This is a genomic window from Enterobacter cloacae complex sp. 394F7, assembly GCF_057320385.1.
Window position 1 is genome coordinate 113,180 of sequence record NZ_JBXWCS010000008.1, and the last position, 55,058, is coordinate 168,237.

Consider the following 55,058-nt stretch of genomic DNA (forward strand, 5'->3'; position numbering starts at 1 on the left):
ATCTGGCCAAACAGATGAAGGTCAAGCTGCAACTGGTTCCGGTGACCAGCGCCAACCGCGTGCCGTATCTGCAAACCGACAAAGTTGACCTTGTCATTTCAAGCCTCGGTAAGAATGCGGAACGTGAAAAGGTGATCGATTTCAGCCGCGCCTATGCGCCGTTCTTCCTCGGGGTGTTTGGCCCGAAAGGCGCAGAGCTGAAAGATGCCGCCGCCCTGAGCGGTAAAACCATCGGCGTGACGCGTGGCGCGGTCGAGGACATGGTGCTGACCAGCCTGGCGCCGAAAGACGCAGACGTAAAACGCTATGAGGACAACAACACCACGCTGTCGGCGTATCTGTCCGGACAGGTACAGTATGTGGCCACCGGCAACCTCGTGGTGGCGGCCATCTCGCGCCAGAACGCGGAGAAAGCTCCGGTGCCGAGCTTTATGCTGAAAGATTCACCGTGCTTTATCGGGCTGAAGAAAAATGAACCAGCGCTGAAGGCGAAAGTGGATGCGCTGATTGAACAGGGTATCAAAGACGGCACCCTGAACGGCTTCTCTGAGCAGTGGCTCAAGGCGCCGCTGCCGGCAAGCCTTGGCGTGTAAGGCAATGACAGAGCAACTCCATTTCTCTGAGCTCTGGCCGCACTGGCCGGCGCTGCTGGCCGGGCTGTGGGTCACCATCCAGTTGACGGTGATGGCGACCCTGGGCGGTCTGACGATTGGTATTTTCGGGGCGGCCATTCGCAGCGGGCGGGCGACGTGGTTTAGCCGGATCTGGGGCGGTTACGTGGAGATTATCCGTAACACGCCGTTTGTGGTGCAGCTGTTTTTTATCGTCTTTGGCCTGCCCAATATGGGGCTGAAGATGACGGCGGGTGAGGCGGCACTGCTGGCGATGGTGATCAATCTGGGCGCGTACAGCACGGAGATTGTCCGGGCGGGCATTCAGGTGACACCAAAAGGGCAGTGGGAGGCCGGACGCGTGCTGGGGCTGACCCGCACCCAGACCTTCATTCGCGTGGTGTTACCGCCTGCGCTACAGCGTATTTATCCGGCGCTGGTGAGCCAGTGCATTATCGTGATGCTCGGCTCGTCGGTGGTGTCGCAGGTCTCGTATGAAGAGCTGACCTTTGCCGCCAACCTGATCCAGTCCAGAACGTTTCTGAGCTTTGAGGTTTATCTGGTGACAACCGGGATTTACTTAGCGCTGTCGATTACCCTGCGTCAGCTGATGATGGCGGCAGGACGCAAATGGCTGGGGGGGCAGGCATGATGACCACCTTTACCGACTGGGACATTATTCGCAACCTGCTGCTGGCCGGGCGCTGGACGATACTGCTGTCGCTGGTGGCGTTTGTCGGCGGCGCGGTGGTGACCCTGCCGCTGCTGCTGCTGCGCCTCACCGGCGGACGACTGATCATGCGCCTGATCCGCGGCTATATCGAACTGTTTCAGGGTACACCGCTGCTGATGCAGCTATTTCTGGCGTTCTTCGGCGTGGCGCTGTTCGGCATCGATGTCTCGCCATGGACCGCCGCATCGCTGGCCCTCACGTTCTACACCAGCGCGTTTTTGCTTGATATCTGGTTTGGCAGCATTCGCGCGCTGCCAAAAGGGCAGTGGGAAGCGTCGCGCTGTCTGGGGCTGACCTTTGGCCAGACGCTTTATCGGGTGGTCGCGCCGCAGGCGTTGCGGATTGCGATTGCGCCGACGGTCGGTTTTGCCGTCCAGGTGATTAAGGGCACGGCGCTGGCGTCAATCATCGGCTTTATCGAGCTGACCAAAGCCGGGACGATGCTCACCAATGTCACTTATCAACCGTTTAAGGTCTTTGCGCTGGTGGCGCTGGGCTACTTTATTCTGTGTTATCCGCTGTCGCGTTACAGCCGTTATCTGGAGACTAAATTCAATGCCTCTCATCACCATTAATCAGGTGCAGAAGTACTACGGCGATAACCATGTCCTGAAGGGGGTCGATCTCGATATCGACATGGGCCAGGTGATTTCGATTATCGGGCGCAGCGGATCCGGCAAAAGCACCCTGCTGCGCTGCATCAACGGTCTGGAAGGGTATCAGGACGGCAGCATCAAGCTTGGCGGCATGACCATTACCGACCGGGATTCCCAGGCGCGTGAAATCAGCCGCTCGGTCGGGATGGTGTTCCAGAACTTTAACCTGTTCCCGCACATGACGGCGCTGGAAAACGTGATGCTCGCCCCGCGTCGGGTGCTGAAGAAAAGCGCCGCCGAATGCCGGGCGCTGGCGCAGCAGATGCTGGAGAAAGTCGGCCTCGGCGATCGTCTGGATTACTACCCGTCGAGTCTCTCCGGCGGCCAGCAGCAGCGCGTGGCGATTGCCCGTGCGCTGGCGATGTCGCCAAAAGTCTTACTTTGTGACGAGATCACCTCCGCGCTCGACCCGGAACTGGTGGGCGAAGTGCTTAAGGTGCTGGAGCAGCTGGCAGCAGAAGGGATGACCCTGATTCTCGTGACCCATGAAATGAATTTTGCCCGCGAAGTGGGCGACCGCGTGGTGTTTATGCACCAGGGGAAAGTCTGGGAGCAGGGCGACAGCAAAACGCTTTTCGCCAACCCGCAGACCACTGAACTGAAGCAGTTCATCTCCTCCGTGCGCGGCCTCAACTGATAAGGACTTAACAATGGATATCGCTCAATTTCCGCAACTTAATCCGCCGCAGCGTCTGCTGATGGGGCCGGGGCCGATCAATGCCGATCCGCGCGTGCTGCGCGCCATGTCGAGCCAGCTGATTGGTCAGTACGACCCGGCGATGACCCACTACATGAACGAAGTAATGGCGCTCTATCGCGGGGTGTTCCGCACCGAAAACCGCTGGACGATGCTGGTGGACGGCACCTCCCGCGCGGGCATTGAGGCGATTCTGGTGTCGGCCATTCGCCCGGGCGATAAAGTGCTGGTGCCGGTGTTTGGCCGCTTCGGCCATCTGCTGTGCGAAATCGCCCGCCGCTGCCGGGCGGAAGTGCATACCATCGAGGTGCCGTGGGGCGAGGTGTTTACCCCGGATCAGGTGGAGGATGCCATCAAACGTATTCGTCCCCGTCTGCTGCTGACCGTGCAGGGGGATACCTCCACCACCATGCTGCAGCCGCTGGCCGAGCTCGGCGCGATTTGCCGCCGTTATGACGTGCTGTTTTACACCGACGCCACCGCGTCGCTCGGGGGGAACGCGCTGGAAACCGATGCCTGGGGGCTGGATGCCGTCTCCGCTGGCATGCAGAAATGCCTTGGCGGCCCGTCCGGCACGTCACCGATCACCCTGAGCCCACGCATGGAAGAGGCGATCCGCCGCCGCAAATGCGTCGAGGAGGGGATCCGCACCGACGCCCATCGCGACGGCGACGAGGAGATGATCTACTCCAACTATTTCGATCTCGGCATGGTGATGGATTACTGGGGGCCGGAGCGGCTGAACCATCACACTGAAGCCACCACCGCGCTGTTTGGCGCCCGCGAATGCGCGCGGCTGATCCTGCAGGAGGGGCTGGACAACGGCATCGCCCGGCACAAGCTGCACGGCGATGCGCTGCTGAAAGGCATTCAGGCGATGGGGCTGGAGACCTTTGGCGATCTGAAGCACAAGATGAACAACGTGCTGGGCGTGGTGATCCCGCAGGGCGTTAACGGCGATCAGGTGCGTAAGTTGATGCTGGAAGATTTCGGTATCGAAATTGGCACCTCGTTTGGCCCGCTGCACGGCAAGGTATGGCGCATTGGCACCATGGGTTATAACGCCCGTAAAGACTGCGTAATGACCACCCTGAGCGCGCTGGAGTCGGTGCTGAACTACCTGAAATTTACTACCCCCCAGGGGGCGGCGATGCAGGCCGCGTGGGATCATTATCGCCGCGAGACGTCACAATGAGCCCGGCGGCAGAGCGGGTGATGGCCCGTGCCGATGCGCTGGCCGCCATCAGCGAAACCCCGGACGGCCTGACGCGGGTTTATCTCTCCACGCAGCATCTGCAGGCCAACCAGCTGGTCGGGCAGTGGATGAGCCAGGCGGGCATGACCGTCTGGCAGGACAGCGTCGGGAATATTTGCGGGCGCTATGAGGCGCAGCAGGAGGGCGCGCCGGCGGTACTGCTTGGCTCGCATCTGGATACCGTGCGCAATGCCGGGCGCTACGACGGCATGCTCGGCGTGCTCACCGCCATTGAGGTGGTGGACAGCCTGCAACAGCAGGGCGTGCGCCTGGCGCAGGCCATCGAGATTGTTGGCTTCTGCGACGAAGAGGGGACCCGCTTCGGCATTACGCTGTTAGGCAGTCGCGGCCTGACGGGCACCTGGCCGGAGAACTGGCTTGATACCTGTGATGCCAGTGGCATAAGCGTGGCGCAGGCGATGGTGCAGGCGGGGCTGGATCCCGGACGGGTAGCGCTTGCCGCGCGGCATCAGGACGATTTCAGCGCCTGTCTGGAGCTGCATATTGAACAGGGGCCGTGCCTGGAGCAGGAGGGGCTGGCGCTGGGGGTAGTAGAAGCCATTAACGGTGCGCGGCGTCTGAACTGTCTCTTTACCGGCGAAGCCGGGCATGCCGGAACCGTGCCGATGGCTCACCGTAAAGATGCCCTGGCCGCGGCTGCCGAATGGATGGTGCAGGTTGAAAACACCACCCGACAGCGCGGCGGCAATCTGGTTGCCACGGTGGGGGCGTTACGCTGCCTGCCCGGCGCGGTCAATGTGATTCCCGGCGAGGTGGCGCTATCGCTGGATATTCGCGGCCCGCAGGATGCCCCGCTGGACGCACTGCTCACTGAACTGCTCATTCAGGCGGAACAGATCGCAGCCCGGCGTGGGCTCTGTTTCAGCGCCGAGGAGTTTTACCGGATAGCCGCCACGCCCTGCGATGCCAGACTGCAATCGCTGTTAGGGGAGGCCGTGACATCGGTTCAGGGCCGTACGCTATCGCTGCCGAGCGGTGCCGGGCACGACACCATTGCGCTGGCAGAACGCTGGCCGGTGGGGATGTTGTTTGTGCGCTGCAAGGGGGGCATCAGCCACCATCCGGCGGAGTCGGTGATGGCTGAGGATGTTGCGCTGGCGATTGAGGCGTTTGGGCGGGCGGTGAGAGCGCTGGCTGACGGTGGCGCGCGTTAAGCCACCGAACGCACCGCATCTTCGATATCAGCGCTCACCCGTACATCCTGGTCGTCAAAAACCATGCAGTGATGGTCGTCAAACGCCACGTCTATCTTCTGCCAGGGCGCGAACTTCACGTCGCCCGGCAGCAAGATCTTCACGTTGTCGTGGCCATAGCATTGCCCAAACAGATAAGTATTGTTTCCCAGTCGCTCCACCACTTCACAGTTAAATTCCAGCCGCGTGCCGCGGTGAAGGTCGGTGGTTAAATGTTCCGGGCGGATGCCCAGCGTGACCTGACTTCCCGGCTGCAGCGGTGTGGTGGTCATCGTGAGCGTGAGCGACTTCTGTTGCGATAGCCTGACGGTAAGCTTACCGGGCTGCCAGGCTTCAACGGTCGCCGGGAGAAAGTTCATCTTCGGAGAACCGATAAACCCGGCGACAAACTTATTTGCCGGTTTGTAATAGAGATCCATCGGGGCGCCCATCTGCTCAACCTTGCCATAGTTCATGACCACGATCTTGTCGGCCAGGGTCATCGCTTCGATCTGGTCGTGCGTGACATACACCATGGTGGTTTTCAGCTCCTGATGCAGGCGGGCAAGGTGCAGACGCATCTCGACGCGCAGTTCGGCGTCCAGGTTAGAGAGCGGTTCATCAAACATAAAGACGCGCGGGTTACGCACGATGGCGCGGCCTATTGCCACGCGCTGGCGCTGCCCACCCGAGAGCTGTTTAGGTTTGCGGTCCAGCAGGTGGGAGAGCTGCAGCGTTTTTGCCACCATCTCCACCTGGTGACGGATCTGTTCTTTTGGGACCTTATTCACCTTCAGCCCGTAGCCCATGTTTTCGGCGACCGTCATGTGCGGATAGAGCGCGTAGGACTGAAACACCATGGCCACGCCGCGGTGGGAAGGCGCGACGTCGTTCATCACCTCATTACCGATTAAGACTTCACCTTCGCTAATCTCCTCCAGACCGGCAATCATGCGCAGCATGGTCGATTTACCGCAGCCGGAAGGGCCAACAAAGACGGCGAATTCCCCGTCTTCAATTTCAAGATTCACGTTGTGCAAGGTGACGGTGTCGCCAAAGCGCTTGGTGACATTCCTTAACTGTATGTTTGACATCAGTGTTCCCCGAGTAAACCGCTGTCTATGTTTTACGTATAACAATTAAATTCAACATAGCTGGACGGTGCAATTTGTCTGCATCGACTATAACTTCCAGTATTCAAGCGCCCTATACAGATTTTCCATTAATGTTATGACGATCACACAACTTACAGTTTTTTGTAGAGTTATCATGATGTGAAGGGTAGCGTATACCAAACCAAAGATATTTAATGTCATACGTGCAGCATCTGATTTTGCTGAATTTTAGATGAGGCAGATAAGGCGTTAAATGTCATAACAACCATAAAATTGTTATACCTTCACATGAGGTTTGTAATGAAAAAGAACCTACTTGCCGCTCTGATCCTCTCTACGCTCTCGGTGCAGGTACATGCCACCACGCAGCTTAACGTCTGGGAAGACATCAAGAAGTCATCCGGTATAAAGGATGCGGTGGCTGACTTTGAAAAACAGTACGACGTTAAGGTCAACGTCCAGGAGACACCTTACGCCCAGCAGCTGGAAAAACTGCGTCTGGATGGCCCGGCGGGCATTGGCCCGGACGTGCTGGTGATCCCTAACGATCAGCTGGGCGGTGCCGTGGTGCAAGGGCTGCTGACCCCCCTGAATCTGGAGGCTAAGCAGACCGAACAGTACACCCCGGCCTCAATCAATGCCTTCAAAATGGATAATGCCCTCTACGGCGTACCGAAAGCGGTCGAGACGCTGGTGCTGATCTACAACAAAGACCTCATCGACAAGCCCCTCAACTCGCTGCAGGACTGGTATGACTTTTCGAAACAGCAGCGCGCGAAAAACCAGTACGGCCTGCTCGCCAAGTTCGATCAGATTTACTACAGCTGGGGGGCAATTTCCCCAATGGGCGGCTACATCTTCGGTCATAACGACAAGGGCGGCTATAACGCCAGCGACGTTGGACTGAACAAGCCGGGCGCGGTAGAGGCCGTGACGTACCTTAAAAAATTCTACGCCGACGGGATCTTCCCGGCCGGGATAGTCGGTGACAACGGTCTGAACGCCATTGACTCCCTGTTCACCGAGAAGAAAGCGGCAGCCGTGATCAATGGGCCGTGGGCATTCCAGCCGTATGAAGCGGCAGGGATCAACTACGGCGTTGCGCCGCTGCCAACGCTGCCCGACGGCAAGCCTATGAGTTCTTTCCTTGGCGTGAAAGGCTACGTTGTCTCCACGTGGAGCAAAGACAAAGCCCTGGCGCAGAAATTTATCGAATTCATCAACCAGCCGCAGTATGTGAAAACGCGCTACATCGCCACGCGTGAAATCCCGCCGCTTACCGCGATGATCGACGATCCGATTATCAAAAACGACGAAAAAGCGAGTGCCGTCGCGGTACAGTCGGCGCGCGCAACTGCCATGCCGGGCATCCCTGAAATGGGTGAAGTCTGGGGGCCAGCCAACGCCGCGCTGGAGTTGAGCCTGACCGGCAAACAGGATCCTAAAGCCGCGCTGGATAGCGCAGAAAAACAGGTCCAGATGCAGATCGAAGCCATGCAGGCCAGCAACCAGTAATTTTCTGCCGTCGCAAAACGGGAGGACTCTCTCCCGTTTTTTTGAAAGGAGTTGTCTGTGAGTATCATCCCGGAAAATTTTGCCAGACCGCACGGGGCCGGGCGCCATGCCTGGACCGGCCTGCTGCTGGCGTTCATCCCCGGCTTCGGCCAGTTCTACCATCGTCAGTGGCTGAAAGGGATCATCTTCCTGGTACTGCTGGTCAGTTTTCTCGGCGTATTTGCCGATTTTCTGCGCGAAGGGCTGTGGGGGCTGGTGACGCTGGGCGAGGAGGTGCCGCGGGACAACTCCATCTTCCTGCTGGCTGAGGGGATCATCAGCGTGCTGATCGCCGCGTTTGGCGTGATGGTCTGGTACCTGTCGATGCGTGATGCGTGGGTGAATGGCAGAAAACGCGATACGGGACTTGCGCTTAACAGCGTGCGCAAGCAGTACCAGATGCTGCTGAGCGACGGCTTCCCGTATCTTATGATCACGCCCGGCTTTATCCTGCTGGTGTTTGTAGTGGTTTTCCCAATCCTGTTCGGCTTTGCTATCGCCTTTACCAACTACAACCTCTATCACACGCCGCCGGCTAAGCTGGTGGACTGGGTTGGGTTTAAGAACTTCATCAATATCTTCACGCTCTCCATCTGGCGTTCGACCTTCTTCGACGTGCTGCAGTGGACGGTGGTCTGGACCCTGCTCGCTACCACGCTGCAATGTTCGGTAGGCGTGCTGCTGGCCATTCTGGTGAACCAGAAAGATCTGCGCTTTAAACCGCTGATCCGCACCATCTTCATTCTGCCCTGGGCGGTGCCGGGCTTTGTCACCATCCTGGTGTTTGCCGGAATGTTTAACGACTCCTTTGGGGTGATCAACAACGCCATTCTGGCCTTCTTCGGCATCGCGCCAAAAGCGTGGATGACCGATCCGTTCTGGACCAAAACGGCGCTGATTATGATGCAGACCTGGCTCGGCTTCCCGTTTGTTTTCGCCATGACCACCGGCGTGCTGCAGGCCATTCCGGACGATCTGTACGAAGCGGCGACCATGGACGGCGCCAGCAGCGTGACTAAGTTGCGTACCATCACGCTGCCGCTGGTGCTTTACTCGATTGCGCCGATTCTGATCACTCAATACACCTTCAACTTCAATAATTTCAACATCATCTACCTGTTTAATAACGGCGGACCGGCGGTGGTAGGGTCGAATGCGGGTGGGACGGATATCCTGGTATCGTGGATCTACAAACTGACGATGTCCTCTTCGCAATATGCGATTGCGGCGACCATCACTATCCTGCTGTCGATCTTTGTCGTCGGGCTGGCGCTGTGGCAGTTCCGCGCCACGAAATCGTTCAAAAATGACGACATGGCGTAAGGAACGGAACAATGGCTCAATCACAAAGTATTAAACGTGAGAAGTGGGTTCGCCTCTCGCTCTCCTGGCTGGTTATCGTGCTGGTCTCGATAATCATCATTTACCCGCTGGTGTGGACGGTCGGTGCGTCGTTTAACGCGGGTAATAGCCTGCTGAGCTCGTCGATTATTCCAGAGAACTTCTCGGTACAGCACTATGCCGACCTGTTCAACGGCCAGGTGAACTACATGACCTGGTACTGGAACTCAATGAAAATCAGCTTCCTGACCATGGTACTGACCTTAATCAGCGTCAGCTTTACCGCCTACGCGTTTTCGCGCTTTCGCTTTAAGGGGCGTCAGAACGGTCTGATGCTGTTCCTGCTGCTGCAGATGATCCCCCAGTTCTCGGCGCTGATTGCTATCTTCGTGCTGTCGCAGTTGCTGGGCCTTATCAATAGCCATCTGGCGCTGGTGCTGATCTACGTGGGCGGCATGATCCCGATGAACACTTACCTGATGAAAGGCTACCTCGATGCCATCCCGAAAGATCTGGATGAATCCGCGCGCATGGACGGGGCCAGTAATTTCCGGATTTTCATCGAAATTATCATGCCGCTTTCGAAGCCGATTGTGGCGGTGGTGGCGCTGTTCTCCTTCACCGGGCCGCTGGGGGATTTCATCCTCTCCAGCACCATTTTGCGCACCCCGGACAAATACACCTTACCCATCGGGCTTTATAACCTGGTGGCGCAAAAAATGGGTGCCAGCTACACCACCTACGCGGCAGGCGCGGTCCTGATTGCGGTGCCGGTGGCGATCCTCTACCTGGCGTTACAAAAATACTTCGTCTCCGGCCTGACCTCCGGGAGTACCAAAGGATAACCATGAAAAGACTCAAACCCGCTTTGCTCGCCGTTTGCCTCTCATGTGGCCTTGCCGCGAGTGCTTTTGCTGCCGACGCGGTGAAAACGCGTCCGTTTAACGCCATGCCTGCAGATTTTATTAAGGGGGCGGATATTTCGACCCTACTGGAAGCCGAACAACAGGGCGCGAAATTCTATAACCAGAACGGCCAGCAGCAGGATGCGATTGCGATCCTGAAGGCCAACGGCGTGAACTATGTACGCCTGCGCCTGTGGGTTGATCCACAGGATGCGAGCGGCAAGATCTATGGCGGTGGCAGTAACAACCTGGAAAACACGATTGCGCTGGCGAAGCGCGTGAAGGCGCTGGGCCTGAAGCTGCTGCTCGATTTCCACTACAGCGATTTCTGGACCGATCCGGGCAAACAGTTCAAGCCGAAAGCCTGGGAGAAGATGGACTACCCGCAGCTTAAAACGGCGATCCATGACTACACCCGCGACACCATCGCCCGCTTTAAGCAAGAGGGCGTACTGCCGGACATGGTGCAAATCGGTAACGAAATCAACGGCGGCATGCTGTGGCCGGAAGGCAAAAGCTGGGGGCAGGGCGGCGGCGAGTTTGACCGTCTGGCCGGACTGCTCAACGCCGCGATTGGCGGGCTAAAAGAGAATCTGACCGGCGGCGAGCAGGTGAAAATCATGCTGCACCTGGCCGAAGGGACTAAAAATGACACCTTCCGCTGGTGGTTTGACGAAATCGCGAAGCGCGGCGTGCCATTCGATATCATCGGCCTGTCAATGTACACCTACTGGAACGGCCCGATTAGCGCGCTGAAGGCCAATATGGATGACATCAGCAGGCGCTATAACAAAGACGTGATTGTGGTGGAAGCGGCATACGGCTATACGCTGGACAACTGCGATAACGCTGAGAACAGCTTCCAGGCGAAAGAAGAAAAAGACGGCGGCTATCCGGGTACCGTTCAGGGCCAGTACGATTATATTCACGATTTAATGCAGTCCGTTATTGATGTTCCGGACCACCGTGGCAAAGGCATTTTTTATTGGGAGCCGACCTGGATTGCCGTACCGGGCACCACGTGGGCGACCAAAGCCGGCATGAAATATATCCATGACGAATGGAAAGAGGGGAATGCCCGCGAGAATCAGGCGTTATTTGATTGCCAGGGAAAAGTGCTGCCATCAATAACGGTATTTAAATAATTTTTATCTTCATTCAGGACGTTTTTAATATGAATAAATTTGCGCCTTTAAGCCCAAAGGTCGCGGCGTTATTGCATGGCGCCGACTATAACCCGGAGCAATGGGAGAATTATCCCGGTATTATTGAAAAAGATATTGCCATGATGCAGCAGGCAAAATGTAATGTGATGTCGGTGGGCATATTTAGCTGGGCAAAGCTGGAGCCGCGTGAAGGGGAATATGATTTTGCGTGGCTGGATAATATTATTGAAAAACTGTATGCGGCAGGTATTCATATTTTCCTTGCTACGCCAAGCGGCGCGCGTCCGGCGTGGATGTCGCAAAAATACCCTGAGGTGCTGCGCGTCGGGCGCAACCGCGTGCCCGCGCTGCACGGAGGCCGGCATAACCACTGCATGTCATCGCCAGTGTACCGTGAGAAGACATTCACCATTAACCGCCTGCTGGCGGAGCGTTATTCACACCATCCGGCGGTACTGGGCTGGCATATCTCTAATGAATACGGCGGCGAATGTCACTGTCACCTGTGTCAGGCACGTTTTCGCGACTGGCTGAAGGCGCGCTATAAAACCCTGGACGCGCTGAACCACGCGTGGTGGAGCACCTTCTGGAGCCACACCTACACCGACTGGTCGCAGATAGAGTCCCCCGCGCCGCAGGGAGAAGTGTCGATTCACGGCCTCAACCTCGACTGGCGTCGCTTCAATACCGCACAGGTGACTGATTTCTGCCGCCATGAAGTGGCCCCGCTAAAAGTAGCGAATGCGGAACTGCCGGTAACCACCAACTTTATGGAGTATTTCTACGACTACGACTACTGGCAGCTTGCGAAGGCGATCGACTTTATCTCCTGGGACAGCTATCCGATGTGGCACAAGGAGAAAGACGAAACGGCGCTCGCCTGCTACACCGCCATGTATCACGACATGATGCGTAGCCTGAAGGGCGGTAAGCCCTTCGTGCTGATGGAGTCGACGCCGAGCACCACCAACTGGCAGCCAACCAGCAAGCTGAAAAAGCCGGGGATGCATATTCTCTCGTCAATGCAGGCGGTGGCGCACGGAGCGGATTCGGTGCAGTACTTCCAGTGGCGTAAAAGCCGCGGGTCGGTGGAGAAATTCCACGGCGCGGTTATCGACCACGTGGGTCATCTGGATACCCGCGTCGGGCGTGAAGTGACGCGCCTGGGCGAGATGCTGGCACGCCTGCCGGAGGTCGCAGGTTGCCGTACCGAGGCCCGGGTGGCGATTGTCTTCGACCAGCAAAACCGCTGGGCGCTGGATGATGCCGAAGGTCCGCGCAATATGGGAATGGAGTACGAAAAAACCGTCAACGAGCACTATCGTCCGTTCTGGGAAAAAGGCATTGCGGTGGATGTCATTGACGCTGACGGCGATCTGAGCGACTACGCGCTGGTGGTTGCCCCCATGCTTTATATGGTACGCGAAGGGTTTGCCGAGCGGGCAGAAGCCTTTGTGGCTAATGGCGGGCATCTGGTGACGACCTACTGGACCGGCGTGGTGGATGAGACCGATCTCTGTCATCTGGGCGGTTTCCCTGGCCCGCTGCGCAAGCTTCTGGGCATCTGGGCGGAAGAGATCGAGTGTCTGGGCGAGGGGGAGCGCAACCTGATTCAGGGGCTGGCAGGCAACGCGGCGGGTTTGCAGGGGCCGTATCAGGTGCGACATTTATGCGAGCTGATCCACGCTGAGTCCGCACAGGTGCTGGCGACCTACCGCGATGATTTCTACGCAGGTCGCCCTGCGGTAACGGTCAACCGCGTCGGTAAAGGCAAGGCGTGGCATGTCGCTTCACGTAACGATCTGCCGTTCCAGCGCGATTTCTTCGCCGGAATTATCAACGAGCTGGCACTACCGCGCGCCATCGAGGGTGAGCTCCCGCCGGGCGTGGTTGCCACGGCACGCACGGATGGCGAAACCACCTGGGTGTTTGTGCAGAACTACACGGCACAGCAGCAGTACATCACGCTGCCACAGGGGTATACCGACTGCATGACAGACGCCGCTGCTGCGGGCGATACCGCTCTGCTGCCCTGGGACTGTCGTGTGCTCAGGCGTAAAGCGTAGTTGATTTTCTCCCTCTCCCTGTGGGAGAGGGCTGGGGTGAGGGCATCAGACCGCACCGTCCGGGCAAAAAGGCACAGAACGCCTGCTCCACGAGCAGGCATTTTTTTATCTGCATATAATGAGGCGTATTATGGACAGTCAAATTACCCAGCGTTTAATTCCCGCGTTTGGCGGCGACGATAATATCGAACACGTCGAAGCCTGTATTACCCGCCTGCGCGTGACGGTAAAAGATTTAAATAAAGTTGACTCTGAGGCGTTACAGAATGAAGGGGCGCTGGGGGTAATTATTATTGGCCAGCAGGTGCATGCCATATTTGGCAGGCAGTCTGATGCCTTACGTCAGTTATTAGATGAACATTTTAATCAATAAATAAAAAAAGGGATAGCCAAAATAATGGCTATCCCGAAACAGGCGAATAAACTGCCAGTTGTTGGAGATACAATAACGATTAACGCATTTTAGAAATAAATATTACCACCAGGCTTCAACCTGCACGCCGAAGTTCCAGGTATTACTGGCGGTGCCGTCTTCGAAGGATTTCCCATGTTCGGAATCATTCAGATAAGAGGCAAACACGCGTAGCTCGGGACGTGACATAAAATCAGGTCCGTCCGCCAGACCTAAGGCGATCGTGTACTTCTCACCGCTCTGCTTGTAGTTTGAACCGTCGGTATAGGTATCTTTCTGGTAGAACCCGCCCACTTCACCAATCAGACGCACATATTCGGTGAACTGATACTGCGCGCGGCCCACCAACGAAATCAGGCGCGATTTATCGGTATACTGCGTGGTGTCATCCGCCGAGCCCCAGGTCAGGACGTGGTTAAAGGAGAGCTTATCGGTAATGGGAATTAAGCCGGTATTAATCACGCGGTAGCCGCTGGCATCGTTCACATAGTTCCACATGTCGTACCAGCCGCCCCCCTGGGAAACCATGTTCTGCGCCAGACCTTTGTTGGCATACTGCAGCACCAGCTTGTTATAGCCGCCCAGCATGTCCTGGCTGATCTCTCCGGTTACCATCACGCCGTTGTCGGCCTCGTACAGCCCGCCATACTCTTTCTGTTTGTTGGTCGGGTTTGGCATGGCATAGTCAATACCCACTTCCGTCCACGCGCCTGCCCACGGTTTCCAGCCCGCATAGCGGAGATCGATATAATTAATGTTCACGTCGTTATCACCGTCAACGCGGTAGTCCACGTCGTTGGCATCGCCGCGGATCCAGGCCACAGAGACCGCGCCAGGGCCGAGCGTATAGTTTTCAATACCTGCACCGGATCCCGAGATGTTCCAGTATTTGGTGTCAATGATGTGCAGATCATGACGCTGGTAATAGCGCTTCCCACCCCAGATAACCGCATTCGGATCGCCCGGGATCAACCCCTTGATCTGCAGGTTAAGCTGACGCAGGCCAAACTGAGCGTCGTCGCCAAAGGTGGTTTCGTTATCGTTAGAGCCGTCAGACACCATGCTCACCATGCTGTCGAGATAAAAGCTCACGTCGTTCTTTTTGTAGACCTCAGAGCCCAGTTCCAGCTCGCCGTAGGTATCGGCTTCGTTACCCAGACGGCCTATTTTATTCTTCTGCCACTCCTCCATCCCACCATCCCGTGAGACGCCCACGCCGGAGCGAAGATAGCCATGAAAATCAATCGGTACTGAAGACGCAGCAAACAGCGATGGAGACGCTAACGCGGCAGCCAGCGCAACGGATACAGAGCGGATCGTCGTGTTCATTGTTACCCTCTTATTGTTTTGTAATACGTTCACAAATCCGCTGTCATAAAATGCCTAAACCTTCTGGCTGGCAATTGAACGATCCTAAATGTGTGATTAACTGCAAATAAAATAGACAATTTTGTTACGAGTGATGAGCTGTGCCACAAATTATGGCATTGTGAACGTAATACTTTTTGATGGTGTTATGTCTGCGAGGTGAGGGCAGTGAGCGTTTTTTTACAGCGCCCCTGTTACAATCATCGCATAACAACATAAGGAACCGGACCATGAAGTCGAAAAGCGCAACGTTAGAGGACGTCGCACGCCATGCAGGCGTCTCCTATCAGACCGTGTCCAGGGTACTGAATAAATCTGCCAATGTATCCGAGGCCACGCGCCACAAGGTTGAGAAATCCATAGAGTTATTGCGGTATGTGCCGAATCGCCTGGCCCAGCAACTGGTAGGCAAGCAGAGCCAGACCGTCGGGCTGGTGACCATTTCACTGGCTTTGCACGCGCCTTCTCAGGTGGCGGCAGCGGTAAAACGCTATGCGAACGTGGAGGGATACCAGGTACTGATCTCGATGATAGATGAGAACGTCAACCAAAGTATTCAGGACTCTATCAACGAACTGAAGTCCCAGCTGGTGAGCAAGGTGATCATTAACGTGCCTCTGGAGGCCGAAGAGGCGCAGAAAATCGCCACCGACAACGACGATATCGTCTGTCTTTTCCTGGATGTCGACCCGTACAGTTCTGTGTTTAACGTTTCGTTTAACCCGGCGGATGGGACCCGCGCCAGCGTTAAATACCTTTACGAGCTGGGCCATCGCGACATCGCCCTGCTGGCGGGGCCGGAGTCCTCTGTGTCGGCACAGTTGAGGCTAAAAAGCTGGATCGAAACCCTGAAGGGTTACGGGCTGGAGCCCGCTTCGGTGATCCGCGGCAACTGGGATGCGCAGAGCGGGTATGCCGGTGCGCTGCAGATGTTGCGCGAAACGCCGCAGTTTTCCGCCGTACTGGTGGCCAACGACCAGATGGCGCTGGGCGTACTGAGCGCCTTCCACCAGCAGCAGATTTCCATTCCTGGCGAGAAGTCGGTGATTGGCTACGATGATACCTACGAAAGCTCGTTCTTCTACCCGGCGCTGACGACGGTCTCACTGGATTTAGATCTGCAGGGCAAAGAGGCGGTGCGCCGCATTCTGGACAGCGGCGAAGAGAGTGCCCTGCGCATGTCCTCGATTTTACCTGCCCGTCTGGTGGTGCGACAGTCCACCGGGCCGAAAGGGGAGAAGGGAAAAAACCTCCAGGCGCTGGCCCAGCAGCTGCGCGAGATTGCGCATCAACTGGGTGATGTGTAGCGGAGTGAGCACCTCAATCACAGGAAAGAGGTGCTCGTAAGATTACTCCAGCCCCAGCGTATACTGGGCGATTTTGAAGTAGATAATCAGCCCGGTACCGTCGATAAGCGTCGCGATAAACGGCGCGGAGACGACGGCCGGGTCAATGCCGCAGCGCTTGAGTACCATGGGAATAACGGACGAGACTATGGCGCTCCACAGCGTAATGCACACCAGCGTCAGGCTGACGATAAGGGTAATTTCCAGCCCAATCCCCATCATCCATGCGCGGATGCACCCGGCAATACCGAGCGTGACGGCAATCATCAGTGAGGTGGTCATCTCTTTGCAAAGTACGCGACCGACATCGCGCAGATGCACTTCACCCAGCGCCATGGCGCGCACCAGCGTGGAGGTGATCTGCGTTCCGCTGTTCCCGCCGGTGCCAATCAGCAGCGGGATAAAAAATGCCAGCGCAATGGCGGACTCCAGCGCCTCTTCAAAGTGCTGGATCACCGAGCTGGTGTAGGCTTCCGCGACAAACAGCAGCAGCAGCCAGACGGAGCGTTTTTTCCACAGGCTGAAGGCGCTGGTCTCCAGATAGGGCTTTTCCAGCGGCAGCGTGGCCCCCTGGCGCTGGGCATCTTCGGTGACATCGTCTTCCAGCAGGTGAGCCATTTCGCGCTCGGTGAGGCAGCCAACCAGCTTGCCGTGGGTGACCACGGGCACCACATCCGCACCGCTGTGAGCCAGCAGTCCGGCGACATCGGCCCGCTCATCTTCCGGTTTGACCTGCAGAAATTGCGACAGCATCAGCGATTTTACCGGCTGCACGGTATCGGTGGTTTGCAGCAATTTGCGTACCGCAATCATGCCTGCCAGGCGACCCTGATCTTCAATGAAAATATGCGACGGAATATCATCGTCTTTTAATTTTTCGAAAAACTGCTCGCGCGCCAGCGCCACGCATAATGAAATATCGAGGACAATAAAATCGGTATTCATATATTGCGCGATGGCGCTGTCATTGAATACCGGGTTCTGGTTGTGAATAGCGTAAGACATAGTGAATTCCCTTTGAATAAAAAATCTCTCAGGGGCGAGCAAGACAGGGCATGTCGAAGAGGAGATCCCCACGTCCTGGGTTCAGCACTGTACACCGTATCCCGTAAGGGAAGTTATACTGACAAAGCCTTGATTCGACAGTGCCTGTTTTACCCTGTGCGGGTTCTCTCGAACCTGCCAGAGCGATAACGTGTATTTGTACAGGAGCCTCGCCATAACGAGATCGTTGTAAACCAGCGGGATAATACGCTTATTTTATTTTCCCGCTCTGGAATTTAAAAAATGTTTAGGGAATGTTTATGTATTCATTATTCATGACGCGTTGAGCCTTTATTTAAACTTGTTCGACTTTAATGGCAGGGTAAATATTCACGAGGAGAGCAAGGTGGCGTGGTTTGACAATCTGCTCAATCATTTTGCGCATTATCCGACGCATCTCTTTGCGCTGCTCTTCGTGCTGGCTTTGAGTAAATCCACGGTGCTGATCTCCTCCGTGCTGCCGCCCGCCTCGGTGATGTTGCTGACCGGGATCACCGTCAGCCAGGCGAGCCTGCATCCGGCGTTGACGTGGCTGGCGGTGGTAATGGGGGCCACGCTCGGTTCGCTGCTGAACTATCATATCGGTCAGTTGATGGGGCATACGCGGCTGGTGACGCGCATTACCACAAAACATGCCGATACATTTTTGCGGGTGCAGCATCAGCTACAGAAAAACGGCGTGCTGGTGCTCTTCACCGCCCGTTTTCTGGCGGTACTGCGCTATATCGTGCCGCTGGCGGCGGGCATGCTCAGGCTCAACCGGGTGAAGGTTTACGCGGTCAGCCTGTTTTCTGCCGCCGTCTGGGCGGCGCTGTATGTCGGCATTGTCACCGGCATCAGCGCCTTTTGAGTTACAAGCTTCCCATTCCGCCGTCCACCAGCAGTTCCGTTCCTACCGTGTAGCTGGATTCGTCGGAGGCCAGATAGAGCGCGGCTTTTGCCAGCTCCGTCGTCGAGCCCATTCTACCCAGCGGCACAAGCTTGATGATCTCCGCCATCATCGCGTTAAGCGTTTCTTCGCTTAAGCCCGTTTTCGTAAAGGCCGGGGTTTCTACCGGGCCGGGGCTCAGACCGTTAACGCGAATGCCGCGCGGCAACAGCTCTGCCGACAGTGTGCGTGCCAGCGACAGCAGGGCGGCCTTGCTCGCGGCATACACGCTGCTGGTGGGCAGGCCGATGCGCGCGCTTACGGAGCCGCACAGGATCACCGAGGACGGATTATTCAGCAGCGGCAGCAGCGCCTGAATTAAAAAGAACGGTCCCTTCAGGTTGATGCCCATCAGACGATCCCAGGCCTCTTCCTGCCACGCTTCCAGCGGTGCGTGCGTCACGTCGCCGGCGTTGAGAAACACCGCGTCCAGGCGTGGCCAGCGGGCGGCAAGCGTCTCCGCCAGCGCTTTTTGCGAAGCAATATCTCCCGCATCGGTCGGGATCACCCAGGCCTTATCGCCCAGAATGCGCTCTGCTTCGGCGAGCGTTTCCGGGTTACGACCGGTGACGGCGACATGCGCCCCTTCGGCGAGAAACACCTGCGCAGTGGCAAGGCCAATGCCGCTGGTTCCGCCGGTAATCAGCGTATATTTACCTGCTAAACGACCCATGTTCTTCTCCTGAAATGTCTCTGGAGAAAGCACTATAGAAACGTTAGTATCGAAAGGAAACCAGGTACCAATTGGATACTAATGCGGCAAGAGGTGTGCTATGGCGGAATTGCTCGATATACGTTGTGAAAAAAATTCTGAGGTTTATGTCTGCCCGATGACGCAGTTTGTGAACCTGATTTCCGGGAAGTGGGCGATCCCTGTTCTTTATCGCCTGATTATCCTCAATGCGCCGGTACGCTTTGGCGATCTGCTGCGCGCTACCGCCCCCATCACGCAAAAAGAACTCACGAAGCAGCTCAGGCTGTTCGAACAGCGCGGGCTGGTGTCGCGCACGGTTTACCCGGAGATCCCACCGCGCGTGGAGTACCAGATCACGGGGCTGGGGTTGACCCTGCAAGGGGCGCTCTCGCCGCTGGCCGCCTGGATGAGTGAGTACGGCGACCAGCTTGAGCGTTAGCCTACTGTTTTACATAGCGCGGCGCCGGGATGCCGGTGCGGGCGCTGTTAAACAGTTCCAGACGTGCCGTTTCGTAGCGATCCCACAGGCTGGCATCATGCATTGGCGGAATGGTAATCAGCTCGCCCTGATCCAGACCCGCCAGCGAAGCATCCACCATATCGTCAGTGGTCATCACCGAGCCTTCCGGCAGATCGTTCACCGTCACACCGGAATGCTGCCAGATTTCTGTTGCCGTCGCGGCGGGTAACACGGCCTGAATACGCAGGTTGCTGTCGGCAAACTCCTCCTGTAACCCACGGGTAAAGCTGAGCACCCAGGCTTTGGTGGCGCTGTACAGCGCGCTGCCTGCACGCACGTGCAGGGACAACACCGAGGCGATATTGATAAGCGTACCGTGGTTATTCTGCGCCAGGCGCGGCAGGATCGCATAGGTCAGGCGCATCAGCGCCGTGGTATTGAGGGTGTTAATGGCCTGATGCTGGGCCACATCGCCCGCGAGGAACGGCGCCATCTGCGCGGTGCCGGCGTTGTTAACCAGCGCATCAATGGCGGTATTGCTACGCAGTTCGTCTTCTACCGCGCGGATCCCGGTTTCATCGGTGAGATCGGCCACCAGAATATCGACGGTCACGCCATAGCGCGCGCGCAGGTCGGCGGCGAGGGTTTGCAGCCGATCCTCGCGGCGGGCGACCAGGACCAGGTTAGCGCCGCGCGCGGCAAGGCGATCGGCATAGACGGCACCAATCCCGGAAGAGGCACCCGTAATCAGGGCGGTAGTGATTTGCGTAGTCATCGTGTGTTACCTCAAAGCAAAGTGGGTTATTTGGTTTCAATATGAAACTGAATTCACTGTCTGCTATTTGGTTTTATAATGCAACTGTATTGGTGGTCATTTTGTGCTTTTGCCGTCGGGAACGATCAGGAGGGGAGTTTGGCCACGATCTCTTCAGGCGTAAGTTCGCGGCCATCATCGGCGATAAGCAGCAGTTTACGCAGCGGTTTGCGCTGTTCGCTATCAACGAGAACGGTGCCGCATTCGTTTTCTGCGAACAAAAATTCATTGCCCCACTGGGACAGGGCAACCAGCACTGTCTGGAGTGCGCGTCCCTTGTCGGTGAGAACGTATTCCTGCCAGGCGCTGCCGTCGGAGGCGGGCTGGAGCCGGAGGATGCCTTCATCGACCAGCAGTTTTAGCCGCGCGGTCAGCATGTTTTTCGCGATACCGAGGCTTTTCTGGAACTCGCCGAAGCGATTAATCCCGCGCAATGCGTCGCGAACAATCAGCAGCGACCACCAGTCGCCGATGATATCCAGCGAACGGGCGACAGGGCAGGTACTCTCTTCAAGACGGGTGCGTTTCACAGGCAAATCTCCGGGCGTATGTAGTTTTATTATAAAACTAATCTGCTCACCGGGTAAGCGTGTTATTCATCAGTTTGAGAAATGCTTCCCGGAAAATTGTCACGGATCTGTCACACTGAACGCGACATTTTAAAACGAGTGAGGAATTAGGGATGAGAAAAGCACTACTTGCGGTGGCCGTGGCCGGTCTCTTTTCAGCAGCCTCCGGGGTGCAGGCGCAAGAGACGCCGGAAGGGTATCAGCTGGAGCAAGTTTTAATTATGAGCCGTCACAACCTGCGCGCACCGCTCGCCAATAACGGCAGCGTGCTGGAGCAGTCCACGCCAAAGCAATGGCCTGAATGGGAAGTGCCGGGCGGTCAGCTCACCACCAAAGGTGGCGTGCTGGAGGTTTACATGGGGCACTACATGCGCGAGTGGCTGGCCCAGCAGGGGATGGTGAAGACGGGAGAATGTCCACCGGCGGAGAGCGTTTATGCTTACGCCAACAGCCTGCAGCGCACCGTAGCCACCGCGCAGTTCTTCATTACCGGGGCTTTCCCGGGCTGCGACGTGCCTGTGCACCATCAGGACAAAATGGGCACCATGGACCCAACCTTTAATCCGGTAATTACCGATAACTCGCCGGAATTCCGCGAAAAAGCGCTTAAGGCGATGGAGTCCGAGCGGCAGAAAATGCAGCTTGGCGAAAGCTATAAGCTGCTGGAGCAGATGACGAACTACGCCGATTCACCGTCATGCAAAGAGAAAAAAGTCTGTTCACTGGCAGACGCGAAAGATACCTTCAGCGCCGACTACGAAAAAGAACCGGGCGTTTCCGGGCCGCTGAAAGTGGGCAACTCGCTGGTGGATGCGTTCACGCTGCAGTATTACGAAGGCTTCCCGGCCGACCAGGTGGCCTGGGGAGAGATTAAAACCGACCAGCAGTGGCGCGTATTGTCGAAGCTGAAAAACGGATATCAGGACTCGCTGTTTACCTCAACCGAGGTGGCGCAAAACGTCGCCAAACCGCTGGTGAAGTATATCGATAACGCCCTGGTGACCGATCAGGCAAAAGCGCCGAAAATCACCCTGCTGGTGGGGCATGACTCCAACATTGCCTCTCTGCTGACGGCGCTGGACTTCAAGCCGTACCAGCTGCATGACCAGCAGGAGCGCACCCCAATCGGCGGCAAAATTGTCTTCCAGCGCTGGCACGACAAAAACGCCAACCGCGAGCTGATGAAAATTGAGTATGTGTATCAGAGCTCAGAGCAGCTGCGTAACGCCAGCGTGCTGTCGCTGCAGTCTCCGGCGCAGCGCGTGACGCTGGAACTGAAGGGGTGTCCGGTGGATGCGAACGGTTTTTGCCCGATCGATAAATTTAATACGGTGATGAACGACGCGGCGAAATAAGATAGTCCCCCCGCGCAGGCGGGGGGAAACGCTCAGACGTTTTTACGTTCGATGGTTTGCTCACCCCAGAAGAGCGAGTCTTTGTCCGTTTTTTCGAAGGCGCGTACCAGCACTTCATCATTGCCTTCTTCCCAAATCTGCTCTGCCAGTTTTTCATCGTATTTCGCGACTTCAAAAATGGCTTCGGCGATCTCCGGAGAGGTATTGCGTAAACTTGCCCATTCGCCCACGTGGTGAGCTTTGGATTCTTGAGTTGGCATGCTTGTCCTCCTGTTGAGTTAGCCGTTCAGTTTTTTGGCCAGACCCGCGACATATTCACCCTGATAGCGGGCGATAGCGAGCTCTTCGTTGCTCGGCTGTCGGGATCCATCGCCACCGGCAATGGTGGTTGCACCGTAAGGTGTGCCGCCACGTACCTGAGAGACATCAAACAGTTCCTGCGCGCCATAGCCAATCGGTACAATCACCATCCCATGATGAGCAAGGGTAGTCCAGGTTGAGGTAATCGTCTGTTCCTGGCCTCCGCCGGTCCCGGTGGAGCTGAACACACTGGCGAGTTTGCCGTACAGCGCGCCAGAGGCCCACAGCCCGCCCGTCTGATCGAGGAAGGTGCGCATCTGGCCCGACATATTGCCAAAACGGGTGGGGGTGCCGAAGATAATGGCGTCGTAATCCGCCAGCTCCTGAGGCGTGGCGACCGGCGCATTCTGGGTTTTTCCTCCGGCTTTGGCGAACGCTTCTGCCTGCATGGTTTCCGGTACGCGTTTTACCACAACCTCCACGCCGTCCACTTTGTTTGCACCTTCTGCTACCGCGTGAGCCATGGTTTCAATGTGTCCATACATGGAATAATAGAGCACCAGAACTTTAGCCATTTTGCATCACTCCTCGTTTGTTTTTTCTGACAGCGAATCGCTGCGTTCATTTAAAGATATGACATCACAGCCAGACTGCAAAAATGAACGGCATTTCTTTGATTTATAACAATATGCTGACCATCGCGGCTTGTAGCAAAATGAAACATTTTTACCGCCGACGATTTTTGAAATGATAAGAAAGGCTTATGAATGACCGCCGCGTTTTCTCACCCAAAAGACTGAGATCTTGTTGCAGAATATTAACTACAGCTTGCCGGATACCCTCAGTCCACTAAGCTTAGTTTCACGCGGCACAGATAAAGGCGCTGTCCTTTAGCCGCGAGGTGAAAGAATCCTCTTTTACTGAATGCAATATGATGTCTAATGTTTCACATACTGGAGGTTAGAGATGGCAAACCATCGTGGTGGTTCAGGTAATTTCGCCGAAGATCGTGAAAGAGCATCAGAAGCAGGCCGTAAAGGTGGCCAGCATAGCGGGGGTAATTTTAAAAATGACCCTCAGCGCGCATCTGAGGCTGGCAAAAAAGGGGGTAAAAACAGCCATGGCGGCAATAAGTAAGTCGCCGGGTTGAAAGACCTCTGCCGCCGGGTTCTCCCGGCGGTTTTTTTATTTCTGTAACATTGAACTGCAATCAAAGGCATCGCACACTAGTCCCTTCATTCTACGTTCTGGTGCCTCATGTCTGTTTCTCGTTTTACCTTCTCCGTCAAACCTCAGGAAGCGATCCTCATTCTGATCACCATGTTCTGGGGCGGAACCTTTCTCGCCGTCCAGTATGCGGTCACCCTGAGCGATCCGTTCTTCTTTGTCGGCCTGCGTTTTGCGACAGCAGCGATTGCCGTGGGGTTGATCTCGTTGAAAACCCTGCGCGGGCTGACCCTGCAGGAGCTCAAGGCCGGGGTGGCGATTGGCGTGGCGATCGCCATGGGCTATAGCCTGCAGACGTGGGGGTTACAGTCAATCTCCAGCAGTAAATCGGCCTTTATCACCGCCATGTATGTGCCGCTGGTGCCGTTATTGCAATGGCTGTGTCTGGGACGCCTGCCGGGTGTGATGTCCTGCATTGGTATTGTGCTGGCTTTTATCGGCCTGATTTTGCTGGCCGGGCCGGAAAATAACCTGCTGGCACTGGGGCCGGGCGAGATCATTACCCTGGTGGGAGCCATTGCGATTGCCGCGGAAATTATCCTCATTAGCGCCTGGGCCGGGAAGGTCGACGTTAAGCGCGTCACGGTGGTACAGCTTGCCACAGCGTCGCTGGTGGCGTTCGCGACGATGGTTCCGGCAGGGGAGTCGGTTCCGCCGATGTCTGCCGGGCTGGTGGTGGTGGCACTGGGACTGGGTATTTTCAGCGCCATTATTCAGGTGACCATGAACTGGGCACAGCGCAGCGTGTCGCCGACGCGGGCGACGGTGATCTACACCGGGGAGCCGGTCTGGGCGGGGATTTTTGGACGCATTGCCGGAGAGCGCTTACCGCTGCTGGCGCTGGTCGGCGCGGCGTTTATCGTTGTTGGGGTGCTGGTGAGTGAGCTAAAGCTCAAAAAACGACGTAAGGCGATTGCCGGGTAAGCGCAGCGTCACCCGGCAAGTAAGGGGCCTTTATATCAGGTGGAGGGGGTGATGGCTTCCCCTTGCGCTTCATCCCCTTTCCGGCGGCTCAGCAGGGCATTAAGCAGGATCGCCCCAAAGGTCGCCGTACCAATCCCGCCAACCGTAAATCCGCCCAGCGTCAGGGCAAAATCACCTGCACCAAGCACCAGCGTGACCGCCACCATAATCAGGTTACTGTTCTGGCTGAGATCGACGCGATGCTGTACCCAGATGCGCGCTCCCGCCACGGCAATCAAGCCGAACACCACAATTGATGCGCCGCCGATGACCGGCGAGGGAATGGTGTGGATCAGCGCACCAAATTTTGGTGAGAAGCCGAGCAGCATCGCCATGACCGCCGCCGCCACGAACACCAGCGTGGAGTAGACTTTCGTTACCGCCATCACGCCAATGTTCTCGGCGTAGGTGGTGACACCGCTGCCGCCCACCGAACCGGAGAGCATCGTCGCCAGGCCATCCCCGACAAACGCGCGCCCCATATACGGATCCATACTGCGCCCGGTCATGCCCGCCACGGCCTTCAGGTGCCCTAAGTTCTCCGCCACCAGGATCACCGCGACAGGGGCGATAAGCATCATCGCCTGCGTGTTAAAGGTTGGCGACGTGATCTGCGGCAGGCCGAACCAGGCAGCCTGATGGAGCAGGGTAAAGTCGACAGGCTTGCCGAAACCAAAGACATTGGCCAGCAGGGCGTAGATCAGACAGGCCACAATCAGCCCGACCAGAATCAGCAGACGCTGAACCATGCCGCGGGTGAATACCGCCACCAGACCGATACACAGCACGGTGATCACCGCCATCCAGCTCTCAAACGGCGAGCCGGAGACACTCTTCACGGCAATTGGCGCCAGGTTCAGGCCAATCGCCATCACCACCGCACCGGTAACCACTGGCGGCATCATTCGCTCGATCCACCGGGTTCCGATCTTCATCACCACGACGCCAATCAGGGTATAGACAAGACCACAGGCGATAATGCCGCCGAGGGCGACGCTCAGGTTGGGGTTGATCCCCTGACCGTTAAACCCGGTGGTGGCGATGACCACGCCGACAAAGGCGGCGCTGGAGCCCAGATAGCTGGGCACGCGCCCGCCGGTGACAAAAAAGAACAGCAGGGTGCCAATACCCGACATCAGAATGGAGAGATTGGGGTCAAGGCCCATCAGCATCGGCATCAGCACCGTTGCACCAAACATGGCGACCGCGTGCTGGACGCCCATCACCAGGGTTTGCCCGAGCGGGAGCCGTTCATCCGGCGCGACCACGCCAGGTTCTGTAGAGGTCGATTTCAACTGCCAGTGGGGAAATCCGAACATTGCCATGAGCTGCTTCCTTAAGAAGGGTTAACAGGCGGGTCGCATAAGCGCGTGGTAGCCGCGGTCAAACCACACCAGCCCCTGCGGGGCGGGGTGGCGGATAATGGACACGATGTCGCAAAACAGAATGTCGTGGGTGCCGACGCTGACCACCTGGCTGATACGGCAATCAAACGAGGCCAGCGCCTCCTCCAGACGCGGGCAGCCCGTCTCGCCCGTCTGCCAGCGGGCAGCGGCGAAGCGATCTTCCATCGGCGTTTTGCCGCCAAACAGGTTGGAGAGTGGCTCCTGTCCGGCGCTCAGGGTGTTGACGCACAGGGTGCGGTTTTCGCTAAACGTCGGCCAGACGGACGCGCCGCGGTTGAGACACACCAATAGCGTCGGGGGCGAGTCGGTGACGCTGCACACGGCGCTGGCGGTGAAGCCCGCTCTGCCAGCAGGGCCGTCGGTGGTGATGATATTGACCGCCGCGCCCACACAGGCCATGGCATCGCGAAAGGTTTGTTTATCGGGTGTCGTCATGATGGCTCCTTACGCCAGCCCGCAGGCATCTTCAAAGGCCAGGCGCGGCAGACGGCCGTAGAGTTTGCCCACATCGCCATAGCCGATATTGATCAGCAGATTGCTTTTCAGCAGCGTGCCGGTGAAAAAGGCTTCGTCGACTTTTTGCCGGTCAAAACCGGACATCGGGCCGGTGTCCAGCCCCAGGGCGCGACAGGCAAAGATGAGATAAGCGGCCTGCATGGAGCTGTTGCGAAAGGCGGTCTCTTCAGCGTGCGCGGGGCTGGTGGTAAACCAGCTCTTCGCATCCCCGTGCGGGAACAGTTCAGGCAGACGCTCATAAAATTCCGTGTCCCACGCCACAATCGCGGTGACCGGTGCGGTGAGGGTTTTCTCCAGGTTGCCGCTGGAGAGTGCGGGGCGCAGCTTCTCTTTACCCTCTGCGCTGCGCACAAACACAATGCGGGCCGGGGAACAGTTAGCGGAGGTAGGCCCCCATTTCATCAGGTCGTAGATCTCGCGCAGCGTCTCGTCGCTGACCGGTATGTCCAGCCAGCCGTTGTGGGTGCGTGCGCCGGTGAACAGTGAATCCAGCGCGGCAGAGGTAATGGCTTCGCTCATCGAAACTCCTTATAAAGCGGGTTCATGGCTGTGCAGCAGGCTGGCAAGCCCGTTAAGCAGCAGGGTATTAAACGTTTCCGGCTCGGTGACGTTGCAGGCATGGCCGCCCTGGCGCATCACCACGCTGTGGCTGTGCGGGAGCGCCGCCTGAAGCTCAGACGAGCAGACAGAGGGCACCAACAGGTCGTCGGCGGAACTGATAAGGTGTACCGGGCAGGTGATGCGGGCGGCATGGCGGCTAAAATCGGCCTTTTTCAGCGCGTTCAGCCTGCGCAGCAGATTGTTTTTGCCCTGAAAGTGTGCCAGCGCCAGTGCTTCTTCTGCCTCCAGACGCGGTGCGCGGGCGGCCATCCAGTCTGCCGGATAGAGAAATAGCGGCTGCGCTTCTACCCACGCCTGCGCGCCACCGGCATGCAGCAGCCGTTCGCGGATTTGAAAGCAGCGTCGGGTATGGGCATTCAGCGTCAGCCAGCCGTTGACGCACACCAGCGCTTTGAGCGCATCGGGGGTGTCGAGCGCCAGCTGCAGGCCGATCAGCGCCCCCAGCGCATGGCCGACCACACAGTAGCGGGTGATGCCGACCGCGGTCAGCGCCTGTGCCAGCTCACCGGCCATCTGCGCCAGGGTGTACTCTTCCGGCAGGGTGTCAGGGTTATTGCCGGTGCCACGCTGGTCGTAACAGACCACCTGATACTCCTGTTCCAGCGCGGCTAGCTGGGGTAACCAGTAGCTGCCGCCCCCGCCGAGTCCGGCAATCAGCACCACGACGGGCGCGCCGTCAAACGGGGGCGGTGAGACGGAGAGCTTCATGGCAGTCTCACTTTCCAATGTGCGCAACGGTGGCGATTTCAACCAGCGCGTCCGGCTTTACCAGCCCGCACTGAATGCAGAAGCGGGCCGGCTTATCGCCGGGGAAGAACTCCGCGTAGATCTCGTTAATCGCGGCGTAGTTTTTCCAGTCGGTGATAAAGATGCTGTTGAACGTCACATCCTCCATCGTGCCACCTGCGGTTTCGATCACGGTCTTGATCGTCTCCAGCACGTGGCGCGTTTGCGCCTTTGGGTCATTGATAAACACCACGTTGTTGTCTTTATCAAACGGCAGGGTGCCGGCGACGTACACCACGCCATCGGCGAGCGTACCGGGGACAAACGGCGCAATCGGCGTGCTGGTGCCCGGTGGAATAATCACGGATTTCGGCATCGTATGTCTCCTCAGGCGATACGGGCGAGCGGCGGATTCAGGGCGTCACAAAAATCGGCGACGTTACTGACCCAGCCAAAAAAGGTTTCGATATTGAACAGCGCCGCTTTCTGGGCAAATTCCGGCCCCGCCTGATGGGTGGCGTCTTCCAGCACCACACCGAAATACTCCAGGAAGAAGCCGTCGCGCAGGGTCGACTCCACGCAGACGTTGGTGGCAATGCCGGTAAAGACCAGATGACGAATGCCGCGGCTGCGCAGCAGGCTGTCGAGCGGGGTGTTGAAAAAGCCGCTGTAGCGCGGTTTGGGCAGCACGATATCGCCCGCCTCTGGCACCAGTTCATCCACCAGCTGATAATCCCAGCCGCCTTTCGCCAGCAGCTTGCCCTGCAGTTCGGGCCGTTTGCGCATGGTTTTCAGGGCGTTCGATTTGTGAAAATTGGGCGAGCCGGGGCCACCGGCTTCCACGTACTGATCGTCCCAGCCGTTCTGGAACCAGATGATGAGCATCCCGGCGGCGCGTGCGGCGGCAACGGCGGTTTTGATGTTCTCAATCACCGGCCGGGTGGCGGAGACGTCAAACCCTGCCAGATCCAGATAACCGCCGGGGCTGGCGTAGGCGTTTTGCATATCCACCACAATCAGCGCGCTCTGCTGTGGCGAAAAAGTGATGGCTTCCGGACGAGCGTTAAGGGTTGTCATTACGCCACCTCCCTGGTGATGGCAGGAATGTGGGCGCGACACTGCATCAGCGGCTGAATGCGCTCGCCGAAGGTCTCCACGCCGGTGAGGAAATCGTCGAAGGTCAGCAGCACGCCTTCCGCGCCGGGAACGGCGGCTACTTCGTCAAGCATTCTGGCGACGCTGGCATACGAGCCGACGAGCGTGCCCATGTTGATATTGACGGCAGAGGTCGGGTCGGCCATCTGGCGCACGTTGGTGTCTGCACCTGAACGGGTATCTTTCTGGCTCTGCTCGGTGAGCCAGCTCAGGGCGTCGTCGTCGGCCCCGTCCTTATAACACTCCCATCTGGCGCGCGCGGCCTCGTCAGTTTCGTCGGCAATGACCATAAACAGCACGTAAGATCCCACATCGCGCCCGGTTTTTTCGGCGGCCTCTTTCATACGTGCGGCGGTTGGGGCAAAAGCGGTGGGGGTGTTGACCCCTTTACCGAAACAGAAGTTGAAGTCGGCGTATTTTGCCGAGAATGCCATTCCCGCGTCGCTCTGTCCGGCGCAGATCACCTTCATGGGCACAGAAGGCTGCGGGCTGACGCGACAGTCGTTCATCGTGAAGTAGTCGCCTTTGAAATCGCTCTTACCGGTGCCCCACAGATCGCGCAGCACCTGCACGTATTCGGTGAGGTACTCATAACGGCGCGAGAAGTACTCATCTCCCGGCCAGAGCCCCATCTGGTCGTACTCCGGCTTTTGCCAGCCGGTGACCAGGTTAACGCCAAAGCGCCCCCCGGAGATGGAGTCGATCGTAGAGGCCATCCTCGCGACGATGGCCGGCGGCAGAGTGAGCGTGGCGGCGGTCGCGTAAATCTGAATCCGTGACGTCACCGCCGCCAGGCCAGCCATCAGGGTGAAGGACTCCAGATTGTGATCCCAGAATTCGGTTTTGCCGCCAAAGCCGCGCAGCTTGATCATCGAAAGTGCAAAGTCGAAATGGTAGTGCTCCGCTTTTTGCACGATGGCCTTGTTCAGCTCAAAGGTCGGCATGTATTGCGGGGCAGTGGTCGAGATAAGCCAGCCGTTGTTGCCGATGGGTACAAATACGCCAATTTTCATCACGAACCTCTCTTCACTACGTTGCAGGTGAACAGGGTTTTGCAAAGGGAGTGCCAGTTTTCAAAATGGCTTTGTTATTAATGTGTTAATCAATGGTTGGTGAATTGAGCGTGACAAAAGTGGACTAAATGGTCAAAAACATTGCACACAAAACAGGCATTCATGCGCGATGGGAGTGCAGGATGTCGTGGCGAGGCGGGGGTTTTGCTATGCTGTTGGCAACGCAGAATAAGGAGAGCGGGATGACACAAGGCGCAGTGAAAACAGCAGGTAAACGTTCGCAGGCGGTGAGCGCCAAAAAGCACGCCATCCTCAGTGCGGCGCTGGAGACCTTTTCACAGTTCGGCATTCACGGCACGCGCCTGGAACAGGTGGCGGAGCAGGCCGGGGTGTCCAAAACCAATCTGCTCTACTATTACCCGTCGAAAGAGGCGCTGTATGTGGCAGTAATGCAGCAGATCCTGGATATCTGGCTGGCGCCGCTAAAGGCCTTTCGTCAGGAGTTCGCCCCGCTGGTGGCGATCAAAGAGTACATCCGCCTGAAGCTGGAGGTCTCCCGTGATTATCCGCAGGCATCCCGGCTGTTCTGTCTGGAGATGCTGCAGGGCGCGCCGCTGCTGAAGGCAGAGCTGACGGGGGATTTAAAACAGCTGGTGGACGATAAATCCGCGATCATCGCCGGGTGGGTCGCCAGCGGCAAACTGGCACCTGTCGATCCGCAGCATCTGATCTTTATGATTTGGGCCGCCACCCAGCACTACGCTGACTTTGCGGCCCAGGTTGAAGCGGTAACCGGAAAGACGCTGCAGGACGAAGCGTTTTTCCAGAGCACTCTCGAAAACGTGCAGCGGATGATTATTGAAGGGATCCGCGTGCGCTAGTTTCCCTCTCCCTAACCCTCTCCCACGGGGAGAGGGGACTGTTCTGTGCTGTCTTTTCTCCCTCGCCCCTATGGGGTGAGGGGACAGCTTAAGTTGCCCTCTTCACACTGCATCAGCGAGGCCAGAAATGCCTCGCGTTCCACGGTTTTCTCTGTCAGGCACTGACTAATGATCATAGGCTGCACGCTGCCCCCCTCGGTACCGGAACCGATAAAGTTGCAGTCTGCATCGCGCAGGGCGATCCACGCCTGCTGCGCTTTTTTCAGCAGGTCACGCTGTGGGGCCGCCGCACGTTTGATGGCGGCCTGATAAGTCTGGTTGAGCTTTTTATCGGCAGCCTGGTATTGCTGCGCGCTACAGGTATTCAGTTCAAGCTGGGTGGTCGCTTTGTCGCACTCGTCGGCCAGCGCGCTGGCGCTGAGCAGCAGTGCTGCACCTGCGATAATAAATCGTTTCATACACTCCCCAATAAAATAAGGCTCCGTCTCCGGAGCCTTATTAGCACAGCGTTAGCCGATTGTCATCAGGCTGGCGTTACCCCCCGCCGCCGCGGTGTTGACGCTGAGCGAACGCTCCACGTACAGGCGCTCCAGCAGCAGGTTGGTTTCACCGCGGGCGAAGCCCTGCACCGAAACAATCGCCCCGCTGCGGGCCGCAACCTGCTCGCACAGTTCGCGCAGCTGATCGGAATCACCGTGGTAGATAACCGCGTCAAACGGCTGCGCAAGCAGGGCATCAGGCTTCGCAAAGTGAATGCGGGCAGACACCGCTTTCGGCAGTTGCTTCGCCAGATCGCGGTGCAGACCGTCTTCCGGCCACAGCACTTCACAGCCCGTTGCCATCGCGGCGGCCAGCTGAACCAGCGCATCCTGTTCGTTATCCGCCACGCACAGCACGCGTTCACGCGGCATCAGCGTCCAGGTGTTGCGTTCGCCGGTAGGACCCGGCAGCAGACGCTGCGTGCCAGCCTGCGCCAGCTCGCCGTACTGCTGTGCGACAGCGCGCAGCTCAGGACGTTTTTCCGCCCAGGTGATGAGTGCTTCCAGCGGCTGCGTCAGCACGGTTTTCAGCTGGACATCCACCGGATAGTCCGCGTCCTGGCGTGCCAGCGTCACGCCCAGCGCGCGCTCAGGACGGTTCGCCAGCAGACGGTACAGATAGAGTGGGCCACCCGCTTTAGGACCGGTGCCGGAGAGCCCCTCGCCGCCGAACGGCTGCACGCCCACGACCGCGCCAACCATGTTGCGGTTGACGTACAGGTTGCCCACTTTGGCGCTGCCGGTGACCTGGGCGATGGTTTCGTCGATACGGGTATGCACGCCGAGCGTCAGGCCATAGCCGGAGGCGTTGATCTGCTCAATCAATGCATTCAGGTTGTTACGGTTGTAACGCACCACGTGCAGGACCGGGCCGAAGACCTCTTTTTTCAGCTCGTCGAAGCTTGCCAGCTCGATAAGCGTAGGCGGCACAAAGGTGCCGGTCTGCCACTCGCGGGCATCTTCGCTGTTCTCGCGCACGGCCTGGAACACCGGACGGCCTTTGGCACGCATGGCCTGAATGTGGTTTTCAATATTCGCTTTGGCTTCCGCGTCGATCACCGGCCCGATATCGGTGGTGAGGCGGCCCGGGTTGCCCATGCGGCACTCGGCCATGGCACCACGCAGCATCTTCAGCGTGTGGTCGGCCACGTCGTCCTGCAGGCACAACACGCGCAGGGCGGAGCAGCGCTGACCTGCGCTGTCAAAGGCGGAGGCCAGCACGTCTACCACTACCTGCTCGGTGAGCGCGGAGGAGTCGACAATCATGGCGTTCATGCCGCCGGTTTCCGCGATGAGCGGCGTTGGGCGGCCCTGGGCATCCAGACGGGTGGCGATGTTACGCTGCAGCAGGGAGGCCACTTCGGTCGAACCGGTAAACATCACGCCACGCACGCGGTTATCCGCGGTGAGCTTCGCACCCACCGTTTCACCCCGGCCTGGCAGCAGCTGCACCACGCCCGCCGGTACGCCCGCTTCCAGCAGGATGTTAATCCCCTGAGCGGCAATCAGCGGGGTTTGCTCCGCCGGTTTGGCCAGCACGCTGTTGCCTGCGGCAAGCGCGGCGGCAATCTGGCCGGTGAAGATCGCCAGCGGGAAGTTCCACGGGCTGATACAGACCACAGGACCAAGCGGGCGGTGCGTTTCGTTATCGAAATCATCGCGTACCTGGCCTGCGTAGTAGTGCAGGAAGTCGACGGCTTCACGGACTTCGGCGATGGCGTTGCTGAAGGTTTTCCCCGCTTCGCGCACCAGGATACCGATGAGCGACTGCATCTGATCTTCCATCAGCACCGCGGCGCGTTCCAGAATGGCGGCACGTTCTTGCGGCGGGGTGGCGAACCAGATTGGCGCGTTGTTTACCGCGCTTTCCAGCGCCTGCTCCACTTCCGCCTCCGTGGCTTCACGCACGTAGCCGACAATATCTTTTGGTTCTGCCGGGTTGATCACCGGCTGCATCTCGCCGTCTGCGACCGGCTGTTCCAGCATCGGTTTGGCCTGCCATTTCTGCAGCGCGCTGTTGAGCAGGGCAGAAGAGAGGGACGCCAGACGGTGTTCGTTGGCGAGATCCAGACCCGCCGAGTTGATGCGGCCTTTGCCGTACAGCTCGCGCGGCAGGGCAATCTTCGGATGCGGCAGACCAATCTGGCCTTCCTGAGCCGCCATTTTCTCAACCGCCTGCACCGGATCGGCAACCAGTTCGTCCAGCGGCAGAGTGGTATCGGCAATGCGGTTAACGAAGGAGGTGTTCGCCCCGTTCTCCAGCAGACGACGCACCAGGTACGCCAGCAGGGTTTCATGGGTACCCACCGGAGCATAAATACGGCACGGACGGTTCAGCTTGCCCTCTGCCACTTTACCGGTGACCTGTTCGTACAGCGGTTCACCCATGCCGTGCAGGCACTGGAATTCGTACTGGCCCGGATAGTAGTTCTGCCCGGCCAGGGTGTAGATCGCCGCCAGGGTATGAGCGTTGTGGGTAGCGAACTGCGGGTAGATCAGGTTCGGTACGCCGAGCAGTTTTTTCGCACAGGCGAGGTAAGAGACGTCGGTGTAAACCTTGCGGGTGTAAACCGGGTAGCCTTCCAGACCTTCCATCTGGGCGCGTTTGATCTCGCTGTCCCAGTAAGCGCCTTTTACCAGTCGGATCATCAGGCGACGACGGCTGCGGCTGGCCAGATCAATCAGGTAATCAATAACGAACGGGCAGCGTTTCTGGTAGGCCTGAATAACAAAGCCAATTCCGTTCCAGCCTGCCAGTTCTGGCTCAAAGCACAGTTTTTCCAGCAGATCGAGCGAGATCTCCAGACGGTCTGCCTCTTCGGCGTCGATGTTGATGCCAATGTCATACTGGCGCGCCAGCAGGGTCAGGGATTTCAGGCGCGGGTAGAGCTCTTCCATCACCCGGTCGTACTGCGCGCGGCTGTAGCGCGGGTGCAGGGCGGAGAGCTTGATTGAGATGCCCGGACCTTCATAAATACCGCGACCGTTGGACGCTTTACCGATGGCGTGGATCGCCTGCTGGTAAGAGACCATGTAGGCCTGCGCGTCGGCAGCGGTCAGGGCCGCTTCACCCAGCATGTCGTAAGAGTAGCGGAACCCTTTATCTTCCAGCTTGCGGGCGTTGGCCAGCGCTTCGGCGATGGTTTCACCGGTAACAAACTGCTCGCCCATCAGGCGCATCGCCATATCCACGCCTTTGCGGATCAGCGGCTCGCCGCTCTTGCCGATAATACGGTTCAGGGAGCGGGAGAGGTTCGCTTCGTTGTGGGTCGAGACCAGCTTGCCGGTAAACAGCAGACCCCAGGTGGCGGCGTTAACGAACAGCGACGGGCTGCGGCCAATGTGTGACTGCCAGTTGCCGTTGCTGATTTTGTCGCGGATCAGCGCATCGCGGGTGGCTTTGTCAGGGATACGCAGCAGTGCTTCTGCCAGACACATCAGCGCCACGCCTTCCTGGGAGGAGAGGGAAAACTCCTGCAGCAGGCTCTGCACCATACCGGCACGGCCGCTGGCGGTTTTCTGGTTACGCAGTTTGTCGGCCAGCTGATACGCCAGGCTGTGCGCCTGCGCGGCGACGGCTTCAGGCAGGCGAGCCTGCTCCAGCAGCATTGGCACGGCGTCCGTTTCAGCACGGCGGTACGCACCGGTAATGGCGGCGCGGCTGACGGACTGCGGCAGGATCTGCTCCGCGAACTCCAGGAACGGCTGATGATTCTCGTCGCCAGCAACCGGCGCGTCTTCGCTCTCATTGGCGGCACCAGCCAGCAGGGCGGGCAGCTCGGGCAGACCCTCGTCGCTCTCAAGCCGTTCGAGATAGTTAAAAATTGCCTGCTTGATTAGCCAGTGCGGCGTGCGGTCAATGCGGGTTGCTGCGGTCTTAATCCGTTCGCGGGTTGCGTCATCCAGCTTAACCCCCATGGTGGTCATGCCCATGCCAAAACTCCTGTTGTTCTTTGATCGTGTTCGGTGGTTAGCCTGAAATATCCACCATGTTGCAACTTTGTGCAACCGTGTTAAATGTGACCCGGCTAGCAAGCTGAAAAATGAATGGATTGTTAACGGATGGTTAGCTGGAAAAAAGCGCTGGCTTCTGCATATGAAGCCTGTTTTTATGCGGTACTTAACACTTTTAAAAGGTGCAACCCGTATAAATGTGAGCGAGTGCAACCTATAGGAAAGACATATAAAACCGGGGATGAATTTGATGTAAATGCGGTGTTAAATCGTTTGTGTGCGAGCACTGCTTACGGCAGGATACGCGCGGCCAACAGAAACACAGATACCCATCACCCCGTTCCGGTGATGACATAACAAGGCAACCCGGACGGTTGTCGCTCGACTTTTGGAGAATTTGAATGGCAATGAGCACACCGATGCTGGTGACATTTCTCGTTTATATTTTTGGCATGATCCTGATAGGGTTTTTGGCATGGCGTTCTACAAAGAACTTTGACGACTACATTCTGGGTGGCCGCAGTTTAGGCCCAATGGTGACTGCGCTTTCTGCGGGGGCATCGGACATGAGTGGCTGGCTGCTGATGGGGCTGCCGGGGGCGATTTTCATCTCCGGCATCTCTGAAAGCTGGATCGCCATTGGCCTGACTCTCGGGGCGTGGATTAACTGGAAGCTGGTAGCAGGCCGTCTGCGCGTGCATACCGAAGTGAACAACAACGCCCTGACGCTGCCGGATTATTTCACCGGCCGTTTCGAAGATAACAGCCGCATCCTGCGCATTATCTCGGCGGTGGTGATCCTGCTGTTCTTCACTATCTATTGTGCCTCCGGTATTGTGGCCGGTGCGCGTCTGTTCGAAAGCACCTTCGGCATGAGCTACGAAACCGCCCTGTGGGCCGGTGCGGCGGCTACCATCCTCTACACCTTCGTGGGTGGGTTCCTGGCGGTAAGCTGGACCGACACCGTGCAGGCGAGCCTGATGATTTTCGCCCTGATCCTGACCCCGGTGATTGTGATCTTCACCGTTGGTGGTTTTGGCGAGTCGCTGGAAGTGATCAAGCAGAAGAGCATTGAAAACGTCGATATGCTCAAAGGGCTGAACTTTGTCGCCATCGTCTCCCTGATGGGCTGGGGTCTGGGCTATTTCGGTCAGCCGCATATCCTGGCGCGCTTTATGGCGGCCGACTCTCACCACACCATCGTTCATGCGCGTCGCATCAGTATGACGTGGATGATCCTCTGCCTGGCAGGGGCGTGCGCGGTGGGCTTCTTTGGCATTGCATACTTCAACAACAACCCGGCGCAGGCGGGCGCGGTAAACCAGAACGCCGAGCGTGTGTTTATCGAGCTGGCGCAGGTGCTGTTTAACCCATGGATTGCCGGTATTCTGCTCTCCGCTATTCTGGCGGCGGTGATGTCCACCCTGAGCTGCCAGCTGCTGGTCTGCTCCAGTGCGATCACCGAAGACCTCTACAAGGCATTCCTGCGTAAAGGCGCAAGCCAGAAAGAGCTGGTGTGGGTAGGGCGCTTCATGGTGCTGGTTGTGGCGCTGGTGGCCATTGCGCTGGCGTCGAACCCGGAAAACCGCGTGCTGGGTCTGGTGAGCTACGCGTGGGCGGGCTTTGGTGCGGCGTTTGGTCCGGTGGTGCTGTTCTCCGTGATGTGGTCGCGTATGACCCGTAACGGCGCGCTGGCGGGGATGATTATCGGTGCGGTCACGGTTATCGTCTGGAAACAGTTCGCGTGGCTGGGTCTGTACGAAATTATCCCGGGCTTCATCTTCGGCAGTCTCGGTATTGTGGTCTTTAGCCTGCTGGGTAAAGCGCCGTCTGCCTCCATGCAGAAACGCTTTGCGGAAGCGGATGCCCATTACCACACTGCGCCGCCGACGAAGCTCCAGGCTGAGTAATTTTTCTTCCTGCACACTGTAAGCCGGGTGAGCGTCAGCGCCACCCGGCTTTTTTCTTGCCAAAATCCGTAATTTACGGTGATATCGCTGCACTTATAACAATGAGGATAGCGAAGCATGACAATCAAAACAGGGTTACTGGCAGCGGCATTCCTGATGCTGGCTGGCTGTACGGCACCGTCGCAGCATACGGCGACTGACACCTGCAAAGTGGATAACCAGATGCAGCAGACCACGCTTTATTTCGGCTTAAATCGTCCGGCCGGGGCGCAGATCACCCCCGACGAGTGGCAGCAGTTTGTTGACCGGGACGTGACGCCGCGTTTTCGTGATGGCTTAACGGTGTTTGATGCGCGCGGACAGTGGCTGGGCAACGACGGTAAAGTGGCGCGTGAGCCGAGCAAGGCCTTGATGCTGAACCACGGAAAAGATGCGCAGAGCGAGAAGAACATTGAGGCGTTACGCGGGATCTATAAATCCCGCTTTGCGCAGGAGTCGGTGATGCGGGTCGATCAGCCGGTGTGTGTGCAGTTTTAATGAAAACGGCGGGATAACCCGCCGTTGTTGTATCGTAGGCCGGGATCGCTGCGCGCCACCCGGCATCACATCACAATACCAGGCCCGCAAAGCTCGCCGACAGCAAACTCACCAGCGTCGCGCCATACACCAGACGCAGACCAAACCGCGACACCACGTTGCCCTGCTGCTCGTTCAGGCCCTTGATTGCACCTGCAACAATACCGATAGAGGCGAAGTTGGCGAACGACACCAGGAACACGGATAAAATCCCCAGTCCGCGCGGTGACATCTGATGCGCAATTTTTTGTAGCTCAATCATCGCCACAAATTCATTCGCTACCAGCTTAGTTGCCATAATACTGCCGGCATTTAAGGCATCGCTCAGCGGAATACCCACCAGCCACGCCAGCGGATAAAACACATAGCCCAGGATCTGCTGGAAGCTCATGCCAAATACGCTGGAGAAGAGGGCGTTAATGGCGCTAATAAGCGCAATAAAGCCAATCAGCATCGCCAGAATAATCATCGCCACTTTAAAACCGGCCAGAATATACTCGCCCAGCATTTCGAAGAAGCTCTGGGATTCATGCAGTTTTTCGAGCTTAATATCCGGCTCCGCTTCCGGGCGAACCGGGTTGATGACGGAGAGAATAATAAAGGTGCTGAACATGTTCAGAATGAGCGCCGCCACCACAAATTTAGCGTCGAGCATGGTCATATAGGCACCGACAATCGACAGGGAGACGGTCGACATGGCCGTGGCCGCCATGGTGAACAGACGACGTGACGAGAGATCGCCCAGTACGCCCTTGTAGGCAATAAAGTTTTCAGACTGTCCGAGGATCAGCGAACTCACCGCGTTAAAGGATTCCAGCTTGCCCATGCCGTTCAGTTTTGACAGCAGCGTGCCAATCAGCCGAATAAAAATCGGCAGAATGCGCCAGTGCTGAAGAATACCAATGAGTGCGGAGATAAAAATAATCGGGCAAAGCACGCCGAGGAAAATGAACGCCAGCCCTTTTTCACCCATTCCGCCAAAGACGAAATTGGTCCCTTCACCGGCAAATTTCAGCAGTGATTCAAAGAAACCGGAGACGTATTTAATCAGGAATAACCCGCTTTCGGCGTGCAGGAAAAAGAACGCCAGCGCAATTTCAATAACGATCAGCTGTAAAACAAAGCGAATGCGAATTTTTCGGCGGTCAAAACTTACCAGCCAGGCAAGCGCAAGAATAATCACCAGCGCCAGCAGGAAATGGACAATCTTAAACATGGTTTATTTTCGGTTAGTTTGCGAGGCGGATATTTAGCCACAGCGCTGATTAACCGTAAATGGGCATTTTCGTTATACCTTATAAACCGGAACGTCACGAGCGCAACTATTACCCCGCGATGCGTTTACAACTCGTCATCAAAAACCACACATTTCGCTTGTTTTTCTTATCGCCGTAATGATAATCACTATCACAAGAATTTACCTTTCTTTGCATCAGTTGACCGCGATAAACATTTAAGGTGTCTGCATGTTTGTTCCATTTCTCATTATGTTACGCGAAGGCCTGGAAGCGGCCCTCATTGTTAGCCTCATCGCCAGTTATCTGAAGCGAACCCAGCGCGGACGCTGGATTGGGGTGATGTGGATAGGGGTTTTCCTCGCCGCTGCGCTCTGTCTGGGCCTGGGCATTCTGATCAATGAAACCACCGGTGAATTCCCGCAGAAAGAACAGGAGCTGTTCGAAGGTATCGTTGCCGTGATAGCGGTGGTGATCCTCACCTGGATGGTGTTCTGGATGCGTAAAGTCTCGCGTAACGTGAAGGTGCAGCTGGAGCAGGCGGTAGATAATGCCCTGCAGAAGGGAAATCATCACGGCTGGGCGCTGATCATGATGGTCTTTTTCGCCGTGGCGCGTGAAGGTCTGGAATCCGTTTTCTTCCTGCTGGCTGCCTTTCAGCAGGATGTGGGGATCTGGCCACCGCTGGGGGCGATGCTGGGGCTGGCAACGGCCGTGGTGCTGGGTTTCCTGCTCTACTGGGGTGGCATTCGCCTGAACCTGGGGGCCTTCTTTAAATGGACCAGTCTGTTCATTTTGCTGGTGGCCGCAGGGCTGGCGGCAGGGGCGATTCGCGCTTTCCATGAGGCGGGTCTGTGGAACCACTTCCAGGATGTGGCGTTCGATCTTAGCAATGTTCTTTCTACCCATTCACTGACCGGCACGCTGCTCGAAGGGATCTTCGGCTATCAGGAAACGCCAAGCGTCAGTGAAGTGGCGATGTACTTTATCTATCTTATTCCGGCGCTGGCGCTGTTCTTTATGCCATCGCGCCCCAGCGCTCAGCCGTCGCGTACTGCGCCCTGATGTGCTTACTGTAGTTACAACATACTTTTAAAAGGGAAGGGTCATGGCAATTCAATTTCGTCGTAGTGCGTTACAGGTTGGTGTGGCAGCGCTTGTTGCTTCTGCCTTCGCCGCTCAGGCTGCTGATATTCCACAGGTCAAGGTGACGGTGAATGATAAGCAGTGTGAGCCGATGACCATTACGGTCAACAGCGGTAAGACACAATTTATTATTCAGAACCACAGCCAGAAAGCGCTGGAGTGGGAAATTCTCAAAGGCGTGATGGTCGTGGAAGAGCGCGAAAATATCGCGCCGGGCTTTAGCCAGAAAATGACGGCTAACCTGCAGCCGGGTGAATATGACATGACCTGCGGTCTGCTGACCAACCCGAAAGGTAAGCTCATCGTTAAGGGGAATGCCACAGCGGATGCCGCGAAAGGCACGGCCCTGCTGAGCCTGGGCGATGCCATTACCGCTTATAAAGCGTATGTCATCAAAGAGACGGCAGACCTGGCAGCGGGAACCAAAGCCTTTACGGATGCGGTGAAAGTGGGCGATATCGACAAAGCGAAATCCCTGTATGCGCCCACCCGTCAACACTACGAGCGCATTGAGCCGATTGCGGAGCTGTTCTCCGATCTTGATGGCAGCATTGATGCCCGTGAAGACGATTACGAGCAGAAAGCGGCCGATCCAAAATTCACCGGCTTCCACCGTCTGGAGAAAGCCCTGTTTGGCGATAACTCTACCAAAGGGATGGAGAAGTATGCCGATCAGCTCAACAGCGACGTGCTGGAGCTGCAAAAGCGCATCAGCGAGCTGGCCTTCCCGCCATCTAAAGTGGTGGGCGGTGCGGCCGGACTGATTGAAGAAGTGGCCGCCAGCAAAATCAGCGGTGAAGAAGATCGCTACAGCCACACTGATCTGTGGGATTTCCAGGCGAACGTCGATGGCGCGCAGAAAATTGTTAACCTGCTGCGCCCTCAGCTGCAGAAAGAGAACAGCGAGTTGCTGGCAAAAGTGGATGCCAACTTTAAGAAAGTCGACACCATTCTGGCGAAGTACCGCACCAAAGACGGGTTTGAAACCTACGATAAACTGACCGACGCCGATCGTAATGCGCTGAAAGGCCCGATTACCACCCTGGCGGAAGATCTCTCCCTGCTGCGTGGCGTACTGGGTCTGGACTAAGCACGATGAACAAGCATGACGAATACGACGTGGCAGAACCGTCACGTCGTCGGTTGTTGAAAGGGGTAGGGGCGCTGGGGGGCGCATTTGCCCTGGCCGGTGGGTGTCCGGTGGCGCATGCGGCAAAACCGCAAAGTGCGCCCGGTACGCTGTCACCGGACGCCCGTATGGAGACGCAGCCTTTCTATGGCGAACATCAGGCGGGCATTCTGACACCACAGCAGGCCTCCATGATGCTGGTGGCCTTTGATTCGCTGGCAAGTGATAAAGCTGACCTGGAGCGCCTGTTTCGCCTGCTGACCACGCGCATCGCGTTTTTGACTGCAGGGGGACCGGCGCCAGAAACGCCAAATCCACGACTGCCGCCTATGGACTCGGGGATCTTAGGGTCGTTCATCGCCCCGGATAATCTGACCATTACGGTGTCGCTGGGCGAATCGCTGTTTGATGAACGTTACGGGCTGGCAAAACAGAAGCCGAAAGCGCTGCAAAAAATGACGCGTTTCCCGAATGATTCTCTGGATGCTGCTCTCTGCCACGGCGATCTGCTCCTGCAGATTTGCGCTAACACGCAGGACACGGTGATCCACGCTCTGCGGGATATCATCAAACACACGCCTGATCTGTTGAGCGTGCGCTGGAAGCGGGAAGGGTTTATCTCTGACCATGCTGCCCGCAGCAAAGGCAAAGAGACGCCGGTGAACCTGCTGGGCTTTAAGGATGGCACCGCCAACCCGGACAGCAGCAACGGCGCGCTAATGAAAGAGGTCGTCTGGGTCACAGCCGATCAGGGTGAGCCTGCCTGGGCCGTCGGCGGGAGCTATCAGGCGGTGCGGGTGATTCAGTTCCATGTGGAATTCTGGGATCGCACGCCGCTTAAAGAGCAGCAGACGATCTTTGGCCGTGACAAGCAGAGCGGGGCGCCACTTGGCATGAAGCACGAGCATGATGTGCCGGATTACGCCAGCGATCCTAATGGCGATACCATTGCGCTGGACAGTCACATCCGGCTGGCGAACCCGCGCACCAAAGAGACGCAGTCAAGCCTGATGATGCGCCGGGGCTATAGCTACTCGCTGGGGGTGACCAATTCCGGTCAGCTGGATATGGGGCTGCTGTTTGTCTGCTATCAGCACGATCTGGAGAAGGGTTTCCTCACCGTGCAGAAGCGGTTAAACGGCGAAGCGCTGGAAGAGTACGTTAAACCTATCGGCGGCGGCTATTTCTTCGCGCTGCCCGGCGTGCGCGATTCGAACGCATGGCTCGCGCAAGGGCTGATAGAAGCCTGATAATTGTCCCTGCGATAGTTCGCGGGGACATTATTTTTTCATATGACTATCCCTCTGTTATATTTCTGTAATATTCCTGTATGAGACTGTTTTCAACTGCAGGAGCAGTCTTAAAAGTTGCATTCAGGTAAAATAAATGTTGCATTTATGATAATCCCTGATGTACTTAAGATAAGACAGCGGTAGTTCCCGGCAGTGATGCTGAATCACTATGGAGATCGCGAATGGTATCGTCCTGTACTGGACAAGGTAAACACAACAACCGCAGTACCCGGCGCGGAGGCTCAGACTCCGGCAGCGATTTCCTCACCACTAAATTCTCCCCTTCTATTCAGAAACCAGATTCTACCGACGTGCAGAATGGTGCGCGTAGCTATTCTGTATCGTCATCCGGCAAGGCAAGCAATGGCTTACAAGGAAGCCAACCCTCTGATGTTCGTGCGCATAATCGTGCCGAAACTGGCGCGTGTGATGAATACCAACAACTCAAGGTGCTATCCATGGGAAGACAAAAAGCAGTGATCAAAGCTCGTCGCGAAGCAAAACGTGTGCTGAGACGGGATTCACGTAGTCATAAACAGCGTGAAGAAGAATCGGTCACCTCGCTTGTGCAGATGAGTGGCGTAGAAGCAATTGGCATGGCGCGGGACAGCCGTGATAATTCCCCAATTGTGGCGCGCAATGAGGCTCAGGCGCACTACCTGAATGCTATCGAGAGTAAACAGCTCATCTTTGCAACCGGTGAAGCCGGATGCGGGAAAACCTGGATCAGTGCAGCCAAAGCAGCGGAGGCCCTGATCCATAAGGACGTGGAGAGAATTATTGTTACCCGTCCGGTACTGCAAGCTGATGAAGATCTCGGCTTCTTGCCCGGTGACATATCGGAGAAGTTTGCCCCTTACTTCAGGCCCGTATATGACGTGCTGGTGAAGCGACTGGGTGCATCCTTTATGCAGTACTGCCTGCGACCAGAGATTGGCAAGGTGGAAATCGCGCCGTTCGCCTATATGCGCGGACGTACATTTGAAAATGCGGTCGTCATTCTTGACGAGGCTCAGAACGTGACCGCTGCGCAAATGAAGATGTTCTTAACGCGCCTCGGGGAGAACGTGACGGTTATCGTCAATGGCGATATTACCCAGTGCGACCTGCCATCCGGCGTGAAATCCGGCTTGAGCGACGCCATGTCACGTTTTGAGGAAGACGACATGATTGGGGTAGTACGCTTTACCAAAGAAGATTGTGTGCGGTCGGCGCTGTGCCAGCGCACGCTGGAAGTCTATTCCGACTGACGGTAAAACATCGCCGTTTTACCGCTCACCTGTCATCCCTTCCCGGCGTAATGCCGGGAAGCTTCGTTTATTTCTTCTCACGACTCGCGTCTGGTTGTCTTTTAAAAGATTGCCTGTCTTGCGGAATTCATCATGTCGGTTATTCATTTTTGACGCTGGTTTTTTTATCACGCTCAGCGAAATGTGATGTGTATTTATAATATCCACAAAGTACCCATGAATATCATGATCGCGCTAATTGTTCGCTCAAATTTAAACGTGAATGTTGTCACATAATGTTACTAAGATGTGAAAATTAAGTTGGTGTATTGTGTCTAATTCTCTATGTTTCGTACTGATTCAAACAACATTCTAACAAGAAAATCCCATGGGGAACCGTTTCCCTGGAACATCACGTTGAGGGTCATACATGAACGAACTGGTTGGTGCAATTAACGGTGTTATCTGGAGCCCGGCGTTAATATTTTTATGTCTGGGTGTCGGCCTCTATTTCTCATTACGTAGTCGTTTTTTGCAGTTACGTCATATAAAACATATGATTACCTTGATGTTCCAGGGGCGTCCTACGGATGCTGGCGTATCGTCGTTCCAGGCACTGACGATGACGCTGGCAGGGCGTGTAGGGACCGGGAACATTGCTGGCGTCGCCACCGCTATCACCTTCGGTGGACCGGGCGCACTTTTCTGGATGTGGATTGTGGCGTTTTTGGGGGCCAGCTCTGCGTTTGTGGAATCTACGTTGGGCCAGGTTTATAAAGAAAAAATCAACGGTGAATATCGTGGCGGTCCTGCCTTTTATATTGAAAAAGGATTAGGCGTTAAATGGTATGCATGGTTATTTGCCGTCGTCACCATTTTCTCCTGCGGTTTATTACTGCCAGGGGTACAAGCAAACTCGATTGGTGCCAGCCTGGATATTGCATTTGGGCTTGATCCAAATGTCACGGCAGCATTACTTGCCGTACTGTTAAGTTTTATTATTTTCGGTGGTGTGAAAAGGATCGCCAGTTTTAGCAGTATGGTCGTTCCGTTTATGGCGCTCGGCTATATTATTGTGGCTTGCGTTATTATCGCGATTAATATTACTGAGCTTCCTGGTGTGATTCTGTTGATCTGGAAAAGCGCTTTTGGTCTGGAAGCTGGTTTTGGTGCCATTCTTGGTCAGGCTATCATGTGGGGCGTTAAGCGCGGAGTCTATTCCAACGAGGCGGCGCAAGGTACCGGGCCGCATGCGTCATCTGCGGCGGCAGTGAGCCATCCGGTGAAGCAGGGGCTGGTTCAGGCTTTCTCGGTCTATATCGACACGCTGTTTGTCTGCTCGGCGACCGGGTTTATGCTGTTGATCACCGGTCTGTATAACGTCCAGGGCATTGACGGTGCTGCACTCTACACCGGTATTTCCGGCGTGGCAGCAGGGCCTGGCTATGTGCAGACGGCAATGGAAAGTATGATGCCAGGCTTTGGTAATTACTTTGTTGCTGTTGCGCTGTTCTTCTTTGCCTTCACGACCATTATTGCTTACTACTATATTGCTGAAACTAATATCGCCTTCATCAACCGTAAAATTCACCGCCCATGGCTGACATTCGTGCTCAAATTATGCCTGATGGCTTCAACGGTATATGGCACAGTCCGTACGGCGGATCTGGCATGGGGGCTGGGGGATATTGGGGTAGGGCTGATGGCATGGCTCAACATTATTGCCATTGTGCTTTTACATAAAAAAGCGTTTGCCAGCCTTAAGGATTATGAAATTCAGAATGCGCAGGGGGTGGATCCGCACTTTGACCCGATTCGACTGGGGATTAAAAACGCGGATTACTGGCTGGAAGAGCGTAAAGATGAACCTGCTGCAAATCCAGAACAGACGACTTCTGTCGTGAGAGGGCAGAACGCAGGGAAACTGAACAATTAATGGTGGTAGCCCGTATTAATTTACGGGCCCATGGGTCTTGTAGGCCGGGTAAGCGTTAGCGCCACCCGGCGAATAAGGCGACTACGTTGCTGAACTGTCTTTGTCGAACCCCGGTCGGGGATTCTCATCCTCCCTTTCGGAGACTATAAAAGAAAAAAGCCCGTACTTTCGTACGAGCTCTTGTCTTGAATATGGCGGTGAGGGGGGGATTGACTCGCTTCGCTCGCCCTTCGGGCAGCCTGTTCGCTGCGCTCGCAGTCTGTCCAACTGGCTGTCGCCAGTTGTCGAACCCCGGTCGGGGATTCTCATCCCCCCCTTCGGAGACTATAAAAGAAAAAAGCCCGTACTTTCGTACGAGCTCTTGTCTTAAATATGGCGGTGAGGGGGGGATTCGAACCCCCGATACGTTGCCGTATACACACTTTCCAGGCGTGCTCCTTCAGCCACTCGGACACCTCACCATATTGTTTTGCTGCCTGACCGCTTGGGGGGCAACGGGGCGCTACTATAGGGAGTTGCGCTAAAACGGTCAAGCAGATTTTCAGCTTTAGTGCGTGTTCGGTTAAGCCTTAATCAGCTTTGGTCACAGCACGGGCGCTTAACGCTGTGAATCGAGCGCTTCGCTGTTTTTCACCACTTCCTGTGCCTTGCCGTAGCTCTCGATCAGCAGCTGGTACGCCGGGAAAATGTGCGTGTAGACTTCTGCCCACTCGGCCGCATCTTCACGGTTCCATGTCCGCTGGATCTCAGAGGCAACAGCCGCCGTATCCATTGGCACTACGCCCGCCTGCACCACACGGGCCAGGGTGATCTCCTGCGCCATTTTGCTGTAAGTACCGGACGCATCAATCACCGCAAAGACTTTATAGCCATCCGCCACTGCGCTAATCGACGGAAATGCCATGCAGACGCTGGTGATGGTACCGGCGATAATCAACGTCTTACGTCCGGTGGCTTTAACCGCGGCCACAAAATCCGGGTTATCCCAGGCGTTGATCTCCCCTTTACGTGCCACATACTGTGCATGCGGCGCGTTGGCATGAATTTCCGGGATGAGCGGACCGTTCGGGCCCTGCGGGACGGAAGCGGTGGTGATCACCGGGATGTTCGCAAGCGTCGCGATTTTCGCCAGAGCCGCCGCACGGGCACGCAGCTCAGGCATCGGCATATCGCCGACGGTCTGGAACAGGCCACTCTGGTGGTCGATAAGCAACATCACCGCATCGTTCACATCAATGACCGGACGTGCTCCATTAAAGTTGGCAGGTGTAGACATGTTCATCTCCTTTATTAGGGTTAGATCTGGCCGAAACGGCCGGAGTTGAAATCACGAATGGCTTCATTGATTTCGGTTTTACTGTTCATCACGAACGGGCCGTAGCCCACAATCGGTTCATTCAGCGGCGCACCGGCCATCAGCAGTACTTTGGCATCGCTGCTGGCTTCCAGGTGTAACCTGTCACCTTCCTGACTCATGACCACCAGTTGTGCTTCTCCCGCGTGAGCCGTACCGTTCACCGTGACATGGCCTTCCAGCACCACCAGCGCCGTGCTCCAGCCCTCTGGCTGACTCAGCGTGACGTGGCTGCCCTGGTTGAGGGCAATGTCCCACACGTTCAGCGGTGAGAAGGTATGCGCCGGGCCGCTAACATCGTCGTAGTGACCAGCGATAACCCGCAGCGAGCCGCTGTTGTCGGGCAGCGTCACCACCGGGATATCGGCTTTGGTAATGCTCTGATAGCCCGGCGTGGCCATTTTGTCTTTCGCCGGCAGGTTGACCCAAAGCTGCATCATCTTGAGTTCTCCGCCTTTGTGCGCGAACGCGCTGGAGTGGAACTCTTCATGCAGAATGCCTGCACCGGCTGTCATCCACTGCACGTCGCCCGGACCAATGACGCCGCCTCTGCCAGTGGAGTCGCGATGCTCCACTTCGCCGGAATAGACAATGGTGACCGTTTCAAAACCACGATGCGGATGCTCGTCCACCCCGCGTTTTGTGCCGTCCGCCGGGAAGGTATGTGGGCCTGCGTAGTCCAGCAGTAAGAACGGGCTCAGCGACTCGCCGTGTGTCTGATAAGAAAACATCGAACGCACCGGGAAACCATTGCCAACCCAGTGTTGACGGGGGGCGGTATAGACGCCTGTTACGTTTTTCATGATGAACTCCTGATGTTCTGTTGATGTAATTAGCTTATATTCAGAGTTAATGTTCCGGTAGAGAGTGAAAATGGCATTCACTGTTCTGAAAATAGAACGATGAGGATTTATGCAGGATCTCAATGACTTTGTGTGGTTTGTGAAAGTGGTCGACTACGGTGGTTTTGCTGCAGCAGGGCGGGCACTCGATCTGCCTAAGTCCAGGCTGAGCCGCCGTATTGCGCAGCTTGAAGAGCGGCTCGGCGTGCGGTTAATTCAACGTACAACGCGACAATTTACGGTAACGGAGGTCGGGCAGACGTTCTATCAACACTGCAAAGCCATGATGGTTGAAGCGGAAGCAGCGGAAGAAGCCGTGGCCGCGCTGCAGGCGGAACCGCGCGGTATCGTCAGGCTCACCTGTCCTGTCACGTTGTTGCATGTGCATGTCGGCCCGATGCTGGCGCGGTTTATGGTGCGCTATCCCGGGATCAACCTTCAGCTGGAAGCAACGAACCGGCGGGTCGATCTGGTGGGGGAAGGTGTGGATGTGGCGATCCGCGTGCGTCCCCGTCCGTTTGATGACAGCGATCTGGTATTACGGGTGCTTGCCGACCGGGGACATTGCCTGGTCGCGGGCCCGGCCTTGATTGAACGCCTGGGAAAACCGTCGATGCCGTCAGAACTCAGCGCCTGGCCCGGGTTGAGTATGGGCGAGGGTAAGCATATCCATAAATGGCAATTATGCGGCCCGGAAGGCGCGAAAGCAGAAATCCATTTTACCCCGCGCCTGATTACCACCGACATGCTGGCGCTGCGTGAAGCGGCCATGGCGGGGATCGGTGTGGTGCAACTGCCGATATTGATGGTGAAAGATCAGTTGGCATCAGGAGAGCTGATTCGGGTGCTGGAGGCGTGGGAGCCAAAAAGAGAAGTGATTCATGCGGTTTATCCATCAAGACGCGGATTACTGCCGTCCGTCAGGGCGCTGGTGGATTTTCTTACAGAAGAGTATGCACGGATGGTTGAAGAGTAGTTTTTTGTAGGTCGGGTAAGCGCAGCGCCACCCGACATAAAGAGCGCACGGGGCTCAAGGTTCTCATCCCGCCGCAAGCGAGCAACATGCGAAAAAAAAGCCCGCATTTTCATGCGAGCTCTTCTTTAAATATGGCGGTGAGGGGGGGATTGACTCGCTTCGCTCGCCCTTCGGGCAGCCTGTTCGCTGCGCTCGCAGTCTGTCCAACTGGCTGTCGCCAGTTGTCGAACCCCGGTCGGGGATTCTCATCCCCCCCTTTCGGAGACTATAAAAGAAAAAAGCCCGTAATTTCGTACGAGCTCTTGCCTTGAATATGGCGGTGAGGGGGGGATTCGAACCCCCGATACGTTGCCGTATACACACTTTCCAGGCGTGCTCCTTCAGCCACTCGGACACCTCACCATATTGTCATCCCGTTGTTGTCGGGACGGGCGCTAATGTAAGGAAAAGCCGAACAGCCGTCAACACACTTTTTCAGTAAATTAGCGCATTTAGACAAACTTCAAACAACATGATTCTTAAATGTGCTGAAAGCGCCTTTTTTATCGGCAACGCGGTCCGGCGATAAATTTGTTATGCTGGCAATCCAGTTGAAAATGAAAATAAAACAGCGCAAAAAAGGCAGGAATGAGTATGGATATTATCTTCTATCACCCCACTTTTGATACGGCTTACTGGATTAAGGCACTTTCGGCAGCGTTACCGGGGGCGCGGGTGCGTGAATGGAAGCGCGGTGATAACGAACATGCAGACTACGCGCTGGTGTGGCATCCCCCGGTCGAGATGCTCCAGGGGCGCAAGCTGAAGGCCGTTTTTGCCCTCGGTGCCGGTGTGGATTCCATTCTGAGCAAACTGAAAGCGCACCCTGAAATGCTGCCGGAGGAAATCCCCCTGTTCCGCCTGGAAGATACCGGCATGGGCCAGCAAATGCAGGAATATGCCGTGAGTCAGGTGCTGCACTGGTTCCGACGTTTTGACGATTATCAGGCCTTAAAACTGCAATCGCGTTGGGAGCCGCTGCCAGAATATCAACGTGAAGAGTTTACCATCGGTATTCTCGGGGCGGGCGTGCTCGGCTCAAAAGTGGCCGAAGCGCTGGCACCGTGGGGCTTCCCGCTGCGCTGCTGGAGCCGCAGCCGCAAGAACTATCCTGGCGTTGAGAGTTTTGCCGGAACAGATGAACTCCCGGCGTTTCTGAAGGGGACGCGCGTACTGATCAATCTGCTGCCGAATACGGCGGAAACGGTCGGCATTATTAATAGCGCGCTTCTGAATCAGCTGGTGGATCAGAGTTACGTGATGAATCTGGCGCGCGGGGTTCATCTGGTGGAAGCCGATCTGCTAAAAGCCCTTGAGGGTGGCAAGGTGAAAGGCGCGATGCTGGATGTGTACAGCCGCGAGCCGTTGCCGGCAGAGAGCCCGCTGTGGGCACATCCGCGCGTGGCGATGACCCCACACGTCGCCGCCGTGACGCGTCCGGCAGAGGCGGTGGCCTATATTACGCACACCATCAGTGAGATAGAGCAGGGCAACGCGGTGACCGGGCAGGTCGACAGAACGCGCGGCTACTAAGTGAAACCCGGCGTTAGCCGGGTTTTTGCTAATAATCGCAGCAGATAACTGCTATCCTTTGGAAAAACCGCAGAGGAGAGAGAGATGTATCCCGTTGACCTGCATATGCACACCGTCGCCAGCACCCACGCGTATAGCAACCTCCATGATTACATTGCACAAGCGAAGCTCAAGGGCATCAGGCTTTTTGCGATCACCGATCATGGCCCGGATATGGCGGATGCGCCGCACTACTGGCATTTTGTGAATATGCGGATCTGGCCACGCCTGGTGGACGGTATTGGGATACTGCGTGGCATTGAGGCGAACATTAAAAATACCGACGGTGAGATCGACTGCACCGGCCCGATGCTGACATCTCTTGACCTTATTCTCGCCGGTTTCCATGAACCTGTCTTTGCGCCTCAGGATAAAGAAACCAACACCGCAGCGATGATTGCCACCATTGCCAGCGGCAACGTGCATATTATTAGCCACCCCGGCAACCCGAAGTACCCAATCGATATTCAGGCTGTCGCGCAGGCGGCAGCGAAGCATCACGTGGCGCTGGAGATTAACAACTCCTCCTTCGTGCACTCGCGTAAGGGCAGTGAAGCGAACTGCCGCGAAGTGGCGGCCGCAGTGCGTGATGCCGGAGGCATGGTGGCGCTGGGTTCAGATTCCCATACTGCGTTCACACTGGGTGATTTCAGCGAGTGCCTGAAAGTGCTGAATGATGTTAACTTCCCGGAAGCGCAAATCCTGAACGTGACCCCTCGTCGCATGCTCGATTTCCTTGAGTCGCGCGGAATGGAACCGATTGCCGAATTTGCCGATCTTTAATTGTGTAATGGAATAAAAAAATGAATGAGTTTTCCATCCTTTGCCGCGTGCTGGGTACGCTGTACTACCGCCAGCCTCAAGACCCGCTGCTGGTCCCGCTCTTTACATTAATTCGTGAAGGGAAACTGGCGCAGAACTGGCCGCTGGAACAGGATGATTTACTGGAGCGCCTGCAGAAAAGCTGCGACATGCAGCAAATCTCCACAGATTACAACGCGCTGTTTGTGGGGGAAGAGTGCCGTGTTTCACCTTACCGCTCTGCCTGGCAGGAAGGGGCAACGGAAGCGGAAGTGCGCGCTTTTCTTTCAGAGCGCGGCATGCCGCTGACCGACACGCCTGCCGATCATATCGGTACGCTGCTGCTGGCCGCATCCTGGATTGAGGACCACGCCGGTGACGATGAGAACGAAGCCATCGAAACCTTGTTCGAAATGTATCTGCTGCCGTGGGTCGGGACATTCCTTGGGAAAGTTGAAGCGCATGCCACCTCGCCATTCTGGAGAACGCTGGCTCCCCTGACGCGTGACGCCATCGCTGCAATGTGGGATGAGCTGGAAGAAGAGAATGAAGAGTGATCATGATCACATTAGTTCTGCAACGCAACGCATCATCTTGCATATAATGTGCTTCTGATCTCATTTCCATGGCGCGCTTCTGCTAAGATGCGCGCCATGAACATATTACTTTGTATCGCACTCACAACAGGTATCCTCTCCGGGCTTTGGGGATGGGTGGCCGTCTCTCTCGGACTGCTCAGCTGGGCTGGATTTCTCGGCTGCACGGCCTACTTCGCCTGCCCGCAGGGCGGGATCAAAGGGCTTTTTATCTCAGGCTGCACGCTGATGAGCGGCGTTATCTGGGCGCTGGTTATCATGAAGGGCAGTGCGCTCGCTCCGCATCTGGAGATCCTCGGCTATATCATGACGGGCGTGGTCGCCTTTTTGATGTGCGTTCAGGCAAAGCATCTGTTGCTGTCGTTTGTACCAGGCACGTTTATGGGGGCGTGTGCCACCTTTGCGGGGCAGGGTGACTGGAAGCTGGTGGTCCCCTCGCTGGCGTTGGGGTTGCTGTTTGGCTATGCCATGAAGAACAGTGGTCTGTGGCTGGCGGCACGACGAGAAAAAGCGCAAAACGTGCCAGCGGTGAGTGAATAAAAAAAGGCGAGATAACTATCTCGCCTTTTTTATGCGCGTCCTGTCAGGATTCCGGAGGAACCGACATATCGCGGTATTTCACCAGTACCGGGTTTTGCACGTCTGCTTTGTTTTGCAGATCCCACAGCCCGCGGTCGATACCATCATTTATCAGGAAGATAACTCCGGTTTCAATGGCTGACATCAGGCACATCATCACCGGCTCGTTAGAGGTATAACCGATTTCACCCTCCAGCAGACGCTGATAGTCAATGAAGCGGAACACCCCGGCCTGCACTTCATAAGAGAGTATGGTTTTGCTGGTGGTTACCGAAGAGAGCACTTCCCCGGTACTGACGTTAACGACACGCAGGTTAACGGCAATTTGGTCGAGCTGATACTGGGTATCTGCACCGATACCAAAATAACGTGCGCCAGCACCGCCAGATTTCACGTTACTTTCGTAACCGATAATCGACCCTTCAATCATAACGTTCGCCGCAGCCAGAGATTGCAGCGGCATGCGGTTATTATCTGCAACGGTACCATTCTCCTGCGCCGCACGAATAATTTTTCGTTCATTTAACAGGTTTTGCAGCCCCTGACGTTCCAGTGGAATAAACCAGCGCGAATCTTTCAGCGCGGTCACCAGCATGGCGGTGGCGCTTTGCGGTACGGCCGTAGAGAAGTTACTTGCCGGGTAAGGTTTAAATTGCCCGGTTTCATCCTGAATGTTGTAGACGGAGACAAATATTTTACCTGTCGGGGCAGGCAAATGGGTTAAATCACGATAACTTTGAGCCCGAGGCATTAATGTCGGTTTTGCAGCTTCTTTAGGTGGAGCAGTTAAACAACCGCTCAATAAGCACACTGCAACAAGTATCAGGAAGCGCTGCATGATCGTTGTCCTTATTTTGGGGTTGTTCAAAAGTCAGTCGAGTTATTTTGTAAACCGGAAACCTGAATGGTTGAGGTTTTTCCGGTTTTACGATCGGTAACGTTCAACTGGAGCTGCCCGTCCCTGTTGGCAATATCGACAATGAAGTCATTGGTCACCATGCGGCCGGGTTTGCCGGTGTTGATATTGGTCAGCAAACCGCCCAAAATTTGCGACTGGATCGCCTGGGTGAAGTTGTCCAGTGCGGATGGCGTATCCACGCTAAAATCCTCGAAGCTGGGATCTTTATAAGAATTTTGCGCCTGGGCTTCATTTAACATGAACGCCCCATTATTCGGATTACCACCAAAGTTGGGATTACGGAACTGGAATGTCATATTCCCGGCCCAGCTTAATGGGGTGATAAGCATTATCGAAACAACTGCATATGCAATACGCATGACAGCCTCCGGATATAGGTTCGCTAGAACTCGTCTTTTGCTAAATCACTAGTGCTTAATAGCGCTTTGTCTATTTGCATGCGATTAATAGCGTCTTCTGATTGCGCCAGCGCCAAGGCTACGTTTTTATCGAAGTCTATTTTGGTGGGAAATAAAAATGTTTGATAAATAACGAACTGATTAGCCGTTATTGTTATCCAACTTCCCCATCGTGCACTGGGCCGCTCGTTGATTGTTATATTTCCAGGATACGTACTGTCCCATTTATCACTGAAGGCACGATAAAAATTGTGTCCGACAGAAGAGACGGTATGGTCCGTTAACAATCCGGGAACTTCGACCTCGACGGCCTTCAGGTTCCCGGCAGCGAGCAGAAAGCCCGCTGCGGCAATCCAACTCATGGTGCGTTTCATGTGATTAACGCCTGAGGTTATCGTTTGCCCATGAAACCGCCTGAGTTCGGTTTTTAACAGCTATCTTCTTGAAAAGATTATAAAGGTGCGTCTTTACCGTATTTTCGCTGATAAATAACGAACGGGCGATTTCAATATTTGAAGCACCAATGCGCAATTTGTTCAGGATCTCTTTCTCGCGGTGCGTTAGCAGTGCTGACTCTGAACTGTTGTAGCGGTAATTTCCGGAGTGCGTGATAAGGTAGCTGGCCAGCTTTTGCGAAAAATAACACTCTCCTCGCAAGATACCTTGCAGGCCTTCTACCACCCGATTCTCTTCTTCAGTGACGTAGAACACGCCATTGATATGCGGCCAACTTTCAATGTCCCGGAAAGGATACTCGTCAGGCGTATTCAATAATAACACGCGGATGTTATTGTTTTTCCTGCTCAAAGTATCTTGCCAGTAATGGATGAGCTTTTTATCCGCTTCCATCATATCGAAAAGAATAATGCAGCCAGGTGCAATATCATCGAAAGAACGTTGAATATTATGCAATTTCCCGTTCAGTGATAAAGATTGCTTTAAATGT

55 protein-coding genes, 2 tRNA genes, 2 other RNA genes and 1 riboswitch (2 of these 60 running past the window's edge) are annotated in these 55,058 nt (G+C 56.2%); of the genes, 31 read left to right on the forward strand and 28 right to left on the reverse strand.

All coding sequences use genetic code 11. From position 1 onward, the window contains the following. The 6 genes in view from AC2FAK_RS13405 to hpxK are tightly spaced (at most 13 nt apart) and all read left to right on the forward strand, a layout consistent with a single transcriptional unit that may run on beyond the window. Positions 1 to 593, forward strand: the 3' portion of a protein-coding gene (locus AC2FAK_RS13405; protein WP_020689666.1) for a transporter substrate-binding domain-containing protein. The gene continues 190 nt to the left of window position 1, outside the view; the window shows 593 of its 783 coding nt (coding positions 191–783); the start codon falls outside the window, past its left edge; its stop codon occupies positions 591 to 593. Between the two features lie 4 nt (positions 594 to 597). After that, positions 598 to 1,263 (forward strand): amino acid ABC transporter permease, encoded by a 666-nt coding sequence (locus tag AC2FAK_RS13410; RefSeq protein ID WP_095455517.1) that lies wholly within the window; start codon positions 598 to 600, stop codon positions 1,261 to 1,263. Continuing rightward, a complete protein-coding gene (locus AC2FAK_RS13415; protein ID WP_038985602.1) occupies positions 1,263 to 1,919 on the forward strand; it encodes an amino acid ABC transporter permease in 657 nt (218 codons plus the stop codon). The genes AC2FAK_RS13410 and AC2FAK_RS13415 overlap by 1 nt, the downstream gene beginning before the upstream one ends. Then, on the forward strand, positions 1,900 to 2,637 hold the full coding sequence (locus AC2FAK_RS13420) for an amino acid ABC transporter ATP-binding protein (protein ID WP_013097221.1): 738 nt from the start codon (positions 1,900 to 1,902) through the stop codon (positions 2,635 to 2,637). Before AC2FAK_RS13415 ends, AC2FAK_RS13420 begins: the two co-directional genes overlap by 20 nt. Before the next feature lie 13 nt (positions 2,638 to 2,650). Then, on the forward strand, positions 2,651 to 3,892 hold the full coding sequence (locus AC2FAK_RS13425) for a pyridoxal-phosphate-dependent aminotransferase family protein (protein ID WP_038419062.1): 1,242 nt from the start codon (positions 2,651 to 2,653) through the stop codon (positions 3,890 to 3,892). Beyond that, positions 3,889 to 5,127: an allantoate amidohydrolase gene (gene hpxK / locus AC2FAK_RS13430; RefSeq protein WP_095455518.1), complete on the forward strand. Its 1,239-nt coding sequence runs from the start codon at positions 3,889 to 3,891 to the stop codon at positions 5,125 to 5,127. Before AC2FAK_RS13425 ends, hpxK begins: the two co-directional genes overlap by 4 nt. Here the strand turns inward: hpxK and AC2FAK_RS13435 are convergent. Next, positions 5,124 to 6,239, reverse strand: coding sequence for an ABC transporter ATP-binding protein (locus AC2FAK_RS13435; protein WP_046889775.1), 1,116 nt, complete (start codon positions 6,237 to 6,239; stop codon positions 5,124 to 5,126). The genes hpxK and AC2FAK_RS13435 overlap by 4 nt on opposite strands. Positions 6,240 to 6,560: 321 nt before the next feature. Here AC2FAK_RS13435 and AC2FAK_RS13440 point away from each other — a divergent pair, with 321 nt between their 5' ends. From AC2FAK_RS13440 to AC2FAK_RS13465, 6 genes are all read left to right on the forward strand, one after another. Beyond that, positions 6,561 to 7,775 carry an extracellular solute-binding protein gene (locus AC2FAK_RS13440; RefSeq protein WP_095455519.1) on the forward strand — a complete coding sequence of 405 codons (1,215 nt, stop codon included), beginning with the start codon at positions 6,561 to 6,563 and terminating at the stop codon, positions 7,773 to 7,775. Positions 7,776 to 7,832: 57 nt separating this feature from the next. Continuing rightward, positions 7,833 to 9,137 (forward strand): carbohydrate ABC transporter permease, encoded by a 1,305-nt coding sequence (locus tag AC2FAK_RS13445; RefSeq protein WP_095455520.1) that lies wholly within the window; start codon positions 7,833 to 7,835, stop codon positions 9,135 to 9,137. An 11-nt stretch (positions 9,138 to 9,148) separates the two neighbouring features. Next, positions 9,149 to 10,000: a sugar ABC transporter permease gene (locus AC2FAK_RS13450; protein WP_013097215.1), complete on the forward strand. Its 852-nt coding sequence runs from the start codon at positions 9,149 to 9,151 to the stop codon at positions 9,998 to 10,000. 2 nt (positions 10,001 to 10,002) lie between these two features. Beyond that, positions 10,003 to 11,205: a glycoside hydrolase family 53 protein gene (locus AC2FAK_RS13455; protein WP_095455521.1), complete on the forward strand. Its 1,203-nt coding sequence runs from the start codon at positions 10,003 to 10,005 to the stop codon at positions 11,203 to 11,205. A gap of 29 nt (positions 11,206 to 11,234) precedes the next feature. Next, positions 11,235 to 13,292: a beta-galactosidase gene (locus AC2FAK_RS13460; protein WP_023620985.1), complete on the forward strand. Its 2,058-nt coding sequence runs from the start codon at positions 11,235 to 11,237 to the stop codon at positions 13,290 to 13,292. A 130-nt stretch (positions 13,293 to 13,422) separates the two neighbouring features. Further along, entirely contained in the window at positions 13,423 to 13,665 is a 243-nt protein-coding gene (locus tag AC2FAK_RS13465; protein WP_013097212.1) for a PTS sugar transporter subunit IIB, read from the forward strand. 102 nt (positions 13,666 to 13,767) lie between these two features. On the opposite strand, the gene AC2FAK_RS13470 is transcribed toward AC2FAK_RS13465, so the two are convergent. Then, positions 13,768 to 15,033 carry a maltoporin gene (locus AC2FAK_RS13470; RefSeq protein WP_013097211.1) on the reverse strand — a complete coding sequence of 422 codons (1,266 nt, stop codon included), beginning with the start codon at positions 15,031 to 15,033 and terminating at the stop codon, positions 13,768 to 13,770. 269 nt (positions 15,034 to 15,302) lie between these two features. Here AC2FAK_RS13470 and AC2FAK_RS13475 point away from each other — a divergent pair, with 269 nt between their 5' ends. Further along, entirely contained in the window at positions 15,303 to 16,379 is a 1,077-nt protein-coding gene (locus AC2FAK_RS13475) for a LacI family DNA-binding transcriptional regulator (RefSeq protein ID WP_038419069.1), read from the forward strand. 42 nt (positions 16,380 to 16,421) lie between these two features. Here AC2FAK_RS13475 and AC2FAK_RS13480 read toward each other — a convergent pair whose 3' ends face one another. After that, positions 16,422 to 17,423 carry a magnesium transporter gene (locus tag AC2FAK_RS13480; protein WP_040021574.1) on the reverse strand — a complete coding sequence of 334 codons (1,002 nt, stop codon included), beginning with the start codon at positions 17,421 to 17,423 and terminating at the stop codon, positions 16,422 to 16,424. Positions 17,424 to 17,482: 59 nt separating this feature from the next. Further along, positions 17,483 to 17,652, reverse strand: a riboswitch (M-box (ykoK) riboswitch). Positions 17,653 to 17,808: 156 nt separating this feature from the next. Between AC2FAK_RS13480 and AC2FAK_RS13485 the strand changes: the two genes are divergently transcribed. After that, positions 17,809 to 18,312 carry a DedA family protein gene (locus AC2FAK_RS13485; RefSeq protein WP_038419072.1) on the forward strand — a complete coding sequence of 168 codons (504 nt, stop codon included), beginning with the start codon at positions 17,809 to 17,811 and terminating at the stop codon, positions 18,310 to 18,312. Between the two features lies 1 nt (position 18,313). On the opposite strand, the gene AC2FAK_RS13490 is transcribed toward AC2FAK_RS13485, so the two are convergent. Then, on the reverse strand, positions 18,314 to 19,063 hold the full coding sequence (locus AC2FAK_RS13490; RefSeq protein WP_013097207.1) for an SDR family oxidoreductase: 750 nt from the start codon (positions 19,061 to 19,063) through the stop codon (positions 18,314 to 18,316). A 100-nt stretch (positions 19,064 to 19,163) separates the two neighbouring features. On the opposite strand from AC2FAK_RS13490, the gene AC2FAK_RS13495 reads away from it, so the two are divergent. Continuing rightward, positions 19,164 to 19,523, forward strand: a complete 360-nt coding sequence (locus AC2FAK_RS13495; RefSeq protein ID WP_013097206.1) for a winged helix-turn-helix transcriptional regulator — start codon at positions 19,164 to 19,166, stop codon at positions 19,521 to 19,523. 1 nt (position 19,524) lies between these two features. On the opposite strand, the gene AC2FAK_RS13500 is transcribed toward AC2FAK_RS13495, so the two are convergent. Both AC2FAK_RS13500 and AC2FAK_RS13505 read right to left on the reverse strand, forming a co-directional pair. Continuing rightward, a complete protein-coding gene (locus AC2FAK_RS13500; RefSeq protein WP_013097205.1) occupies positions 19,525 to 20,319 on the reverse strand; it encodes an SDR family NAD(P)-dependent oxidoreductase in 795 nt (264 codons plus the stop codon). Between the two features lie 125 nt (positions 20,320 to 20,444). Continuing rightward, positions 20,445 to 20,888, reverse strand: a complete 444-nt coding sequence (locus AC2FAK_RS13505; protein WP_095455522.1) for a winged helix-turn-helix transcriptional regulator — start codon at positions 20,886 to 20,888, stop codon at positions 20,445 to 20,447. A 152-nt stretch (positions 20,889 to 21,040) separates the two neighbouring features. On the opposite strand from AC2FAK_RS13505, the gene agp reads away from it, so the two are divergent. Continuing rightward, positions 21,041 to 22,282 (forward strand): bifunctional glucose-1-phosphatase/inositol phosphatase, encoded by a 1,242-nt coding sequence (gene agp / locus AC2FAK_RS13510; RefSeq protein WP_014831381.1) that lies wholly within the window; start codon positions 21,041 to 21,043, stop codon positions 22,280 to 22,282. 32 nt (positions 22,283 to 22,314) lie between these two features. Here the strand turns inward: agp and AC2FAK_RS13515 are convergent, their stop codons facing one another. Beyond that, positions 22,315 to 22,542 carry a YccJ family protein gene (locus AC2FAK_RS13515; protein WP_008499832.1) on the reverse strand — a complete coding sequence of 76 codons (228 nt, stop codon included), beginning with the start codon at positions 22,540 to 22,542 and terminating at the stop codon, positions 22,315 to 22,317. An 18-nt stretch (positions 22,543 to 22,560) separates the two neighbouring features. After that, positions 22,561 to 23,157: an NAD(P)H:quinone oxidoreductase gene (gene wrbA, locus AC2FAK_RS13520; RefSeq protein WP_013097202.1), complete on the reverse strand. Its 597-nt coding sequence runs from the start codon at positions 23,155 to 23,157 to the stop codon at positions 22,561 to 22,563. A 391-nt stretch (positions 23,158 to 23,548) separates the two neighbouring features. Here wrbA and AC2FAK_RS13525 point away from each other — a divergent pair, with 391 nt between their 5' ends. Beyond that, entirely contained in the window at positions 23,549 to 23,719 is a 171-nt protein-coding gene (locus AC2FAK_RS13525) for a con-10 family general stress protein (RefSeq protein ID WP_013097201.1), read from the forward strand. 120 nt (positions 23,720 to 23,839) lie between these two features. Further along, a complete protein-coding gene (locus AC2FAK_RS13530; protein ID WP_029882766.1) occupies positions 23,840 to 24,733 on the forward strand; it encodes a DMT family transporter in 894 nt (297 codons plus the stop codon). 35 nt (positions 24,734 to 24,768) lie between these two features. On the opposite strand, the gene rutG is transcribed toward AC2FAK_RS13530, so the two are convergent. The 7 genes from rutG to rutA are packed head-to-tail and all read right to left on the reverse strand — an operon-like array spanning position 24,769 to position 30,209. Next, positions 24,769 to 26,097, reverse strand: coding sequence for a pyrimidine utilization transport protein G (rutG, locus tag AC2FAK_RS13535; protein WP_013097199.1), 1,329 nt, complete (start codon positions 26,095 to 26,097; stop codon positions 24,769 to 24,771). Positions 26,098 to 26,118: 21 nt separating this feature from the next. Further along, on the reverse strand, positions 26,119 to 26,613 hold the full coding sequence (gene rutF / locus AC2FAK_RS13540) for an NADH-dependent FMN reductase RutF (RefSeq protein WP_013097198.1): 495 nt from the start codon (positions 26,611 to 26,613) through the stop codon (positions 26,119 to 26,121). A 9-nt stretch (positions 26,614 to 26,622) separates the two neighbouring features. Continuing rightward, entirely contained in the window at positions 26,623 to 27,213 is a 591-nt protein-coding gene (locus AC2FAK_RS13545) for a malonic semialdehyde reductase (protein WP_013097197.1), read from the reverse strand. Positions 27,214 to 27,222: 9 nt separating this feature from the next. Beyond that, the gene (gene rutD / locus AC2FAK_RS13550) at positions 27,223 to 28,023 is read right to left on the reverse strand and encodes a pyrimidine utilization protein D (RefSeq protein ID WP_095453177.1); all 801 of its coding nucleotides are present in this window, start codon (positions 28,021 to 28,023) and stop codon (positions 27,223 to 27,225) included. A 7-nt stretch (positions 28,024 to 28,030) separates the two neighbouring features. Then, the gene (rutC, locus tag AC2FAK_RS13555; protein ID WP_095455523.1) at positions 28,031 to 28,417 is read right to left on the reverse strand and encodes a pyrimidine utilization protein C; all 387 of its coding nucleotides are present in this window, start codon (positions 28,415 to 28,417) and stop codon (positions 28,031 to 28,033) included. 11 nt (positions 28,418 to 28,428) lie between these two features. Next, the gene (gene rutB, locus AC2FAK_RS13560) at positions 28,429 to 29,118 is read right to left on the reverse strand and encodes a pyrimidine utilization protein B (RefSeq protein WP_047024042.1); all 690 of its coding nucleotides are present in this window, start codon (positions 29,116 to 29,118) and stop codon (positions 28,429 to 28,431) included. After that, the gene (gene rutA, locus AC2FAK_RS13565) at positions 29,118 to 30,209 is read right to left on the reverse strand and encodes a pyrimidine utilization protein A (protein WP_095455524.1); all 1,092 of its coding nucleotides are present in this window, start codon (positions 30,207 to 30,209) and stop codon (positions 29,118 to 29,120) included. Before rutA ends, rutB begins: the two co-directional genes overlap by 1 nt. Positions 30,210 to 30,451: 242 nt before the next feature. Here rutA and rutR point away from each other — a divergent pair, with 242 nt between their 5' ends. Next, the gene (gene rutR / locus AC2FAK_RS13570; RefSeq protein WP_013097192.1) at positions 30,452 to 31,090 is read left to right on the forward strand and encodes an HTH-type transcriptional regulator RutR; all 639 of its coding nucleotides are present in this window, start codon (positions 30,452 to 30,454) and stop codon (positions 31,088 to 31,090) included. 68 nt (positions 31,091 to 31,158) lie between these two features. On the opposite strand, the gene AC2FAK_RS13575 is transcribed toward rutR, so the two are convergent. After that, entirely contained in the window at positions 31,159 to 31,548 is a 390-nt protein-coding gene (locus tag AC2FAK_RS13575) for a lysozyme inhibitor LprI family protein (RefSeq protein WP_095455633.1), read from the reverse strand. Between the two features lie 51 nt (positions 31,549 to 31,599). After that, entirely contained in the window at positions 31,600 to 35,562 is a 3,963-nt protein-coding gene (gene putA, locus AC2FAK_RS13580; protein ID WP_038419081.1) for a trifunctional transcriptional regulator/proline dehydrogenase/L-glutamate gamma-semialdehyde dehydrogenase, read from the reverse strand. A gap of 422 nt (positions 35,563 to 35,984) precedes the next feature. Between putA and putP the strand changes: the two genes are divergently transcribed. Next, positions 35,985 to 37,493: a sodium/proline symporter PutP gene (putP, locus tag AC2FAK_RS13585; protein WP_029882760.1), complete on the forward strand. Its 1,509-nt coding sequence runs from the start codon at positions 35,985 to 35,987 to the stop codon at positions 37,491 to 37,493. A gap of 117 nt (positions 37,494 to 37,610) precedes the next feature. After that, positions 37,611 to 38,030: a DUF3574 domain-containing protein gene (locus AC2FAK_RS13590; protein WP_095455634.1), complete on the forward strand. Its 420-nt coding sequence runs from the start codon at positions 37,611 to 37,613 to the stop codon at positions 38,028 to 38,030. A gap of 70 nt (positions 38,031 to 38,100) precedes the next feature. Here the strand turns inward: AC2FAK_RS13590 and AC2FAK_RS13595 are convergent, their stop codons facing one another. Next, a complete protein-coding gene (locus AC2FAK_RS13595) occupies positions 38,101 to 39,285 on the reverse strand; it encodes a NupC/NupG family nucleoside CNT transporter (protein WP_020689647.1) in 1,185 nt (394 codons plus the stop codon). A gap of 250 nt (positions 39,286 to 39,535) precedes the next feature. Between AC2FAK_RS13595 and efeU the strand changes: the two genes are divergently transcribed. The 5 genes from efeU to AC2FAK_RS13620 all read left to right on the forward strand — a co-directional run bounded on the left by efeU (position 39,536) and on the right by AC2FAK_RS13620 (position 46,036). Next, positions 39,536 to 40,369: an iron uptake transporter permease EfeU gene (efeU, locus tag AC2FAK_RS13600; RefSeq protein WP_013097186.1), complete on the forward strand. Its 834-nt coding sequence runs from the start codon at positions 39,536 to 39,538 to the stop codon at positions 40,367 to 40,369. Positions 40,370 to 40,412: 43 nt separating this feature from the next. Continuing rightward, a complete protein-coding gene (gene efeO, locus AC2FAK_RS13605; RefSeq protein ID WP_058684537.1) occupies positions 40,413 to 41,540 on the forward strand; it encodes an iron uptake system protein EfeO in 1,128 nt (375 codons plus the stop codon). 5 nt (positions 41,541 to 41,545) lie between these two features. Then, a complete protein-coding gene (gene efeB / locus AC2FAK_RS13610; protein WP_029882758.1) occupies positions 41,546 to 42,829 on the forward strand; it encodes an iron uptake transporter deferrochelatase/peroxidase subunit in 1,284 nt (427 codons plus the stop codon). A 500-nt stretch (positions 42,830 to 43,329) separates the two neighbouring features. After that, positions 43,330 to 44,121, forward strand: coding sequence for a phosphate starvation-inducible protein PhoH (gene phoH, locus AC2FAK_RS13615; RefSeq protein ID WP_013097183.1), 792 nt, complete (start codon positions 43,330 to 43,332; stop codon positions 44,119 to 44,121). Between the two features lie 409 nt (positions 44,122 to 44,530). Further along, positions 44,531 to 46,036 carry an alanine/glycine:cation symporter family protein gene (locus AC2FAK_RS13620; protein ID WP_095455635.1) on the forward strand — a complete coding sequence of 502 codons (1,506 nt, stop codon included), beginning with the start codon at positions 44,531 to 44,533 and terminating at the stop codon, positions 46,034 to 46,036. Positions 46,037 to 46,228: 192 nt separating this feature from the next. Here the strand turns inward: AC2FAK_RS13620 and AC2FAK_RS13625 are convergent. From AC2FAK_RS13625 to AC2FAK_RS13640, 4 genes are all read right to left on the reverse strand, one after another. Beyond that, positions 46,229 to 46,366: non-coding RNA, RtT sRNA (locus tag AC2FAK_RS13625), on the reverse strand. Between the two features lie 43 nt (positions 46,367 to 46,409). Beyond that, positions 46,410 to 46,497, reverse strand: a tRNA-Ser gene (locus AC2FAK_RS13630). 137 nt (positions 46,498 to 46,634) lie between these two features. Then, positions 46,635 to 47,312, reverse strand: a complete 678-nt coding sequence (locus AC2FAK_RS13635; protein ID WP_095455636.1) for an isochorismatase family protein — start codon at positions 47,310 to 47,312, stop codon at positions 46,635 to 46,637. A gap of 20 nt (positions 47,313 to 47,332) precedes the next feature. Then, a complete protein-coding gene (locus tag AC2FAK_RS13640; RefSeq protein ID WP_095455637.1) occupies positions 47,333 to 48,193 on the reverse strand; it encodes a pirin family protein in 861 nt (286 codons plus the stop codon). 109 nt (positions 48,194 to 48,302) lie between these two features. Between AC2FAK_RS13640 and AC2FAK_RS13645 the strand changes: the two genes are divergently transcribed. After that, a complete protein-coding gene (locus AC2FAK_RS13645) occupies positions 48,303 to 49,208 on the forward strand; it encodes a LysR family transcriptional regulator (RefSeq protein WP_013097179.1) in 906 nt (301 codons plus the stop codon). Positions 49,209 to 49,340: 132 nt separating this feature from the next. On the opposite strand, the gene AC2FAK_RS13650 is transcribed toward AC2FAK_RS13645, so the two are convergent. Both AC2FAK_RS13650 and AC2FAK_RS13655 read right to left on the reverse strand, forming a co-directional pair. Further along, positions 49,341 to 49,478, reverse strand: a non-coding RNA gene (locus AC2FAK_RS13650) — RtT sRNA. Between the two features lie 44 nt (positions 49,479 to 49,522). Continuing rightward, positions 49,523 to 49,610: transfer RNA gene (locus AC2FAK_RS13655), tRNA-Ser, on the reverse strand. A gap of 231 nt (positions 49,611 to 49,841) precedes the next feature. Here AC2FAK_RS13655 and ghrA point away from each other — a divergent pair. From ghrA to AC2FAK_RS13675, 4 genes are all read left to right on the forward strand, one after another. After that, the gene (gene ghrA, locus AC2FAK_RS13660; protein WP_040019373.1) at positions 49,842 to 50,780 is read left to right on the forward strand and encodes a glyoxylate/hydroxypyruvate reductase GhrA; all 939 of its coding nucleotides are present in this window, start codon (positions 49,842 to 49,844) and stop codon (positions 50,778 to 50,780) included. A gap of 84 nt (positions 50,781 to 50,864) precedes the next feature. Beyond that, positions 50,865 to 51,602 (forward strand): phosphatase, encoded by a 738-nt coding sequence (locus AC2FAK_RS13665; RefSeq protein ID WP_040019375.1) that lies wholly within the window; start codon positions 50,865 to 50,867, stop codon positions 51,600 to 51,602. Positions 51,603 to 51,622: 20 nt separating this feature from the next. Then, positions 51,623 to 52,177 carry a TorD/DmsD family molecular chaperone gene (locus AC2FAK_RS13670; RefSeq protein ID WP_013097176.1) on the forward strand — a complete coding sequence of 185 codons (555 nt, stop codon included), beginning with the start codon at positions 51,623 to 51,625 and terminating at the stop codon, positions 52,175 to 52,177. A 96-nt stretch (positions 52,178 to 52,273) separates the two neighbouring features. Continuing rightward, on the forward strand, positions 52,274 to 52,756 hold the full coding sequence (locus tag AC2FAK_RS13675) for a DUF1097 domain-containing protein (protein ID WP_072200468.1): 483 nt from the start codon (positions 52,274 to 52,276) through the stop codon (positions 52,754 to 52,756). A gap of 43 nt (positions 52,757 to 52,799) precedes the next feature. On the opposite strand, the gene csgG is transcribed toward AC2FAK_RS13675, so the two are convergent. The 4 genes in view from csgG to csgD are tightly spaced (at most 26 nt apart) and all read right to left on the reverse strand, a layout consistent with a single transcriptional unit that may run on beyond the window. Further along, positions 52,800 to 53,633 carry a curli production assembly/transport protein CsgG gene (csgG, locus tag AC2FAK_RS13680; RefSeq protein WP_028027948.1) on the reverse strand — a complete coding sequence of 278 codons (834 nt, stop codon included), beginning with the start codon at positions 53,631 to 53,633 and terminating at the stop codon, positions 52,800 to 52,802. Between the two features lie 26 nt (positions 53,634 to 53,659). Then, a complete protein-coding gene (csgF, locus tag AC2FAK_RS13685; protein WP_029881945.1) occupies positions 53,660 to 54,073 on the reverse strand; it encodes a curli production assembly/transport protein CsgF in 414 nt (137 codons plus the stop codon). 23 nt (positions 54,074 to 54,096) lie between these two features. Further along, a complete protein-coding gene (csgE, locus tag AC2FAK_RS13690) occupies positions 54,097 to 54,486 on the reverse strand; it encodes a curli production assembly/transport protein CsgE (RefSeq protein ID WP_013097172.1) in 390 nt (129 codons plus the stop codon). A 4-nt stretch (positions 54,487 to 54,490) separates the two neighbouring features. Continuing rightward, positions 54,491 to 55,058 carry the 3' portion of a biofilm master transcriptional regulator CsgD gene (gene csgD / locus AC2FAK_RS13695; protein WP_023620195.1) on the reverse strand. Its footprint extends 83 nt past the window's final position, so the window shows 568 of its 651 coding nt (coding positions 84–651); its start codon lies off the right edge, out of view; the stop codon is at positions 54,491 to 54,493.

What these genes read in the sequence shown, in the direction of transcription:
- AC2FAK_RS13410 (WP_095455517.1), top strand. Translation starts at nt 598, where the DNA reads ATGACAGAGCAACTCCATTTCTCTGAGCTCTGGCCGCACTGGCCGGCG.
- AC2FAK_RS13415 (WP_038985602.1), top strand. Translation starts at nt 1,263, where the DNA reads ATGACCACCTTTACCGACTGGGACATTATTCGCAACCTGCTGCTGGCC.
- AC2FAK_RS13420 (WP_013097221.1), top strand. Translation starts at nt 1,900, where the DNA reads ATGCCTCTCATCACCATTAATCAGGTGCAGAAGTACTACGGCGATAAC.
- AC2FAK_RS13425 (WP_038419062.1), top strand. Translation starts at nt 2,651, where the DNA reads ATGGATATCGCTCAATTTCCGCAACTTAATCCGCCGCAGCGTCTGCTG.
- hpxK (WP_095455518.1), top strand. Translation starts at nt 3,889, where the DNA reads ATGAGCCCGGCGGCAGAGCGGGTGATGGCCCGTGCCGATGCGCTGGCC.
- AC2FAK_RS13435 (WP_046889775.1), bottom strand. Translation starts at nt 6,239, where the DNA reads ATGTCAAACATACAGTTAAGGAATGTCACCAAGCGCTTTGGCGACACC.
- AC2FAK_RS13440 (WP_095455519.1), top strand. Translation starts at nt 6,561, where the DNA reads ATGAAAAAGAACCTACTTGCCGCTCTGATCCTCTCTACGCTCTCGGTG.
- AC2FAK_RS13450 (WP_013097215.1), top strand. Translation starts at nt 9,149, where the DNA reads ATGGCTCAATCACAAAGTATTAAACGTGAGAAGTGGGTTCGCCTCTCG.
- AC2FAK_RS13455 (WP_095455521.1), top strand. Translation starts at nt 10,003, where the DNA reads ATGAAAAGACTCAAACCCGCTTTGCTCGCCGTTTGCCTCTCATGTGGC.
- AC2FAK_RS13460 (WP_023620985.1), top strand. Translation starts at nt 11,235, where the DNA reads ATGAATAAATTTGCGCCTTTAAGCCCAAAGGTCGCGGCGTTATTGCAT.
- AC2FAK_RS13465 (WP_013097212.1), top strand. Translation starts at nt 13,423, where the DNA reads ATGGACAGTCAAATTACCCAGCGTTTAATTCCCGCGTTTGGCGGCGAC.
- AC2FAK_RS13470 (WP_013097211.1), bottom strand. Translation starts at nt 15,033, where the DNA reads ATGAACACGACGATCCGCTCTGTATCCGTTGCGCTGGCTGCCGCGTTA.
- AC2FAK_RS13475 (WP_038419069.1), top strand. Translation starts at nt 15,303, where the DNA reads ATGAAGTCGAAAAGCGCAACGTTAGAGGACGTCGCACGCCATGCAGGC.
- AC2FAK_RS13480 (WP_040021574.1), bottom strand. Translation starts at nt 17,423, where the DNA reads ATGTCTTACGCTATTCACAACCAGAACCCGGTATTCAATGACAGCGCC.
- AC2FAK_RS13490 (WP_013097207.1), bottom strand. Translation starts at nt 19,063, where the DNA reads ATGGGTCGTTTAGCAGGTAAATATACGCTGATTACCGGCGGAACCAGC.
- AC2FAK_RS13495 (WP_013097206.1), top strand. Translation starts at nt 19,164, where the DNA reads ATGGCGGAATTGCTCGATATACGTTGTGAAAAAAATTCTGAGGTTTAT.
- AC2FAK_RS13500 (WP_013097205.1), bottom strand. Translation starts at nt 20,319, where the DNA reads ATGACTACGCAAATCACTACCGCCCTGATTACGGGTGCCTCTTCCGGG.
- agp (WP_014831381.1), top strand. Translation starts at nt 21,041, where the DNA reads ATGAGAAAAGCACTACTTGCGGTGGCCGTGGCCGGTCTCTTTTCAGCA.
- AC2FAK_RS13515 (WP_008499832.1), bottom strand. Translation starts at nt 22,542, where the DNA reads ATGCCAACTCAAGAATCCAAAGCTCACCACGTGGGCGAATGGGCAAGT.
- wrbA (WP_013097202.1), bottom strand. Translation starts at nt 23,157, where the DNA reads ATGGCTAAAGTTCTGGTGCTCTATTATTCCATGTATGGACACATTGAA.
- AC2FAK_RS13525 (WP_013097201.1), top strand. Translation starts at nt 23,549, where the DNA reads ATGGCAAACCATCGTGGTGGTTCAGGTAATTTCGCCGAAGATCGTGAA.
- AC2FAK_RS13530 (WP_029882766.1), top strand. Translation starts at nt 23,840, where the DNA reads ATGTCTGTTTCTCGTTTTACCTTCTCCGTCAAACCTCAGGAAGCGATC.
- rutG (WP_013097199.1), bottom strand. Translation starts at nt 26,097, where the DNA reads ATGGCAATGTTCGGATTTCCCCACTGGCAGTTGAAATCGACCTCTACA.
- rutF (WP_013097198.1), bottom strand. Translation starts at nt 26,613, where the DNA reads ATGACGACACCCGATAAACAAACCTTTCGCGATGCCATGGCCTGTGTG.
- AC2FAK_RS13545 (WP_013097197.1), bottom strand. Translation starts at nt 27,213, where the DNA reads ATGAGCGAAGCCATTACCTCTGCCGCGCTGGATTCACTGTTCACCGGC.
- rutD (WP_095453177.1), bottom strand. Translation starts at nt 28,023, where the DNA reads ATGAAGCTCTCCGTCTCACCGCCCCCGTTTGACGGCGCGCCCGTCGTG.
- rutC (WP_095455523.1), bottom strand. Translation starts at nt 28,417, where the DNA reads ATGCCGAAATCCGTGATTATTCCACCGGGCACCAGCACGCCGATTGCG.
- rutB (WP_047024042.1), bottom strand. Translation starts at nt 29,118, where the DNA reads ATGACAACCCTTAACGCTCGTCCGGAAGCCATCACTTTTTCGCCACAG.
- rutA (WP_095455524.1), bottom strand. Translation starts at nt 30,209, where the DNA reads ATGAAAATTGGCGTATTTGTACCCATCGGCAACAACGGCTGGCTTATC.
- rutR (WP_013097192.1), top strand. Translation starts at nt 30,452, where the DNA reads ATGACACAAGGCGCAGTGAAAACAGCAGGTAAACGTTCGCAGGCGGTG.
- AC2FAK_RS13575 (WP_095455633.1), bottom strand. Translation starts at nt 31,548, where the DNA reads ATGAAACGATTTATTATCGCAGGTGCAGCACTGCTGCTCAGCGCCAGC.
- putA (WP_038419081.1), bottom strand. Translation starts at nt 35,562, where the DNA reads ATGGGCATGACCACCATGGGGGTTAAGCTGGATGACGCAACCCGCGAA.
- putP (WP_029882760.1), top strand. Translation starts at nt 35,985, where the DNA reads ATGGCAATGAGCACACCGATGCTGGTGACATTTCTCGTTTATATTTTT.
- AC2FAK_RS13590 (WP_095455634.1), top strand. Translation starts at nt 37,611, where the DNA reads ATGACAATCAAAACAGGGTTACTGGCAGCGGCATTCCTGATGCTGGCT.
- AC2FAK_RS13595 (WP_020689647.1), bottom strand. Translation starts at nt 39,285, where the DNA reads ATGTTTAAGATTGTCCATTTCCTGCTGGCGCTGGTGATTATTCTTGCG.
- efeU (WP_013097186.1), top strand. Translation starts at nt 39,536, where the DNA reads ATGTTTGTTCCATTTCTCATTATGTTACGCGAAGGCCTGGAAGCGGCC.
- efeO (WP_058684537.1), top strand. Translation starts at nt 40,413, where the DNA reads ATGGCAATTCAATTTCGTCGTAGTGCGTTACAGGTTGGTGTGGCAGCG.
- efeB (WP_029882758.1), top strand. Translation starts at nt 41,546, where the DNA reads ATGAACAAGCATGACGAATACGACGTGGCAGAACCGTCACGTCGTCGG.
- phoH (WP_013097183.1), top strand. Translation starts at nt 43,330, where the DNA reads ATGGGAAGACAAAAAGCAGTGATCAAAGCTCGTCGCGAAGCAAAACGT.
- AC2FAK_RS13620 (WP_095455635.1), top strand. Translation starts at nt 44,531, where the DNA reads ATGAACGAACTGGTTGGTGCAATTAACGGTGTTATCTGGAGCCCGGCG.
- AC2FAK_RS13635 (WP_095455636.1), bottom strand. Translation starts at nt 47,312, where the DNA reads ATGTCTACACCTGCCAACTTTAATGGAGCACGTCCGGTCATTGATGTG.
- AC2FAK_RS13640 (WP_095455637.1), bottom strand. Translation starts at nt 48,193, where the DNA reads ATGAAAAACGTAACAGGCGTCTATACCGCCCCCCGTCAACACTGGGTT.
- AC2FAK_RS13645 (WP_013097179.1), top strand. Translation starts at nt 48,303, where the DNA reads ATGCAGGATCTCAATGACTTTGTGTGGTTTGTGAAAGTGGTCGACTAC.
- ghrA (WP_040019373.1), top strand. Translation starts at nt 49,842, where the DNA reads ATGGATATTATCTTCTATCACCCCACTTTTGATACGGCTTACTGGATT.
- AC2FAK_RS13665 (WP_040019375.1), top strand. Translation starts at nt 50,865, where the DNA reads ATGTATCCCGTTGACCTGCATATGCACACCGTCGCCAGCACCCACGCG.
- AC2FAK_RS13670 (WP_013097176.1), top strand. Translation starts at nt 51,623, where the DNA reads ATGAATGAGTTTTCCATCCTTTGCCGCGTGCTGGGTACGCTGTACTAC.
- AC2FAK_RS13675 (WP_072200468.1), top strand. Translation starts at nt 52,274, where the DNA reads ATGAACATATTACTTTGTATCGCACTCACAACAGGTATCCTCTCCGGG.
- csgG (WP_028027948.1), bottom strand. Translation starts at nt 53,633, where the DNA reads ATGCAGCGCTTCCTGATACTTGTTGCAGTGTGCTTATTGAGCGGTTGT.
- csgF (WP_029881945.1), bottom strand. Translation starts at nt 54,073, where the DNA reads ATGCGTATTGCATATGCAGTTGTTTCGATAATGCTTATCACCCCATTA.
- csgE (WP_013097172.1), bottom strand. Translation starts at nt 54,486, where the DNA reads ATGAAACGCACCATGAGTTGGATTGCCGCAGCGGGCTTTCTGCTCGCT.